This is a genomic window from Methylocystis sp. SC2 (genome assembly GCF_000304315.1).
Taxonomy (GTDB): domain Bacteria; phylum Pseudomonadota; class Alphaproteobacteria; order Rhizobiales; family Beijerinckiaceae; genus Methylocystis.
Window position 1 is genome coordinate 820,248 of the sequence record NC_018485.1, and the last position, 57,671, is coordinate 877,918.

Annotated in this window: 46 protein-coding genes and 1 tRNA gene (2 of these 47 cut by a window edge); 32 read left to right on the top strand and 15 right to left on the bottom strand. The window is 64.2% G+C overall.

What is annotated here, in order from left to right; all coding sequences use genetic code 11:
* From BN69_RS03865 to BN69_RS03880, 4 genes are all read left to right on the top strand, one after another.
* Positions 1-1,334 carry the 3' portion of a DUF2235 domain-containing protein gene (locus BN69_RS03865; protein ID WP_014890243.1) on the top strand. 1,198 nt of this gene lie to the left of the window's left edge, so 1,334 of the gene's 2,532 nt are visible here — the last part of the coding sequence; its start codon lies off the left edge, out of view; it ends in the stop codon at positions 1,332-1,334.
* A 90-nt stretch (positions 1,335-1,424) separates the two neighbouring features.
* Positions 1,425-1,673 (top strand): DUF2312 domain-containing protein, encoded by a 249-nt coding sequence (locus tag BN69_RS03870; RefSeq protein ID WP_014890244.1) that lies wholly within the window; start codon positions 1,425-1,427, stop codon positions 1,671-1,673.
* 229 nt (positions 1,674-1,902) lie between these two features.
* Positions 1,903-3,408: a bifunctional aminoglycoside phosphotransferase/ATP-binding protein gene (locus tag BN69_RS03875; RefSeq protein ID WP_014890245.1), complete on the top strand. Its 1,506-nt coding sequence runs from the start codon at positions 1,903-1,905 to the stop codon at positions 3,406-3,408.
* 188 nt (positions 3,409-3,596) lie between these two features.
* Positions 3,597-4,640 (top strand): IS110 family RNA-guided transposase, encoded by a 1,044-nt coding sequence (locus BN69_RS03880; protein ID WP_014889743.1) that lies wholly within the window; start codon positions 3,597-3,599, stop codon positions 4,638-4,640.
* A 305-nt stretch (positions 4,641-4,945) separates the two neighbouring features.
* On the opposite strand, the gene BN69_RS03885 is transcribed toward BN69_RS03880, so the two are convergent.
* Together BN69_RS03885 and BN69_RS03890 are read right to left on the bottom strand one after the other, a co-directional pair.
* A complete protein-coding gene (locus BN69_RS03885; protein ID WP_041927141.1) occupies positions 4,946-5,929 on the bottom strand; it encodes a zinc-dependent alcohol dehydrogenase family protein in 984 nt (327 codons plus the stop codon).
* Positions 5,930-5,931: 2 nt separating this feature from the next.
* On the bottom strand, positions 5,932-6,363 hold the full coding sequence (locus BN69_RS03890) for a GNAT family N-acetyltransferase (protein WP_014890248.1): 432 nt from the start codon (positions 6,361-6,363) through the stop codon (positions 5,932-5,934).
* A gap of 9 nt (positions 6,364-6,372) precedes the next feature.
* On the opposite strand from BN69_RS03890, the gene BN69_RS03895 reads away from it, so the two are divergent.
* Positions 6,373-7,344, top strand: coding sequence for a polysaccharide deacetylase family protein (locus BN69_RS03895; RefSeq protein ID WP_244435032.1), 972 nt, complete (start codon positions 6,373-6,375; stop codon positions 7,342-7,344).
* Positions 7,345-7,362: 18 nt separating this feature from the next.
* Here the strand turns inward: BN69_RS03895 and BN69_RS03900 are convergent, their stop codons facing one another.
* Positions 7,363-7,779: a DUF1036 domain-containing protein gene (locus BN69_RS03900; protein WP_014890250.1), complete on the bottom strand. Its 417-nt coding sequence runs from the start codon at positions 7,777-7,779 to the stop codon at positions 7,363-7,365.
* 684 nt (positions 7,780-8,463) lie between these two features.
* Here BN69_RS03900 and secA point away from each other — a divergent pair.
* The 13 genes from secA to modC all read left to right on the top strand — a co-directional run bounded on the left by secA (position 8,464) and on the right by modC (position 23,930).
* Entirely contained in the window at positions 8,464-11,286 is a 2,823-nt protein-coding gene (secA, locus tag BN69_RS03910) for a preprotein translocase subunit SecA (RefSeq protein WP_041927142.1), read from the top strand.
* A 16-nt stretch (positions 11,287-11,302) separates the two neighbouring features.
* Positions 11,303-11,749: a surface-adhesin E family protein gene (locus BN69_RS03915; protein WP_014890253.1), complete on the top strand. Its 447-nt coding sequence runs from the start codon at positions 11,303-11,305 to the stop codon at positions 11,747-11,749.
* Between the two features lie 81 nt (positions 11,750-11,830).
* Positions 11,831-13,051, top strand: a complete 1,221-nt coding sequence (locus BN69_RS03920) for a 6-phosphofructokinase (protein WP_014890254.1) — start codon at positions 11,831-11,833, stop codon at positions 13,049-13,051.
* A 232-nt stretch (positions 13,052-13,283) separates the two neighbouring features.
* Positions 13,284-14,549 carry an ATP-dependent Clp protease ATP-binding subunit ClpX gene (gene clpX, locus BN69_RS03925; RefSeq protein ID WP_014890255.1) on the top strand — a complete coding sequence of 422 codons (1,266 nt, stop codon included), beginning with the start codon at positions 13,284-13,286 and terminating at the stop codon, positions 14,547-14,549.
* 243 nt (positions 14,550-14,792) lie between these two features.
* On the top strand, positions 14,793-17,216 hold the full coding sequence (lon, locus tag BN69_RS03930) for an endopeptidase La (protein ID WP_014890256.1): 2,424 nt from the start codon (positions 14,793-14,795) through the stop codon (positions 17,214-17,216).
* A 276-nt stretch (positions 17,217-17,492) separates the two neighbouring features.
* Positions 17,493-17,774: an HU family DNA-binding protein gene (locus BN69_RS03935; protein ID WP_041927143.1), complete on the top strand. Its 282-nt coding sequence runs from the start codon at positions 17,493-17,495 to the stop codon at positions 17,772-17,774.
* 139 nt (positions 17,775-17,913) lie between these two features.
* A tRNA-Val gene (locus BN69_RS03940) sits at positions 17,914-17,989 on the top strand.
* 95 nt (positions 17,990-18,084) lie between these two features.
* Entirely contained in the window at positions 18,085-18,753 is a 669-nt protein-coding gene (locus tag BN69_RS03945; RefSeq protein WP_014890258.1) for a COG3904 family protein, read from the top strand.
* 39 nt (positions 18,754-18,792) lie between these two features.
* A complete protein-coding gene (locus BN69_RS03950) occupies positions 18,793-20,328 on the top strand; it encodes an acyl-CoA carboxylase subunit beta (protein ID WP_014890259.1) in 1,536 nt (511 codons plus the stop codon).
* Between the two features lie 551 nt (positions 20,329-20,879).
* Positions 20,880-21,200: a thioredoxin gene (trxA, locus tag BN69_RS03955; protein ID WP_014890260.1), complete on the top strand. Its 321-nt coding sequence runs from the start codon at positions 20,880-20,882 to the stop codon at positions 21,198-21,200.
* An 80-nt stretch (positions 21,201-21,280) separates the two neighbouring features.
* A complete protein-coding gene (modA, locus tag BN69_RS03960) occupies positions 21,281-22,063 on the top strand; it encodes a molybdate ABC transporter substrate-binding protein (protein WP_014890261.1) in 783 nt (260 codons plus the stop codon).
* Between the two features lie 105 nt (positions 22,064-22,168).
* Complete coding sequence (gene modB / locus BN69_RS03965; protein WP_014890262.1) at positions 22,169-22,843, top strand: molybdate ABC transporter permease subunit; 675 nt, start codon at positions 22,169-22,171, stop codon at positions 22,841-22,843.
* Entirely contained in the window at positions 22,836-23,930 is a 1,095-nt protein-coding gene (modC, locus tag BN69_RS03970) for a molybdenum ABC transporter ATP-binding protein (protein WP_014890263.1), read from the top strand. Before modB ends, modC begins: the two co-directional genes overlap by 8 nt.
* Here the strand turns inward: modC and BN69_RS03975 are convergent.
* Together BN69_RS03975 and BN69_RS03980 are read right to left on the bottom strand one after the other, a co-directional pair.
* Complete coding sequence (locus BN69_RS03975; RefSeq protein ID WP_014890264.1) at positions 23,925-25,211, bottom strand: MgtC/SapB family protein; 1,287 nt, start codon at positions 25,209-25,211, stop codon at positions 23,925-23,927. The two genes, modC and BN69_RS03975, sit on opposite strands and share 6 nt — an antisense overlap.
* Complete coding sequence (locus tag BN69_RS03980; protein ID WP_148277022.1) at positions 25,199-25,540, bottom strand: MmcQ/YjbR family DNA-binding protein; 342 nt, start codon at positions 25,538-25,540, stop codon at positions 25,199-25,201. Before BN69_RS03980 ends, BN69_RS03975 begins: the two co-directional genes overlap by 13 nt.
* Positions 25,541-25,642: 102 nt before the next feature.
* Here BN69_RS03980 and BN69_RS03985 point away from each other — a divergent pair, with 102 nt between their 5' ends.
* Complete coding sequence (locus tag BN69_RS03985) at positions 25,643-26,806, top strand: pyridoxal phosphate-dependent aminotransferase (RefSeq protein WP_014890266.1); 1,164 nt, start codon at positions 25,643-25,645, stop codon at positions 26,804-26,806.
* Here the strand turns inward: BN69_RS03985 and BN69_RS03990 are convergent.
* Positions 26,803-29,787 carry an Rne/Rng family ribonuclease gene (locus BN69_RS03990; protein WP_014890267.1) on the bottom strand — a complete coding sequence of 995 codons (2,985 nt, stop codon included), beginning with the start codon at positions 29,785-29,787 and terminating at the stop codon, positions 26,803-26,805. The two genes, BN69_RS03985 and BN69_RS03990, sit on opposite strands and share 4 nt — an antisense overlap.
* A 647-nt stretch (positions 29,788-30,434) precedes the next feature.
* Between BN69_RS03990 and BN69_RS03995 the strand changes: the two genes are divergently transcribed.
* From BN69_RS03995 to BN69_RS04010, 4 genes are all read left to right on the top strand, one after another.
* Positions 30,435-31,703: an N-acetylmuramoyl-L-alanine amidase gene (locus BN69_RS03995; RefSeq protein ID WP_244435033.1), complete on the top strand. Its 1,269-nt coding sequence runs from the start codon at positions 30,435-30,437 to the stop codon at positions 31,701-31,703.
* A 372-nt stretch (positions 31,704-32,075) separates the two neighbouring features.
* Positions 32,076-34,481 carry a penicillin-binding protein 1A gene (locus BN69_RS04000; protein WP_014890269.1) on the top strand — a complete coding sequence of 802 codons (2,406 nt, stop codon included), beginning with the start codon at positions 32,076-32,078 and terminating at the stop codon, positions 34,479-34,481.
* A 178-nt stretch (positions 34,482-34,659) separates the two neighbouring features.
* Positions 34,660-35,466 carry an enoyl-CoA hydratase gene (locus BN69_RS04005; RefSeq protein ID WP_014890270.1) on the top strand — a complete coding sequence of 269 codons (807 nt, stop codon included), beginning with the start codon at positions 34,660-34,662 and terminating at the stop codon, positions 35,464-35,466.
* A gap of 391 nt (positions 35,467-35,857) precedes the next feature.
* Positions 35,858-36,301, top strand: coding sequence for a DUF1036 domain-containing protein (locus BN69_RS04010; protein WP_014890271.1), 444 nt, complete (start codon positions 35,858-35,860; stop codon positions 36,299-36,301).
* A 6-nt stretch (positions 36,302-36,307) separates the two neighbouring features.
* Here the strand turns inward: BN69_RS04010 and ccmB are convergent, their stop codons facing one another.
* Positions 36,308-36,979 carry a heme exporter protein CcmB gene (ccmB, locus tag BN69_RS04015; protein ID WP_014890272.1) on the bottom strand — a complete coding sequence of 224 codons (672 nt, stop codon included), beginning with the start codon at positions 36,977-36,979 and terminating at the stop codon, positions 36,308-36,310.
* A complete protein-coding gene (ccmA, locus tag BN69_RS04020; RefSeq protein ID WP_014890273.1) occupies positions 36,976-37,641 on the bottom strand; it encodes a heme ABC exporter ATP-binding protein CcmA in 666 nt (221 codons plus the stop codon). Before ccmA ends, ccmB begins: the two co-directional genes overlap by 4 nt.
* A 218-nt stretch (positions 37,642-37,859) precedes the next feature.
* Here ccmA and BN69_RS04025 point away from each other — a divergent pair, with 218 nt between their 5' ends.
* From BN69_RS04025 to BN69_RS04040, 4 genes are all read left to right on the top strand, one after another.
* Positions 37,860-39,098, top strand: a complete 1,239-nt coding sequence (locus BN69_RS04025) for an aminotransferase class I/II-fold pyridoxal phosphate-dependent enzyme (RefSeq protein ID WP_014890274.1) — start codon at positions 37,860-37,862, stop codon at positions 39,096-39,098.
* 68 nt (positions 39,099-39,166) lie between these two features.
* Positions 39,167-40,378: a hypothetical protein gene (locus BN69_RS04030; RefSeq protein ID WP_014890275.1), complete on the top strand. Its 1,212-nt coding sequence runs from the start codon at positions 39,167-39,169 to the stop codon at positions 40,376-40,378.
* The gene (locus BN69_RS04035; protein WP_014890276.1) at positions 40,375-41,367 is read left to right on the top strand and encodes a fatty acid desaturase; all 993 of its coding nucleotides are present in this window, start codon (positions 40,375-40,377) and stop codon (positions 41,365-41,367) included. Before BN69_RS04030 ends, BN69_RS04035 begins: the two co-directional genes overlap by 4 nt.
* A 4-nt stretch (positions 41,368-41,371) precedes the next feature.
* On the top strand, positions 41,372-42,019 hold the full coding sequence (locus tag BN69_RS04040; RefSeq protein ID WP_014890277.1) for a sterol desaturase family protein: 648 nt from the start codon (positions 41,372-41,374) through the stop codon (positions 42,017-42,019).
* Positions 42,020-42,167: 148 nt separating this feature from the next.
* Here the strand turns inward: BN69_RS04040 and ligA are convergent, their stop codons facing one another.
* Genes ligA through BN69_RS04055 form a run of 3 tightly spaced genes read right to left on the bottom strand, consistent with a single transcriptional unit; the run spans position 42,168 to position 47,774 of the window.
* Positions 42,168-44,261 carry an NAD-dependent DNA ligase LigA gene (ligA, locus tag BN69_RS04045; protein WP_014890278.1) on the bottom strand — a complete coding sequence of 698 codons (2,094 nt, stop codon included), beginning with the start codon at positions 44,259-44,261 and terminating at the stop codon, positions 42,168-42,170.
* Between the two features lie 41 nt (positions 44,262-44,302).
* A complete protein-coding gene (locus BN69_RS04050; protein WP_014890279.1) occupies positions 44,303-44,896 on the bottom strand; it encodes a 2-hydroxychromene-2-carboxylate isomerase in 594 nt (197 codons plus the stop codon).
* Positions 44,897-44,906: 10 nt separating this feature from the next.
* On the bottom strand, positions 44,907-47,774 hold the full coding sequence (locus BN69_RS04055; protein ID WP_148277025.1) for an EAL domain-containing protein: 2,868 nt from the start codon (positions 47,772-47,774) through the stop codon (positions 44,907-44,909).
* Positions 47,775-48,093: 319 nt separating this feature from the next.
* On the opposite strand from BN69_RS04055, the gene ptsP reads away from it, so the two are divergent.
* From ptsP to BN69_RS04070, 3 genes are all read left to right on the top strand, one after another.
* Positions 48,094-50,358 carry a phosphoenolpyruvate--protein phosphotransferase gene (ptsP, locus tag BN69_RS04060; protein ID WP_014890281.1) on the top strand — a complete coding sequence of 755 codons (2,265 nt, stop codon included), beginning with the start codon at positions 48,094-48,096 and terminating at the stop codon, positions 50,356-50,358.
* A 54-nt stretch (positions 50,359-50,412) separates the two neighbouring features.
* Positions 50,413-51,483, top strand: coding sequence for a peptide chain release factor 1 (prfA, locus tag BN69_RS04065; RefSeq protein ID WP_014890282.1), 1,071 nt, complete (start codon positions 50,413-50,415; stop codon positions 51,481-51,483).
* Positions 51,484-51,605: 122 nt separating this feature from the next.
* Positions 51,606-51,869, top strand: coding sequence for a hypothetical protein (locus tag BN69_RS04070; protein ID WP_014890283.1), 264 nt, complete (start codon positions 51,606-51,608; stop codon positions 51,867-51,869).
* Positions 51,870-51,938: 69 nt separating this feature from the next.
* On the opposite strand, the gene BN69_RS04075 is transcribed toward BN69_RS04070, so the two are convergent.
* From BN69_RS04075 to BN69_RS04085, 3 genes are read right to left on the bottom strand one after another with little or no spacing between them, the layout of a single operon-like run.
* Positions 51,939-52,268 carry a hypothetical protein gene (locus BN69_RS04075; protein ID WP_014890284.1) on the bottom strand — a complete coding sequence of 110 codons (330 nt, stop codon included), beginning with the start codon at positions 52,266-52,268 and terminating at the stop codon, positions 51,939-51,941.
* A 57-nt stretch (positions 52,269-52,325) separates the two neighbouring features.
* Positions 52,326-53,918: a bifunctional phosphoribosylaminoimidazolecarboxamide formyltransferase/IMP cyclohydrolase gene (gene purH / locus BN69_RS04080; protein WP_014890285.1), complete on the bottom strand. Its 1,593-nt coding sequence runs from the start codon at positions 53,916-53,918 to the stop codon at positions 52,326-52,328.
* Between the two features lie 28 nt (positions 53,919-53,946).
* Positions 53,947-55,665, bottom strand: coding sequence for a heparinase II/III family protein (locus BN69_RS04085; protein ID WP_014890286.1), 1,719 nt, complete (start codon positions 55,663-55,665; stop codon positions 53,947-53,949).
* Positions 55,666-55,877: 212 nt separating this feature from the next.
* Between BN69_RS04085 and BN69_RS04090 the strand changes: the two genes are divergently transcribed.
* Positions 55,878-56,408 carry a gamma carbonic anhydrase family protein gene (locus BN69_RS04090; protein ID WP_014890287.1) on the top strand — a complete coding sequence of 177 codons (531 nt, stop codon included), beginning with the start codon at positions 55,878-55,880 and terminating at the stop codon, positions 56,406-56,408.
* A gap of 7 nt (positions 56,409-56,415) precedes the next feature.
* Here the strand turns inward: BN69_RS04090 and BN69_RS04095 are convergent, their stop codons facing one another.
* A complete protein-coding gene (locus BN69_RS04095; RefSeq protein ID WP_014890288.1) occupies positions 56,416-57,039 on the bottom strand; it encodes a transglutaminase-like cysteine peptidase in 624 nt (207 codons plus the stop codon).
* A gap of 444 nt (positions 57,040-57,483) precedes the next feature.
* Here BN69_RS04095 and BN69_RS04100 point away from each other — a divergent pair, with 444 nt between their 5' ends.
* Positions 57,484-57,671, top strand: partial view of a carbonic anhydrase gene (locus BN69_RS04100; RefSeq protein ID WP_014890289.1) — the beginning only. The gene runs 322 nt beyond the window's last position; the window shows 188 of its 510 coding nt (coding positions 1-188); its start codon is at positions 57,484-57,486; its stop codon lies beyond the right edge, outside the window.

Sequence of the window (57,671 nt, forward strand, 5' to 3'; positions counted from 1 at the left end):
TTCCGGCGCCGCGGCCTTTGATCCATGAGAGTGTGATCTACAGAATGGCGCTGCGGTTTGAAGGCTATGCGCCAATCGCGCTTCCGCAGCAGTTCGATGTCGTCGACAATACTGGACGCCCCAAGGCGTTTATTGATTTCACGGCGGACGCGGGGGCACGCCAAGGCAGATTCGCAAATGGCGAACACGCCGGAACACGTGCGAGAATGGCTGGGCTGGCGGAACTTGTCGACAGATTGAAGCCGCCGACACAGGAGGCGCTCGATCTCGTCAAATGCGCAGTCTTTTGGCGACGCGTTTCCTATCAGGTCACCCTCTGGTCGCTCATCCTGCTTTTATTGATGCCGTTGCTCGAGCGACGAGAGCCCGACCTGAGTGATCCATTTACGAGGTTTTTTGACTGGATCGTTGGCTTTGTGGCCGGCTACCTTCCCGGTTTCTTGTCGCCATGGCTCGACGCTTTTCGACAATACCCGCTTGGCGCAGGCCTGTTGCTTCTGCTTTTTAGCGTAACGTTCTGGTGGGGCGGGCGTCTGAGACGCACGATCGCCGATCGCTCCCGCTTTGCGTGGCACATGACGAAGCGTCCGTCGCAAGGCGTGCTCGCCCGTCGGTTTTGGGATCCACTCGCCAATGTCCTATTGAATTCGAGGCCCGCGAATGGCGCTTGGCATTTCGCTTCCAATGTCGCGGCGCCCAGCGCTTTATTCGCCGTGGTCGCTCTGGCCGCTCTCTTTCTCCTCGATCGCCTCTATTTCCATTACCGCGCCTCTCAAGGGGAGGTGTGTCAAAGCTCCTCGACGATCGAAGGCCTGTCAAAAGAAACGACTTTCGACTTTTTTGTTGATCGACCCTGCACCGCTACGGGCCACAGACTGGAAAAAGGCCGCTATTACGCCGCGACTTTCACGATCGAGCAAGATTGGAAAGATGCGACACTCCCGGCAAATCTCGGCGGCCTCAAGCACGACGAACTCTCACTTGACCAGAAAATCGGTTTTTTTCTGATGGGGCTCGGGATCAAGCGCGTGATAAGCGAGCCATGGATGAAACCGATTCTCCAAGTAGGTCCAACTGGCTTCGATCTTATTCCCGGAGAGCCGTACTTTCGCTTCGTCAACGGCTCGCTGAAGAATAACATGACCGTGCGCTTCAAGTCGCCGGCGGACGGCGAACTCTTCTTCTATGTCAATGACGCCTACACGGGCTTCATTCCGGTCGCAGCGATGCTCGGTCAGGAGAACCCCGATGGCAGTCTCCGCCACACCTATGGCAATAATGTCGGCAAGGCGCAGATAAAAATCGAACCTCTACCTGCGGAATTCGGGGATTAGTGGCCGCGCCGCCTTGACGAGCGCGACTGGATTTCGCAAGGCTCCCGCCAGCCGGCGCGCGCCCCTGCCCGCCCGGAGCAGCTTCGGGAAATGCACATGGACAGCAACGCCGTCGACGGCGGACATTTGCGCGCCTTCATCGAGCGGATCGAGAAGCTCGAAGAGGAAAAGCGTGCGATCAGCGACGACATCAAGGATGTCTACGCGGAAGCGAAAGGGACCGGGTTCGACCCCAAGGTGATGCGCAAGATCGTGTCGATACGGCGTTTGGATAAGCACAAGCGGCAGGAGGAGGAGGAAATCCTCGACCTCTATCTTTCCGCGCTCGGCATGGAATAATCCGGATTCCGGCTGATCACTCCGCTCGGGTCGCGTCATGCCCGGCAGGCCAAAGGCCTGACCGGGAATCCAGAGTCACAACAAGCGCGTTTGATTTTGCCCCTAGATTCCCGATCGCGCGCGTTGCGCGCGTCGGAAATGACAGCCGAACCGTTCAAGCGGATTCCCGACGTCGGAAGGCTTGGCCGTCATAGGGCGGGCGTTCGGCGAGGCGAAATCGAGGCGCAAAATGGATTTTGGCGCGCAAGATGAAGTCGTGCGCTTTCTCGCCGCGCTCGAGGGCGGCGCGGAGCGGATCGTCACGACTCACATTTCCATCGTCGCGCTCTGCGGAACCCATGCCTATAAGCTGAAGAAGGCGGTCCGCTTTCCCTATCTCGACTTCTCGACGCCCGGACGCCGATGGGAGATGTGCAAGCGTGAAGCGGCGCTGAACACAAGCTTCGCGCCAAAACTTTATCTCGGCGCGCATCGCGTGACCCGCGAGGCGGACAGCAGTCTGGCGCTCGACGGCGCAGGCGAGACGATCGACGCGGTGGTCGTCATGCGGCGCTTCGCCGACGGCGACCTTTTGGAACAGGTCGCACAGGAAGGTCGGCTGACGCGCGACACGGTGGAGTCGCTCGCGCGACTGATCGCGAAGACTCATGACGCGGCGGCGCCGAACGATGAAAAGGGCGGCGCCGCGGCGATGCGCCGAATTCTGGACGACACGGCTTTGAGCTTGCGCAACGCGGCGGCGGCGAGCGCCGGGCGCATCGATTCGCTTGTCGCGCGCCTCGACGAAGCCCTCGATGCGCAATCAGCGCTTCTCGACGCGCGCAAGGCGCAGGGCAAGGTGCGCCGTTGTCACGGCGATCTGACGCTGCGCAACATCTGTCTGTTCGAGGGCGCCCCGACGCTCTTCGACTGTCTCGAATTCGACGAGGAACTTGCGACGATCGACGTGCTGTACGACGTCAGCTTTCTTTTGATGGATCTATGGCGCATCGGCGCATCCGCTTTCGCAAGTCTGACGTTCAACCGCTATCTCGATGCGCGCGACGAAACGGATGGCCTGCCGCTTCTGCCGTTCTTCATGGCGCTGCGCGCCGCCATCCGCGCGCATGTCGAGGCGTCGCAACAAAACGCTGATCGCGCGCGCCTCTATTTCGATCTCGCGATGACTCTGCTTGCGCCGGCCAAAGCCGCCGTCATCGCCATCGGCGGTCTCAGCGGGTCGGGAAAATCGAGCGTCGCCGCGGCGCTTGCGCCCGTCGTCGGATGTCCGCCCGGCGCGCGAGTCATCAACAGCGATCGCATTCGCAAACGGCTGTTCGGCGTCGCGCCGACCGCGCGTCTGCCGCAAGAGGCCTATGCAAGCGCCGTATCGGCGAAGGTCTATGAGGAAATGTTCGACGCTGCGGCGCGGACGGCCGCGCGCGGCTGGCCGGTCATCGTCGACGCCGTCTTCGACCGTCCGCAAGATCGCGAAGCGATAAAAGCCGCGGCGGAGCGTGCGCAAGCGCCGTTCCTTGGGGTCTGGCTCGATCTCGATCTCGACCGGCGCGCGGCGCGCGTCGATGCGCGCGTCAACGACGTGTCCGACGCCACGCGCGACGTGCTTAAAGCGCAGATGGAAAAAACGACGGACGAGATCGACTGGCTCAAGATCGACGCGTCGAAAGATACGGCGACGATCGCCGCCGAAATTGAGAATGCTTTGAAGTCGTCATCGCAAACCGCCAAGCTGTGATGCCATTCCCGACGTGCGCGATGCGCGCGATCGGGAATCCAGAATGAAACCCATCACTCGTGCCATTGCTCTGGATTCCCGGTCAGGCCTTCGGCCCGCCGGGAATGATGGGGTGGACGGCCCCGCCTCAACGGCATCTAAAGTGCCAAGACGTGGTCGCCGGAGCGCCACAGAGAGGGAGGCCGTCCATGAAGAAGTTTATCAGAATCGGGATTGATTTGGGCAAGCGGTATTTTCAAGTTCACGCGCTGGTGAGCGAGGATGGGCGGGCCGTCACGCGCAAGCTGCGGCGGGATGGTTTTCTTGCTTTTTTCGCCGAGGCGGGGCCCTGCCTGATCGGCATGGAAGCCTGCGGCTCGGCGCATTATTGGGGACGCGAACTGCGCGCCATGGGCCATGACGTGCGCCTGATCCCGCCGATTTACGTCAAGCCCTATGTCAAGCGCGGCAAGAACGACGCGGTCGACGCCGCGGCGGTGTGCGAGGCCGTGTCGCGGCCAGACATGCGCTTCGTGCCGATCAAAAGCGCCGAGAACCAGGCGAGCTTGATGCTGCACAAGACGCGCGAGCTTCTGGTCAAGCAGCGCACCATGAGCGTCAATGCGCTGCGCGGACATCTCGCGGAGTTTGGCGTCGTCGCCGCCAAGGGCGTCGGCCATGCGGGCGAACTGCTGGAAAAAGCCAAGAATGACGCGACGCTTCCAGAAATCGCCAAGGCGACCGTAAAGATTTTCGTCCAGCAGCTGGAGGCGATCAGCGCCGCGATCGTCGCGCTCGATAAAGAGATCGCCAACGTCCATGCGCAAAGCGAGATCAGCAAATTGCTCGCCGGCGTCCCCGGCGTCGGCAAGATCGTCGCCACGGCGATCGTCGCCAGCGTCCCGGACCCCAGCGTCTTCAAATCCGCGCGCGACTTTGCCGCCTGGCTCGGCCTCACGCCCAGGCAAAACTCCAGCGGCGGCAAGGAAAAGCTCGGCGCCATCACCAAGCAGGGCAACCGCTATCTGCGCAAGCTGCTGACGCTCGGCGCGACCTCGCTGTTGCGCGTGGCCGGCAAACGCAACGGCGTTCTGCGCGATTGGCTCGTCGCCCTCCTGGCCAGGAAGCCGGCGCGGCTCGTGAGCCTCGCGCTCGCCAACAAGCTGGCGCGGATCATCTGGGCCATGATGACGACCGGCGAGGCCTTCCGAACCCAGATCATGGCGCGCGCAGGGAAGCCCTCGATGGCGTAACCGTTCGAACCATCCAGTTTGGCGAGGGCGAAACATCGACGTGATGAACGACAGGGTCGGAAACGACGACGAAGGACACTCCGCTACGTGTCACGTGCACAAAGCTCGCGGGAATGATCAGGAGCCTTCGCAGTCGAACTTCATCAGGGCCAGCGGACATACGCGCCGCGCCAAAAGGCCGGACATATGACCGAAACCCGCCACCAGGTTCACCGCGCCGACAAAAAACCGCTTGCCAAGCGGGGCCGTCCACATATGACAATTCGCAAGCGCCAATCATTGTGGCGCGATAAAGCGATCACGGCTTATGAAATCAGCACCGCGGCGCCCTGCAGCCGGCCCTCGCGCAGATCGGCGAGCGCTTCATTCGCCTGCGCCAGAGGATAGCGCGTCGCATGCATGTTCAGCGGAATCGTTGGCGCCAGCGCGAGGAACTCGCGCGCATCTTCGCGCGTGAGATTGGCGACCGAAAGCAGCCGCCGTTCCTCCCAGAGCAACGCATAGGGGAAGCTCGGAATGTCGCTCATGTGAATGCCGCCGCAGACGACCGCGCCGCCCTTCTTCGTCGCGGCGAGCGCGCGCGGAACCAGTGCGCCGATCGGCGCGAAAATCAGCGCGGCGTCGAGCGGCTCCGGCGCTGGCGCGTCGGAATCCTGCGCCGACGCCGCGCCGAGCGACAGCGCGAAATCGGCCGCCGCCTGATCGCCGGGCCGAACGAAGGCATGCACGCGCTTGCCTTGGGCGATCGCGACCTGGGCGATGATATGCGCGGCGGCGCCGAAGCCGTAAATGCCGATTACGTCCGCCGGCCCCGCCATCTTCAGCGTGCGCCAGCCGATGAGGCCCGCGCACAGCAGCGGCGCGAGCGTCGCCGGATCGCCGATCTCGGGCAACGGGAAACAGTAGGACGCGTCGGCGATCGTATGGCTCGCATAGCCGCCATCGCGCGTGTATCCGGTGAAGAGCGGATCGTCGCACAGATTTTCGCGCGCGCTCGCGCAGTAGGGGCAATGTCCGCAGGTATGGCCGAGCCAGGGAACGCCGACCCGCTGTCCAAGCGAGAAGCCGGTTACGCCAGAACCGATCGCGTCGACGCGCCCGACGATCTCGTGGCCCGGAACGATCGGCAGCTTCGGCCGGGTCAGTTCACCGTCGACGACATGAAGATCGGTGCGGCAAACGCCGCAAGCCTCGATCTTGAGCCGCAACTCGCCGACGCCGGGCGACGGGATCGGCCGCTCCTCCATGACGAGCGGCGCATGGGGCGCCGGCAGGACCATCGCCGACATCGTCATGGCAGCGGCTTTCTGAAAAAAAGCCGCGCATGACCGGGCGGAAAATCCTCAATTTCGCCCGCGCGGGTAAATCCGAGAGCTTCGTAGAAGGCGGACGCCTTCGGATCGAATGTGTCGACATAGAGTCCGACGCAGCCGCGCTCCCTGGCGATCCGCTCGGCTTCCGCGATCAGCCGGCGTCCCGAGCCACGCCCGCGCTGAGACTGCTCGACCCACAGATGGCGAATATAGAACCAGCGCCAGTGCGACACGCCGTTCAGGCCGGCGACGAGAAGCCCCTCCGGATCACGCGCGACGATGCAGACGGGCGCCTCGTCGCGCGGCCCGAACCGAATCGCAATCTCTTCGCCGAGCCTCGCCGCAAGCTCGGCCGACTCGGTCGGTTCGATCGACAGACCGATCTTCTCAATCTCGTCGTCTTTGATCATGATCGAATCGTGAGACCCGTCCTCGTCCTGCTAGTGTGGGCCTGCGTCGCCTGCGCCGCAACGGCCCGCGGCGAGGATGACTACTGCGCGCCCGTCGACATCGCGCCAGGGCCCGCGCCGACCGGCGCGCGGGTGCGCGATTATGCGCCGGTCTTCGAACGCTGCGCCAACGGCCGCGGCGAATTGCGACTCGCCGTCCGGCGCATGAGCGTCGACGGAACGCCCCTTCTCCTCACCGTCGATCCGCAGTCACTGCAGACGTCGCTGGAGCGCGCGGCATGCTGGCGGTGCGAAGAAACAAGCGATGCGGCGCAGGCCGAGACGCGCTATCTCCAGGCGCTGCATCCGCCAGATGATCCGACGCGTCCGCCGGCGCTCGTCAACGCCGGCCTAATTCACGGCGCCGGCGGCGGCGCCTTTGTGACCGGCGACCTCTGTCCGAGCCGCAAGCCGCTGGACCGCGCCTTTTTCGAGGAACTCGCGGCGCAGGGGCCGCGCACGCCCGTGATGCTCGCCGTCTCCGGCGGCTGGATCGCCCGCCACGGCGCCGATTTCGCCTGGCTGCGCGAGAAGGCGCGCGGCGGCGCGCTCGACATCGTCTGGGCCAATCATTCCTACAGCCATCCCTATGTTCGCCGCCTTCCGGACGCGCGGAATTACTTCCTGCGGCCGGGCGTGGACGTCGCTCGCGAGATTTTCGAGACGGAAAAGCTCATCATCGCCCAAGGCGAAACGCCGTCGGTATTTTTTCGCTTTCCGGGACTCGTCGCCGACGCCGCGCTGCTGGAGACCGTTCGCAGCCGGCATCTCATCCCGCTCGGCGCCGACTCCTGGCTGGCGCTCGGCCTAAGGCCACGCCCGGGCTCGATCGTGCTCGTGCATCCCAACGGCAATGAGCCGATCGGGATAAAGCTGTTTTCACGGCTGATGCGGACCGGCGCGATGCCGCTGCCCCTGCGCCCGATCAATGAGGCGCCATGAGCCAGCTATTTGTTGAGCCTATTTGACGAGATTAACTGTGTAGTTGTTGTAGCTGCCGATGTATTTCTCGCGGAAGCCGACCGTCCGGCATGTCGGCGAGCAACAGGTGTTGATGCACCACTCATAGGCGCTTGGCGGCACGCAAATGTTGAAGGGGCCGCTCCACTTCGTCCCGTCGCTCGATTCGGCGTAATAATAATAATAAGTATTAACGCTCTGGAGGTCGCCGCCGAAAACGGTTTTGATCTGGCCGGGCTCCAGTTTCCACCACCCCTTTTTCGTCCAGTCGCCGCCGTCTGAACAGCCCGGCGAATACCAGAGAAACGACACCCAGACCGTGGCGCTGGTTTTATTGCGGAACTTGAACCAGGCCTGCGCGGCGTTCGGCGCGTAGACGATGCTGAGCGTGGCCAATAGGATCAAAAATCTGCGCATGGTCCCCTCCCCTGCGAAAATGCGCGGGACGCGATCGAAAAAATTAAGGCTTGGGCGTGGGCTGGGCCGCGGGATCGAGGCGGATGGACCGCGCCTTGGTGGGAACTTGCGGCTCTTTGGAAACTTCGCCGACGCCGGGCCGGGCGTCCTCCTCCCCGGAGACGGGCTTCTTTCTCTGCGGCGCGGGTTCTTCCTTGAGAGGCGCCTTTTCGCCGAAGTGCTCCGTCGGGCTCACGGCGGCGTCGGACGGGGTTCGGCGTTGAGCCTCCGCCGTCGCGCTCCCAAGAAAAATTGCGGCGCTAAGCGCGGCGATAAGCCAACGATGAGGGCTTGCCAATGGGACCTCCTAAATTCTGTTCCGAATATGGACGCGCGACAAAAAAACGATTGATCAAGCGACGCTAGGCCTGACGCTCGCCGCCGTCAACGTCCGTTTGGCTTGCCCTCAGGCGATGGGGGTCAGCCCTGATCCTCATGGCGCCGCGTCGCCAAATCCCTTACATTGACAAGGTTTCCGGCGGCTCTTATCTCTCCGGCGGAAACGCCGCGTCGATCTCGGCGCTCCGCCGTTGGCGCGACGTCGCAGGCGGATGTTATTCATGCCTTATGCGACGTTCCGCCGGCCGCCGTTCCCCGGCGCGCCGAGAAGGCGGCAGACGCTGCTCGGGAGAAAGGTTCGCAAGGATGATCGGCGCACTCGCCAAGAAGATTTTCGGCACGGCTAACGACCGCCGCCTCAAGACCTACGCGCCGAAGGTCAACGCGATCAACGCCCTGGAGGCGGACGTCGAAGCGCTGACCGACGAGGCGCTGAAGGACCGAACCCGCCAGTTCCGCGAAGAGCTCGCCGCCGGCAAGACGCTGGACGATCTCCTCGTCCCCGCCTTCGCCACGGTGCGCGAGGCGGCCAAGCGCACCCTCGGCCAGCGCCATTTCGACGTTCAGCTCATCGGCGGCATGGTGCTGCATGAAGGCGCGATCGCCGAGATGCGCACCGGCGAAGGCAAGACTCTCGTTGCGACGCTCGCCGTCTATCTCAACGCCCTCGCCGGCAAAGGCGTCCATGTCGTCACGGTGAACGACTATCTCGCCAAGCGCGACTCCGAATGGATGGGGCAGATCTACAGGTTTCTCGGCATGAGCGTCGGGGTCGTGGTGCATGACCTCATGGACGAGGATCGCGCCGCCGCCTACGCCTGCGACATCACTTACGGCACCAACAACGAATTCGGCTTCGACTATCTGCGCGACAATATGAAATATGAATTCTCGCAGATGGTTCAGCGCGGACATAATTACGCGATCGTCGACGAAGTGGACTCGATCCTCATCGACGAGGCGCGCACGCCGCTCATCATCTCGGGCGCCATCGACGACAAATCCGATCTCTACAACACGATCGACAGGCTGGTCCCCAAGCTCAATGCCGACGACTTCGAACTCGACGAGAAGCAGCGCACGGTTCATCTGACCGACGCCGGCAATGAGCATATGGAAGAGCTGCTGACCGCGGCCGGCGCGCTGACCGAAGGCGCGCTTTACGAAGCGCACAACGTCACGCTCGTGCACCACGTCAACCAGGCGCTGCGCGCGCATAAGCTCTTCCAGAAGGACAAGGATTACATCGTCCGCAAGGGCGAGGTGGTCATCATCGACGAATTCACCGGCCGCATGATGCCGGGCCGCCGCTATTCGGAAGGCCTGCATCAGGCGCTCGAGGCGAAGGAGCGTGTTCAGGTTCAGCCTGAAAACGTCACGCTCGCGTCCATCACCTTCCAAAATTACTTTCGTCTCTACGGCAAACTCGCCGGCATGACCGGCACGGCGGCGACGGAGGCGAATGAATTCGCCGAAATCTACAAGCTGGACGTGGTCGAAATTCCGACGAACCGCCCCGTCTGCCGTCTCGACGAGGATGATGAGGTCTATCGCACGTCCAAGGAGAAGCTCGGCGCGATCGCCGCCGAGATCCAGGACGCGAACGGGCGGATGCAGCCGCTGCTCGTCGGCACGACGTCGATCGAAAAGTCGGAGCAGCTGGCGGAATTCCTGCTCGCGCAGGGCTATACGATGATCGACTTCGTCGATCCCAAGGGACTGACCAAGCTCTATGAGGCGGCGCGTTCCGGCAAGCCGTCGAAGCTTTTCGCGGTGCTCAACGCGCGCTTCCACGAGCAGGAAGCCTATATCGTCGCGGAAGCCGGCGTGCCCGGCGCGATCACCATCGCCACCAATATGGCCGGCCGCGGCACCGACATTCAGCTGGGCGGCAACGTCGAGATGCGCGTGTCGCAGGAATGCGCCGGCCTCGAAGGCGATGCGCGCGCCCAGAAGGAAGCGGAAATCCGCGAGGAGGTCGCGGACTTCAAGGAGAAGGCGATCGCCGCCGGCGGCCTCTACATCATCGGCACCGAGCGCCATGAGAGCCGGCGCATCGACAATCAGCTGCGCGGCCGCTCCGGACGCCAGGGCGACCCTGGCCGCTCGAAATTCTTCCTGTCGCTGCAGGACGACCTCATGCGCATCTTCGGCTCCGAGCGCATGGATTCGATGCTGGTGAAGCTCGGCCTGCAGGAGGGCGAAGCGATCGTCCATCCGTGGATCAACAAGGCGATCGAGAAGGCGCAGCATAAGGTCGAAGCGCGCAACTTCGACATCCGCAAGAACATCCTCAAATTCGACAACGTCATGAACGACCAGCGCAAGGTGATCTTCGAGCGCCGGCTGGAAATCATGGATGAGGAGAGCGTCGAGGAGCAGACCGCCGACATGCGCGCCGACGTGATCGATGCGATGGTGTCGCAGCACATCCCCCATGACGCCTACGCCGAGGCCTGGGACGTCGACGGGCTGGCGGCGGACGTCAAAACGAAGCTCAATCTGGATCTGCCGGTCGCCGACTGGGCGAAGGAAGAGGGCATCGCCGACGAGGAGCTCAAGGAGCGTCTGCTGGAGGCGGCCGACGCCGCATACGCCGAGCGCGTCGAAAAGAACACCGAGCCGCTGATGCGCATGATCGAGAAGCAGGTCGTCCTGCAGTCTCTCGATACGCTGTGGCGCGAACATCTCATCGCGCTCGACCATCTTCGGCAGGTGATCGGCTGGCGCGGCATGGCGCAGCGCGATCCGCTCAACGAGTACAAGTCCGAAGCGCTCGAGCTCTTCAAGAGCCTGATGACGCGGTGGGACGAAACGGTGACCACGCAGCTGATGCGCGTCGAAGTGTCCTTTGAGGCTCCGCCCTCCGCGCCGCCGGAGCTGCCGCCGATGGAAATGTCGCATCCAAATCCAGAGGCGCTGATCGGCGGCGGACAGCAGCTTGCGCTCGATGAACTCAATACGCGTCTCGCGGGGGTCGATTTCTCGGCGCGCGGGCTCGCGGTCAGCGAAGCGCCCACTGCGCGCGACGCGTCCAATCCCGCCACTTGGGGCAAGGTCGGCCGCAATGAGCCCTGCCCTTGCGGCTCAGGTAAGAAATACAAGCACTGCCACGGCGCTCTTGTCTAAGCCGAGGCGGACAGCGATGTGGAAGATCAGCGTCTCGGCTCTCCTGTCGACGCTGGCGTCTTCCGCATCGGCAAGCGTCGAATGGGTGCAGGTCTCCAAGGACGATTTCTCGACAGTCTACATGGACCCCGGCTCGCGTCGGACCTCGCCCGACGGAATCGTCACGGTCGACGCGCTGACGGATTACGACGCCGCCTCGCCAAAAGCCGCCGCATTCGGCCTTGCCGAAAAGGGGCTGTCGGAAATCGAAAAAGTGTCGCTCGATTGCGCCAATCGGAAATACCGGTCCGAGGGCGGCGGCTGGCGCCAGGGCCAGATGGGCCAAGGAAGGATCACCAAGCCTTATCCGCCGAAGGACGAATGGTCGCCGGTTCCGCCCTATTATGACGGACTCTTCGCCAAGGTCTGCGCGAGCAGGTCCTCGGATGAGCGGTCGGATCGATTTGAACCGTCTGGCGCCTGAGAATATAAGCGCAACGCGGTTGAAGCGCCGCCGTCCCGCGTTCGCGGGCAAGCGGCCGCCGCGGGTTTCCAGGAGCTTGTCGTGACCGCCATTGATTTTTCTAAAGTGCTCGTCGCTCAGGGCGGCGGCCCCACCGCCGTCATCAATCAGTCGCTCGTCGGGGCCGTGCTGGAGTCCCGCAAATTTCGCGAGGTCGAGCGCGTCTACGGCGCCTTCCACGGCGTTCGCGGCATCGTCAACGAGGATTTCGTCGATCTCACGCAGGAGACGACCCATAATCTCGAACTCGTCGCCTGCACCCCGTCTTCCGCGCTCGGCTCGACGCGCGACAAGCCGGACCTCAAATATTGTCAGGAAATCTTCCGCGTCCTGCGCGCCCATGGGATCGGCTGCTTCTTCTATATCGGCGGCAATGATTCCTCGGACACGGTGCGCATCGTCTCGCAGGAGGCCCAAAGCGCCGGCTATCCGCTGCGGACGGTGCACATTCCAAAAACCATCGACAACGATCTGATGGTCAACGACCACACGCCGGGCTTCCCCTCGGCGGCGCGCTGGGTGGCGCAGGCCTTCGCCGGCGCCAATCTCGACAATTGGGCCCTCCCCGGAGTGTATATCGCGATCGTCATGGGCCGGCACGCCGGCTTTCTGACCGCCGCCTCGGCGCTCGGCAAGAAATTCCCCGACGACGGCCCGCATCTCATCTACATCCCGGAGCGCGCCTTCATCGTCGACAAATTCCTCGCCGACGTTAAGGCGACGATGGCGAAATACGGCCGCTGCGTCGTTGCGGCGTCAGAAGGCGTCTGCGACGAAAACCACACCCCCATCGCCGAAAAGCTGGCCAAGGCGGTGGAGCGCGACGACCACGGCAATGTGCATCTGGGCGGCGGCGCGCTGGCCGACGAACTCACCCGCCTCGTGAAGGAACGGCTCGGATTCAAGCGGGTACGGGCCGATACGTTCGGCTATGTGCAAAGGAGCTTCGTCGGCTGCGTTTCCGACGTCGACCAGCGCGAGGCGCGCGAGGTCGGCGAAAAGGCGGTGCAATACGCCATTTGGGGCGACCGCGACGGCTCGGTGACGATCCACCGGACCGGCTTTTATTCGGTCGACTACCACTTGACGCCGCTTGAAGAAATCGCCGCGAAGACAAAAGTGATGCCGGACGAATATATTAGCCCCTGCGGCACGGACGTCACCGACGCCTTCCGGATGTATCTGCGCCCCTTGCTCGGGAGCGGCATGCCGGACGCCTATCGCTTGCGGCTCAATCGGGTTCCCAAGATACTGACCGCCTGAGCCGTCCGGCGAGGGCGCCTTTCTTGCTTCAATAGAGTTTCCAGCGAAGGTTGCAATTTGGTCGTCGTGTAAAATACACTAACTAGTCATGGTTCTCGGGCGCTCGTCGCTGACGACCGAAACTGGATGGGAAACGGACACGCCAGCCGCTTCCACTTTTTGTTAGTCTGGCGCCGGTTACACAGGTGTTCGGGCAGATTCGCCCGGCAGTCCGGCCCGATAGGAGAGCAATATGAGCAAGGTCGGCGGCGGCGATTCCAAGAACACGCTTTACTGCTCCTTTTGCGGCAAGAGCCAGCATGAGGTGCGTAAGCTCATCGCCGGACCGACGGTGTTCATCTGCGATGAATGCGTCGAATTGTGCATGGACATCATCCGCGAGGAGAACAAATCCTCGCTGGTCAAGCAGCGCGACGGCATTCCGACCCCGCGCGAGATTTGTAAGGTTCTGGACGACTATGTCATCGGACAGTCACAAGCCAAACGCGTTCTCTCGGTGGCGGTCCACAACCATTACAAGCGCCTCAACCATGCCACCAAGCATGGCGACGTGGAGCTGGCGAAGTCCAACATTCTGCTGATCGGACCGACCGGCGTCGGCAAGACCATGCTGGCCCAGACTTTGGCGCGCATCCTGGATGTTCCCTTCACCATGGCCGACGCCACGACCCTGACCGAGGCGGGCTACGTCGGCGAGGACGTCGAAAACATCATCCTCAAGCTTCTGCAGGCGTCGGACTATAATGTCGAGCGCGCCCAGCGCGGCATCGTCTACGTGGACGAGATCGACAAGATTTCGCGCAAGTCCGACAATCCTTCGATCACCCGCGACGTTTCGGGCGAAGGCGTGCAGCAGGCGCTCCTGAAGATCATGGAGGGCACCGTCGCCTCGGTGCCGCCGCAGGGCGGTCGCAAGCATCCCCAGCAGGAGTTCCTGCAGGTCGACACGACGAACATCCTGTTCATCTGCGGCGGCGCGTTCGCGGGACTCGAAAAGATCATCTCCGCCCGCGGGCGCAACACGTCGATCGGCTTCGCCGCCACCGTGCAGTCGCCCGACGAACGGCGCACCGGCGACATTTTTAGGCAAGTGCAGCCCGAAGACCTGCTGAAATTTGGGCTCATCCCCGAATTCGTCGGCCGCCTCCCGGTCATTGCGACGCTCGAGGATCTCGACGAAGACGCCCTCAAGCGAATCCTGACCGAGCCTAAGAACGCGTTGGTCAAGCAGTATCAGCGACTTTTCGAGATGGAAAACGTCGAGCTCACCTTCCAGGACGACGCGCTGTCGTCCGTCGCGCGCAAGGCGATCGAACGGCGCACCGGCGCCCGCGGCCTGCGCTCGATCATGGAAGGAATCTTGCTAGACACGATGTTCGACCTGCCGGGTTTGGAAGGAGTCGAACAGGTTGTGATCGGACCGGAAGTCGTCGAGGGCAAAGCCCGCCCGCTCTATATTTACTCCGAACGCAGCGAAAAAAGCGGCGCGAGCGCCTGACGCCCGTAGGCGAAGCGAAGATGTGGCGACGGCGACGCACGCGGGTTTAAGCTTGGGCGCCGCAGCGCCTTGAATCGATTGTTCGCGTAACCATTTCCGTTAACGGGACCGTCGGGCGCATTCGCCGGCGGTCTTTAACCGGCGCGAAATCGGCGGGCGACCGTATCGCGGCCTAAAGCCAAAGTCGCCCTGCGGACTCGCGCCGCCGCTTTAGCGGGACGCGTCAAGGACAGGACAAAAAGAATGTCGAACGAAAAGCGAGACGCCGTCATGCCCGGAACCATCGAAAGCTATCCGGTGCTGCCGCTGCGCGACATCGTCGTCTTCCCGCACATGATCGTCCCTCTCTTCGTCGCGCGGGAGAAGTCCATCCGCGCGCTCGAAGAGGTGACGAAATCCGACAGGCTCATTCTGCTGGCGACGCAGAAGAACGCCGGCGACGACGACCCCTCGGCCGACGCGATCTACCCGATTGGAACGCTCGCTTCGGTGTTGCAGCTTCTGAAGCTGCCCGACGGCACGGTGAAGGTGCTGGTCGAAGGCGTCGCGCGCGCCAGCGTTCGCACATATACGCGCGCGGACGATTATTACGAAGCCGACGCCGAAGTCGTCGCCGACGATCTCGCCTCGCCGGTCGAGGTCGAAGCGCTTGGCCGATCGGTGATCGCCGAATTCGAAAGCTATGTGAAACTCAACAAGCGGGTCTCTTCCGAAGTCGTCGGCGCGGTGACGCAGATCGACGACTATTCGAAGCTCGCCGACACGGTCGCGTCTCACCTGTCGGTGAAGATCGCCGAGAAGCAGGACGTGCTCGAGACGGTCAGCGTCGCGCGCCGCCTCGAGAAATGTCTGTCGCTGATGGAGAGCGAGATCTCGGTCCTGCAGGTCGAGAAGCGCATTCGCACGCGCGTCAAGCGCCAGATGGAGAAGACGCAGCGCGAATACTATCTCAACGAGCAGATGAAGGCGATCCAGAAGGAATTGGGCGACGAGGACGGCAAGGACGATCTCGCCGAGCTCGAGGAGCGCATCAAGAACACCAAGCTTTCCAAGGAAGCGCGCGACAAGGCCTTCGCCGAGTTCAAGAAGCTGCGGCAGATGTCGCCGATGTCGGCCGAAGCCACCGTCGTTCGCAACTACCTTGACTGGATCCTGTCGATCCCGTGGGGCAAGCGCTCCAAGGTGAAGCGCGATCTCGGACAGGCGGAGGAAGTGCTCGACGCCGAGCACTACGGCCTCGAGAAAGTCAAGGAGCGCATCCTTGAATATCTCGCCGTGCAAAGCCGCGCCAACAAGCTGACCGGACCGATCCTCTGCCTCGTCGGCCCGCCCGGCGTGGGCAAGACCTCGCTCGGCAAATCCATCGCCAAGGCCACGGGCCGCGACTTCGTGCGCATGTCGCTCGGCGGCGTGCGCGACGAAGCGGAAATCCGCGGCCATCGGCGCACCTATATCGGCTCGATGCCCGGCAAGATCATCCAGTCGATGCGCAAGGCGAAGACGTCCAATCCGCTCTTTCTCCTGGACGAGATCGACAAGATGGGCATGGATTTCCGCGGCGATCCGTCGTCGGCCTTGCTTGAAGTGCTGGACCCGGAGCAGAACGCGACCTTCAACGACCATTACCTCGAAGTCGACTATGACCTTTCGAATGTGATGTTCGTGACGACCGCGAATACGCTCAATATTCCGGCGCCGCTGATGGACCGCATGGAGATCATTCGCATCGCCGGCTACACGGAAGATGAGAAGCTCGAGATCGCGCGCAGGCACCTCATCCCCAGCGCGGTGCATAAGCACGGCCTTTCGCCCGACGAATGGATGATCGCCGACGACGGGCTGCTCACCCTCATTCGCCGCTATACGCGCGAAGCGGGCGTGCGCAATCTGGAGCGCGAACTCTCGAACCTCGCGCGCAAGGCGGTGAAGGAAATCCTTCTTAAGAAGAAGGAGAAGATCCTCATCACGAGCGAGAACATCGCTGATTATCTCGGCGTGCCGAAGTTCCGCTATGGCGAGGCCGAACTCGAAGATCAGGTCGGCGTCGTCACCGGACTCGCCTGGACCGAGGTCGGCGGCGAATTGCTGACGATCGAAGGCGTCATGATGCCCGGCAAGGGCAAGATGACGGTGACGGGCAACCTGCGCGACGTCATGAAGGAGTCGATCTCCGCGGCGGCGTCCTATGTGCGCTCGCGCGCAGTCGACTTCGGCGTTGAACCGCCGGTCTTCGACCGACGCGATTTCCATGTGCACGTGCCGGAAGGCGCGACGCCCAAGGATGGACCGTCGGCTGGCGTGGCGATGGCGACCGCCATCGTCTCGATCATCACCGGCATTCCCGTCCGGCGCGACATCGCCATGACCGGCGAGATCACGCTGCGCGGCCGCGTCTTGCCGATCGGCGGCTTGAAGGAGAAGCTGCTGGCGGCGCTGCGTGGCGGCTTGAAGAAAGTGCTGATCCCGGAGGAGAACGCCAAGGATCTGGCGGAAATCCCGGACGCGGTGAAGAACTGCCTGGAAATCGTGCCCGTCGCGCGCATGGAGGAGGTGCTGCGGCATGCGCTGATCTCCCAGCCGACGCCGATCGAATGGCGGGAAGACGCCGCCGCGATCGCCAAGCACGCCGTCAGCGACGATGACGGGACCGGCGTCCGCGCGCACTGATCGTTAGAGCCTTCGACGCCTCAAGAGCCCCGCTCCTCCGAGCGGGGCTCTTTGCTTTGGGCTGCTGGATACGCGCTGCAGCCCCCAGATTGCATGAGCATTTCGCCGCCGAGCCGCCATTTCCCCCGGAAAACCAGCGGTTCCGCGCCTTTGGCGGCCGCTAAGCCTTGCTTTTCCTGCGATTCGCGACCAACACTCGCCATCGCTGCGCAACGCCGATTCGAGGTCGCGCATTCTTACGCCGGGCGGCTGGCAGTGAAGGAGAAGGAAAAAGCCATGAACAAACTGGAACTCGTCGAGCACGTCGCGAGCGAGACGGACAGCTCGAAAGCGGCGGCGGCCGCCGCCATCGACGCCGTCATCGACGGCATCACGAAGGCCCTCAAGAAGGGCGACGAAGTTCGCCTCGTCGGCTTCGGCACCTTTTCGGTCAAGAAGCGCGCCGCCGGCAAAGGACGCAACCCGGCGACCGGCGAAGAAATCAAGATTGCCGCCTCCAAGAGCGCCCGCTTCAAGCCCGGCGCGACGCTGAAGACCGCGCTCAACAAAGCCAAGTAGCTGGGCGCGGGAGGCGCTGGCGTCGCAGGATTTTTTGCTACTTCGCACCACGGCCGTCGGAGCCCCGGCGGCCGTAGTTTTGAGCCGGCTTGCCTCGCGAGGCGCCCGCCCTTAAAACCCGCCGGGCGCGCATCGTGTCGGGCGGTTAGCTCAGTTGGTAGAGCATCTCGTTTACACCGAGAGGGTCGGCGGTTCGAGACCGTCACCGCCCACCATTGGCGCCCTCGAGGCGGCGCGGGCTCGCTGCGGGAATTGGTGTTCCAAAGCCCAGGATTTCGCTTTAGCTTGTTGGGATAGGAAGGCCGCCCGGATGAAATTGATCAAGACCGTTCTCTTTGCGCTCTGCGTCGCCGCATTCGCCCCCATTTTCGCGCAAGCCGAAGAGATGAGCTTTCGTGTCGTTGGCGTGAATTCCGACGGCTGCGGCGCAAATTGCCCGCAAGTGATCGCGGCGCAGGGCGAAATCAGCCTGGAGACGCCCGAGGCCTTCGTCGCCTTCGTGCGCGAAAATGCTCCTGGCGGCAATCTGCACGGAATCGTGCTGCTCGACTCGCCTGGCGGAAAGGTCGTCGGGTCGATGGAGCTCGGACAGGCCTTCCGCAAGCTGGGGATGGCGGTGATCGTCGCCCGTCCCGCAGCGGATCAATCTCGTACGATGGCGCTCGTATCCGGCCGCTGCTATTCGGCGTGCGTCTACGCGCTGATGGGCGGCAGGAAGCGCGTGATCCCGCCGCAAAGTAGCGTCGGCATCCACCGCATGTTCAACTATTCGACGAGTTTCGACATCGGCGAGGGGGGACTCGTGCGCGAGCGCAATTATGACGATGGCGGCATGCTCCAAACGCTTTCCCGCTACGCGGCGATGATGGGCGTGAGCACCGAACTCGTGAAGCTCGCCGAACAGACGTCGCCCGATAAGCTTTACATGCTGACCGGCGCCGACATCGCCCGTTGGCGGCTTGGGTCGCGCAAGCTTTAACGCGCCGGATGACAGGCATATCAGCAACCAAGGCAGCACATGAAACATATTCTCGACGGGCTTGAACGGCGGCGCGCGTCCGCCCGACTGGGCGGCGGCCAAAAGCGGATCGAAGCGCAGCACGCCCGCGGCAAGCTCACGGCGCGCGAGCGAATCGAACTGCTGCTCGATCACGGCTCGTTCGAAGAATTCGACATGTTCGTCGCTCACCGCTGCACCGATTTCGGCATGGATCAGGGCGAGAAGATCTCGGGCGACGGCGTCGTCACCGGTTGGGGAACGGTCAACGGGCGCGCCGTCTTCGTCTTCGCCAAGGACTTCACCGTCTTCGGCGGCTCGCTTTCCGAGACGCACGCGCAAAAGATCACCAAGCTGCAGGATATGGCGCTGAAAAATCGCGCCCCCATCATCGGCCTGTTCGACGCCGGCGGCGCGCGCATTCAGGAAGGCGTCGCGGCGCTCGGCGGCTATGGCGAAGTCTTCCAGCGCAATGTCATGGCCTCCGGCGTCATTCCGCAAATCTCGGTGATCATGGGCCCTTGCGCCGGCGGCGACGTCTACTCGCCGGCGATGACGGACTTCATCTTCATGGTGCGCGACACGAGCTATATGTTCGTGACGGGGCCCGATGTCGTGAAGACGGTGACGAACGAGACGGTCACGGCGGAAGAGCTCGGCGGCGCTTCGGTGCATACGACCAAAAGCTCGATCGCCGATCGCGCCTATGACAACGACGTCGAAGCGCTCCTGCAGATGCGCAGGCTGATCGATTTCCTGCCCTCCTCCAACCAGGAAGAGCCGCCGGAATGGCCCGCTTTCGACGAGGTGGACCGGCTCGACGAATCGCTCGACACGATCGTTCCGGACAATCCAAACAAGCCATACGACATCAAGGAGCTCATCCATAAGATCGTCGACGAGGCCGACTTCTTCGAGATCCAAGATGCGCATGCGCGCAACATCGTGATCGGCTTCGGCCGCATCGAAGGGCGCACGGTCGGTTTCGTCGCCAATCAACCGCTCGTGCTCGCCGGCGTGCTCGATATCGACGCCTCCAAGAAGGCGGCGCGTTTCGTGCGTTTTTGCGATTGCTTCAACATTCCGATCGTCACCCTTGTCGACGTGCCGGGGTTCCTGCCTGGCACGGCGCAGGAATACGGCGGCCTGATCAAGCATGGCGCGAAGCTGCTGTTCGCATACGCCGAAGCGACGGTGCCGAAAGTGACCGTCATCACGCGAAAGGCGTTTGGCGGCGCCTATGACGTCATGGCGTCAAAACATCTTCGCGGCGACGTCAACTACGCCTGGCCGTCGGCGCAGATCGCCGTCATGGGGGCGAAGGGCGCAGTCGAAATCATCTTCCGCGCCGACCTCGGCGATCCGGAGAAGATCGCTCAGCGCACCAAGGAGTATGAAGATCGCTTCTTGTCGCCATTCGTCGCCGCGGAGCGTGGGTATATCGACGAGGTGATTACGCCGCGTTCGACCCGCAAGCGAATCGGTCGCGCGCTCGCGCTGCTTCGTCACAAGGAATTGGAGAATCCTTGGAAGAAGCACGACAACATTCCCCTGTGACGCAGCGCAATAGCGCCGGCGCCGGCGTGATGGCCTTGCGCCATTTGCGTCGGGGGCCGCCGATCAGCCTAATTCAGCGGCGCCCGACTACAAAATTCGTCAGACTGCACATTTTTGAAGTGACAGTCCGCCCATTTTGTCCTAGTGTTCGCTCGCCAGGTTGGTTGGGGTAAAAGCCTAAGCGTCGAATGCGTCGCAGGAATTAAGCCCAGCTACGGTCCAAGTCGGGGAGGACGCCGAACAGAACGCAGTTCGCCGAGGCTCGCAAGATGAGCCGGCGCGAAAGGCTATCGGAGCGACTTAAGACTTCGGAGCTTGGCGTTTCGGTTTGGTTAAGGACGGGGTGCCAAAGAGCGGGGAGCGGCGGGACGCCATTCCCGCTCTTTGTGTTTCTATCGTCTCGCGACCGATGCGTTTAACGAATCGCTAAGCGTCGGAGATTGATTCCAATCGGTCAGCGCCGGATCTGCCCGAGACGTCGCCTTGACGGGCGATGACGCGCTTCCTACGTTCCGCGCACGTCTCACAAAAAGCCCAACGGAAGGCCGGCCATGTCCACGCAGAAAATAACCGACGCCACTTTCGAACAGGAAGTGCTCAAATCCGCCGAGCCGGTCGTCGTCGATTTTTGGGCGGAATGGTGCGGTCCCTGCCGCATGATCGCCCCGGCGCTGGAGGAGATCGCCGCGGAGATGAAGGGCAAGATCAAAGTCGTCAAGCTCAACATCGACGAAAACCCCGCCGTGGCGAGCAAGCTCGGCATCCGATCGATTCCGACGCTCATTCTGTTCAAGGACGGCAAGGCCGCCGCGCAAAAGGTCGGCGCCGCGCCCAAGGGCGAATTGTCGCGGTGGATCACTGCTGCCGTTTGAACGATTCTTGCAATTGGATCCAGCGGCCGGCGCATCGCCACAGGCGTGCTCTCGAGCCATCGACCTCGGGAGCTGCGTAGATGCGCCGATTGCATGAATTTCTCGCTTTCTGTTGCCTGATCGTTTTAACGCTCGCGCCGCTCCGCGCGGCGACAGCCAGCGAAATCACCATCGCGGCGGCGTCCGATCTTAAATTCGCCTTGCAGGAAATCGTCTCGAACTTTCAAGCCGCCCGTAAGGGCGACAAGGTCGATGTTATTTACGGCTCTTCCGGCAAGCTGCAGACGCAGATCCGCGAGGGCGCCCCTTTCGACATTTTCTTTTCGGCCGACATCGCCTATGCGCGCGCGCTGCGCAAGGACGGCTTCGCGGCGACCGAGCCCACGCCCTACGCGGTCGGCAGGATCGTTTTGTGGAGCGCGACGCGCGACGCGACAATAATGCGCCTGGAGGATCTGGCCGATCCCAAGATCGGCAAGATCGCGATCGCCAATCCGGCGCATGCGCCTTACGGCAGATGCGCGGAACAAGTGCTGCGCGCCGCCGGCCTTTGGGACAAGGTGAAGGACAAGCTTGTTTTCGGCGAGAACATCTCTCAGGCGACGCAATACGCCGAGACCGGCGCCGCCGATGTCGCGTTGACCGCTCTTTCGATCGTATTGAGCAAGCAGGTCGCGGACAGAGGCGGCTATTCTCTGATCCCTGAGACGCTGCATTCACGACTCGAACAAGCCTATGTCGTGACCCGCCAGGGCGCCGACAAACCTTTGGCGAAGGCCTTTCTCGACTATCTCAAAACCGGACAGTCGCAGACGATCATGATAAGGTTTGGCTTCGCGCCCCCTGGCCAGGCCGCGCGGTAGGCCGTTTTCGCCCGTGCGCGTATCCGCTTAAATGTGGAACGGGCGGACGCTGACCGCCTTCCGCCTGTCGTACCCTTACCGCCGCCGCTCGTCGGCAGGTCTCGCATGCCGACATCCGAAGATTTCGCCGCGATCTGGCTGACGCTCAAGCTTGCGACGATCGTCACCTTTCTGCTGCTCCTGATCGGCGCGCCACTGGCGTGGTGGCTGGCGCGAACGCGGTCGTGGCTCAAGGGGCCGTTAGGAGCCGTCGTGGCGCTGCCGCTGGTTCTGCCGCCGACGGTGCTGGGCTTCTATCTGCTGCTGACCATGGGCCCGCACGGACTGTTGGGCAGGCTCACCGCGTTCCTCGGCGTCGCGCCCTTGCCGTTCACCTTCGCCGGACTCGTCGTGGCGTCGCTCTTCTATTCGCTGCCCTTCGTCGTGCAGCCGATTCAGAACGCCTTCGAGGCGATGGGCGATCGTCCGCTGGAGGCCGCCGCCACCTTGCGCGCGAGCCCCATGGACGCTTTCTTCACGGTGGCGCTGCCGCTCGCGAGGCCCGGTCTCGTCACCGCGGCTATCCTCGGCTTTGCGCATACGGTCGGTGAATTCGGCGTCGTTCTGATGATCGGCGGCGCCATTCCCGACAGGACGCGGGTGGTGTCGGTCCTGATCTACGACCAGGTCGAATCGATGAACTACGAACGCGCGCATTGGCTCGCCGGGGGCATGCTGCTGTTCAGTTTCTGCGTTCTCCTCGCGCTCTATGGTCGCCGACGGAACGGCCGCTATGGCTGACGGCGCCATCGCCGCGCGTTTTCGCCTCGCCTATCGCGGCTTCGCGCTCGACGTTGACCTGGAGCTGCCGGGACGCGGCGTCACGGCGCTTTTTGGCCCTTCCGGCTCGGGCAAGACCACCGCCCTGCGCTGCATGGCGGGGCTGGCGCGCGCGCCCGACGGGCTTCTCAAGATCGGCGGCGACGTCTGGCAAGACGAGGCGCGCGGCGTCTTCGTGCCGACGCATCGCCGCGCGCTCGGCATGGTGTTCCAGGACGCGAGTCTGTTTTCCCACCTCACCGTCAAGGGAAACCTCGATTATGGAATGACCCGCGCGCGGGTCGCGGCGGCTGCGGCGAGCCGCGGGGCGCTCTGCGAAATGCTCGACATCGCCGCTCTCGCGGAACGCTGGCCGGAAACGCTTTCGGGCGGCGAGCGGCAGCGAGTGGCGATCGCCCGCGCCCTGCTGACGCGTCCGCAACTGCTGCTGATGGACGAGCCGCTGGCCTCGCTCGACGTTGCGCGCCGTCTCGACGTATTGCCCTACCTCGAACGGCTGCGCGACGAACTCGATATTCCGATCATCTACGTCAGCCATGCGCCGGAAGAAGTCACGCGCATCGCAGACGAGGCCATCGTGCTCGATCGCGGTCGGGTCGTCGCGCGCGGCGCCCCGCTCGACGTGCTGCCGGGCGCGAGTCGTCTTGTCGAGGGCGGCCGATTCGGATTGGTCAACGCGCTCAAAGCGCGCGTCGTCGCCGTCGACGAAGCATATGGCGTCACGCGGCTCGCCCATCCGGCGGGCGAGATATTGATCGCTGCGCGTCTAACGACGCAGCGCGAGGCGCGCGTCGTCATGCGCGCGACCGACGTTGCGCTTGCGATGTCCGAACCCCGCGACACCAGCGTGCGGACGATTTTGCGCGGACGCATCGAGAAGATCGATGCGACCGAGAGCGCCCTCGCCTTCGTCACGCTCACGCTCGTCGGCGGCGACCGTCTCGTCTCGGCGATCACGCGCCTCGCGCTCGACGAGCTGCGGCTGACCGTCGGCGCAGACGTCTTCGCCCTGGTGAAGTCCGTCGCTCTCGACGAACGCGGTCTATAGGCCAGCGCCTTCCGCCAGCCACAACGCCGCGAGCGCGCCGGCGACGGCGAGAGCGGAAGCCGCGGCGAGTCTTTGGCCCATCGCGGCGCCGCCGATAACCCAGCCCATAACGACTTTCGACGCCGTGTTCGACAGCAGCGCCAGCAGCACCGCCCCCGCCGCCGCCCTTATGCCGATCTCGGTCGCGCCGAGCCGCGCCATGGTCAGTCCGATCGCGTCAACGTCGACGATGCCGGAAATGGCCGCGAGCGCATAGGCGCCGCCGCTTCCGGCGAAATGCGTCGCGAGCCGTGAGAGGATCATCACGCTCGCAAGGAGCGCGCCGAATTTGAGCACCGCCATCAGATCCAGCGGATTGCCGACAGAAAAGCCGCTCGATTCCGTGGGCCGCTCGCTTCGTCGCAGGAGAAAGACACCGGCGAGCGCGAAGAGCACGCCGGCCGCAACGACCGGCGGCGCCAAGCGCCACGCGAGCGTCGGATTGATGACCGCGATGACGGCGATGATTCGCGGCGCCATCATCGCATTGGCGAAGATGGCGCCCGCCGCCGAAGCGCCAATCTGCGCGGGATGTTCCCGCGCCAGCCGGGACATCGCCGCCGTCGCGGCCGTCGACGACGCCAGCCCTCCCGCCATCCCGGCGACGGCGACGCCGCGCCGGTAGCCGACAGCCTTGACGGCGATGTAGCCGACAAAGGAAATCACGCCAATCAAAACGGTCATCAGCCACAATTCAAAAGGGTTCACCGCTTGCCACGGATCGATGGCGCGATTGGGCAGAACCGGCAGCAAGATGAAGCTCATCGCCAGCAGCGCCAGCCCGGAGCGCAGCTCGTCCCAGGTGATGCGCTTGACGAGGCCGTGCAGAAACGCCTTGAGCGCCAGGATTGCGGTCGTGGCGACCGCCGCCGCGGCCGCCGCCTGCATGTCGCCGATCACGGCGAAGGCGCCGAGCGAAAAGGCGAGCGACGCGGCTATGGCGGTTGTCGCGCCGAAAGTCTCATCATGCACGTTTTCGCGGTAGCGATAGACCCCGACCAAAGCGCCGACGAAGCCGAAAGCGATCGCCAAAGCGACCATGCCGGAAGCGCCAAAAGGCTGAACGATCGCGCCCCACACGCCGCCGAGCAGTCCGGCGAGCCCAAGCGTGCGCAGGCCGGCGGCGCGCTCGCCTTCCGACTCGTCGCGTGACGTCCAGCCTCGTTCCAGGCCAATGAGCAGCCCGATCGCCAGCGCGATCGACAGTCTCTGGATCAGCTCGATGGCGCTTAATTCGTACATTTGTTTTTCTTCGCCGTCTTTTTCTTTGAGGCGTGACGCCAAGCCGTTTCCAGCGCGTCGCGCAGCTCCGAGACGTCGATCGCCTCGAGCAGAATCGTCGTCCATCCCTGCCGCCCCCAGGCGTTGGGGACTGGCGCAAACGCCTGCGGCGCCATCATGGATTTGAACGCCTGCTCTTCGGGCGCAAGTTTCACATTGGCCGTCAGTCCGTCGGCGGCGAGAGTCGCGTAAATCCGCACGACTTTGAAAGCAGTTCTGTCGAAATGCGGCGCTTCGCGCGTTCCCTCGAGAGACATTGCGATGCGCCGGAAATCACGGCTGGTGGCCACGACTACTCCATCAAGACCTGACGCTGCGCGCGCCGCTCAAGAACATATGGCGCGCGGCGGCCAGCGCGTGCGCCTGACTGAGAATAGCAATAGAAGGCTTGTATGAACTTACCCCTGCCCCCCTCCCGTCGCTCCCTAATCGCGCCCTTCATGGCGATGGACGTGCTGCGCGACGCGAAAGCCTTGGAGCGCGCCGGCCGCAGCATCATCCATTTGGAGCTTGGCGAGCCCGGGGTCGCCGCGCCGCGCCACGTGCGCGAGGCCGCCACGGAGTCTTTGCGCCACGGCTCGATCGGCTATGGCGAAGCGCTCGGCGACGCGCCGCTGCGCGCCCGCATCGCGCGCCACTATGGCGAGCGCTACGGCGTCGACGTCTCGCCCGACCGCGTCATCGTCACGACGGGATCGTCCGGCGGATTTCTGCTCGCCTTTCTCGCCGCGTTCGATCCGGGAGCGAGGATCGCCGTCACTGCGCCCGGCTATCCGGCCTATGCGAACATCCTTTCGGCGCTCGGCTTGGAGCCGGTCCTGCTCGACGTCGGCCAAGAGACGCGCTTTGCGCCCACCGCGGCGATGCTCGAAGCGGCCCATCGCGACAGGAAGCTACACGGCGCGCTCTTCATGAGCCCGGCCAATCCGACCGGCGCGATGATCGCGCGCGAGGAACTGGCGCGGATCTGCGCCTTCTGCGAGGAGGCCGGAATCGCCTTCGTCTCGGACGAGATTTATCACGGACTCGAATATGAGATGCGGGCGGAGACCGCGCTGCGCTTCTCGCAACGCGCCCTCGTCATCAATTCCTTCTCGAAATATTACGCGATGACCGGATGGCGGCTCGGCTGGCTCGTCGCGCCGCCCGAATTGATGCGCCCGCTCGAACGCCTGCAGCAGTCGCTGGCGATCTGCGCCCCGACCTTGTCGCAGCGGGCGGCCCTCGCCGCTTTCGACGCGGGCGATGAACTGGAGGCGAACCGCGCCGCCTATGCGCGAAACCGGGCGCTTCTGCTCGACCATCTTCCCAGACTGGGATTGGACGATTTCGCGCCGCCCGACGGCGCCTTTTACATCTATGCCGACATCTCGCGCTTCACCGACGATTCGATCGGGTTCTGTCGGCGGATGTTGCACGAAGCCGGCGTCGCGACGACGCCCGGCCTCGATTTCGATCCGCGCCGCGGCGCAAAAACGCTGCGGCTCTCTTACGCCGGACCGGAGACGGACGTGCGCGAGGGCGTCGCCCGCCTGGAAGCCTGGCTGCGGCCCTAACTTCCGAAAGGCGTGCGCACGCGCTGCCACCAGCCGCCCTTCTTCGGGCGGTCGGGGTCCGCCTGCGTGATGACCACTTCCGTGGGCTCGCGCGGGGCGACCGGCTCGGGGGCGGGCGCGGGCGTCGGCGTCGGCGCCTGAGAAGGAGCGATCCGGGCGACCGGCTCGCTTGCGCGCTCTTGGGAGAGCGGCGCAATCTCGGCGCCGTTTACCGGCGGCGGAACCGGCAAGGGCGCCGGAAACTCCGGCGCCTGGGCCACACGCGGGGAGATCAGGGCCGGCGCCTCCTCCCGACCCTCGTCGAGCGCGAAGACCGCCGACGGGTCTTTGAATTCCTCCGGCAAGGGGGCGGATCGCCGCCACCGGCCAGGACCGCGCTCTGGACTTCGGTTGCCGCCGCGTCGGCCGCCGCGGCGGTCAGGCCGTTCCTCGGCGGGCGCCGGCGCGCCCTCGATCGCCGCCATGAAGGCGAGGCCTTCGTCGGACGGCTGGTCGACGCCGGGCGCCAAGAGTTCGCCGCCCTGTGCGCCGCCGCCACGGCCTCGGCGACGGCGACGGCGACGCCCGCGCGACGCCTCTTCATCCGCGCCAAAACGCGATCGTTCGCCGTTCTCGTCACGCTGATCGCCGTTCGACTCGACGGCTTCCTCTTCCGCCTCGACCATTTCGCCCGCGATCACGTCTTCCGGCGCCTCTTCCTCCAGAGGTTCGGCGAGCACCGAATCGACGCGCAACGGCGCGTCGCGCTGCGAAACCCGCGGCCCGGTCGCGAGTTCGCCGCGCTCGAGCGCGTGATAGGTCGCGCCGGTGAGCGTGTCATCGGCGGCGACCGTGATATGGACGCCGAAGCGGCGTTCGAGCTCCTGCAGATGGGCGCGCTTCTGGTTGAGAATGTAGAGCGCCACCACCGCACGGGTTCGCAGCGTCACGTCATGCGCGGCGCTCTTGACCAGCGCCTCCTCCAGCACGCGCAACACATGCAGCGCGACGGAGGCGGTGGAGCGCACATGGCCGGCGCCGGCGCAGTGCGGACATGGCACCGTCGAGCCCTCGACGACGCCGGCGCGGATGCGCTGGCGCGACATTTCGAGCAAGCCGAAATGCGAGATGCGGCCAACCTGAATGCGGGCGCGGTCGTTTTTCAGCGCGTCCTTCAAGCGCCGCTCCACGGCGCGATTGTTGCGACTCTCCTCCATGTCGATGAAATCGACGACGATCAGCCCGGCGAGATCGCGCAGTCGCAACTGCCGCGCGACTTCGTCGGCGGCTTCGAGATTGGTGCGAAGCGCCGTGTCCTCGATATTGTGCTCGCGCGTCGAACGTCCCGAGTTCACGTCGATGGCGACCAGCGCCTCGGTCTGGTTGATGACCAGATAGCCGCCTGATTTCAGCGTGACATGGTTGGAGAACATCGCATCGAGCTGAGCCTCGACGCCGCTTTCGGCGAAGATCGGAAACGCGTCGCGATGCAGGCGCACGTTCTTCGCGTGGCTCGGCATCAGCATGCGCATGAAGTCTTTGGCCTCGCGATAGGCGTCTTCGCCCGAAACGACGACTTCCTCGACGTCGCGCCCGTAAAGGTCGCGAATCGCCCGCTTGATGAGCGAGCCTTCCTCATAGACGAGGGTCGGGGCCGCGGAGCGCAGGGTCAATTCGCGCACGCTCTCCCACAGCCGCAGCAGATATTCGAAATCGCGCTTGACCTCCTGCTTGGTGCGCGTCGCCCCCGCGGTTCGCAGGATGACGCCCATGCCCTCCGGCACTTCGAGATCATGCACGATCTCTTTCAGGCGTTTGCGGTCGGCGCCGTCGGTGATCTTGCGCGAAATGCCCCCGCCCCGCGCGGTGTTGGGCATGAGCACCGAATAGCGGCCAGCGAGCGAAAGATAGGTCGTGAGCGCCGCGCCCTTGTTGCCGCGCTCTTCCTTGACGACCTGAACGAGCAGCACCTGACGGCGCTTGATGACCTCTTGAATCTTGTACTGGCGGCGGGCGCGCGGCGCGCGATAAGGCGCTTCATCCATCGCGTCCCCGCCGATGTGCTCGACGTGATCGTCCTCGTCGTCATGCTCTTCCTCGTCGTGCTCCTCAACCGGGGCGTCGACGCGGGCGCTGACCTCAGCCGTTTCGTCTTCCGAATCTTCGCGGGCGCGTTCACGCGCCTCGTCACGCTCGTCCTGTCGGCGCGCTTTCAGTTCGTGGTCGGGCTCGGTCGACTCAAGGGCGAACTCCTCGGCCTCGCCGGTCTCGACCAAGCCGAAACCGGCGGGATCGATCGAAATCCGCTCATGCTGCCCCGCAGCGAGCGTCTCATCGCCCGCCTCGGCCTCGATGTCCGAGCGCTCTGGCCCGGCCTCGACGGATTCGGGCTTTCCCGCGTCAAGCTGCTCCGCCCCGACGTCTTGGCCCCGCGCTTGGGTCTCGACGGCCGCTGGCCAAGCGTCAAGCGGTTCCTGCGCCCCCGCCTGAGGCGCGAACGCCGGCGCGGCTTCAGACCGCTCCTCGGCCGATTCGGCGAAGCCTGTTTCGGCCTGATCCTCGATGACGACCGGCGAAGCGGCCGAATCATCGAGGAGTTCGCCCGTCACAGCCTCGTCGGCGCTCACGCGCTTCTCGGCGCCCTCATGTTGGCGGCGGCGCGACCGGCGCCCGCGACCGTGCGGAACGCGCTCTTCCTCGTCGGCCTGCTGATGGGCGCGGCTCTCTTCGTCGAGCAGCGCCTGTCGATCGGCGACGGGGATCTGATAGTAGTCAGGGTGAATTTCCGCAAAGGCCAGAAAGCCGTGACGGTTTCCGCCATAGTCGACGAAAGCGGCCTGAAGGGACGGCTCGACCCGCGTGACCTTCGCGAGATAAATGTTGCCGCGTAGCGGTTTTTTGTCGGCAGCCTCGAAATCGAATTCCTGAACGCGGTTTCCACGTAGAACGACTACGCGGGTCTCCTCCGGGTGGGAGGCGTCGATGAGCATCTTGTTAGCCATGGGGGACTCTTCTGCGGCGTGGCGCGCAATAACGCCGACGGGGCAAGCCTGAGTCCTGGAAAAGACTCGGCGACCGCTCTTTGGCGCATCCTGACGGCGCGAACGCTTCTTGTGAGGATAAGGGAGACAGGCCTGCGGCCTGCGATACGCTTGCCGGCTTGCAAGCCGGCGGGACAAAGCGCGTCGCGCCTCGTCCCCGTGAGATGACGAACGAGCCAAGAGCCCATGCTTTTCGCGAAGCTGCGCCCTGCCGCGCGGACATGCCACACGGAGGAAACGCCTGCTCTCGCGCCTATCACGGTCCTGGCCATGAGATCGTCAAAAAACCTTTCGCGCCGCCAGGTGGCGGCGACCAAACGTCACGACCTGCACGGGGCGGCGCAACGGAAAGCAACTGTCCGAAATTCTGTTGGCTCGACTTGACGGCCGCATCTCGCGGAGAATATCGCGCCGCAGAATTCGCAGCTGTCTCCTTACATATCGGTCGACGTAGGCCGGCGCAAGCGCCGGCTCAGCTATTCACCGAAAAATTCGTGGAGATAGGTCCCGGAGCCGACGGCTTTCAGATAAGCTAACGATGCGTTAACGGCGCTCCTCCAAAATCGACAATCGCCGGATCGAGACGCCGCGAGAATCTAGGGACGAACATGAGGTCAGCTTTGCGCGCAGGAACGCCGCCACCGTTCGTCGCCATGGCGGCTGCGTTCCTCGCGGCTCTGGGCGGCATGGCGTGGCCCGCCGCGGCCGAGGAGCCGCCGAAGGAAATCTCCGCGCTGACCGCCCGCATTGAGGCGCTCCCCGATCGTTCCCGCCTCCTCTTTGATCTCACCGGCCTGCCGCCGGTGACCGCGCATCCCGTGGCGAACCCGCCGCGCATCATCGTCGATTTGCCCGAAGTGCTGTTCCGCATAGAGGCGAACGCTGGTCTGTCGCCCGGCGACAAGCTCATAAAATCATACCGTTATGGCATCTTCGCGCCAGGACGCTCGCGCGTCGTGATCGATCTCGCGGCGCCCGCCAAAATTCTCAAGGCGGACAGCGAGGCGGCGGCGGGGGGACCGCGGCTCGTCATCGAGCTCGCCCCGACCAGCGCCGCGCATTTCGCCGCCACCGTCGCGGAACAGGCGCGGCTACAGCCCGCGGAGCCGCCGAAAACGCCGGGAACGGCGGCCAAAGCGCCGACGGACAAACCGATGGTGGTCATCGATCCAGGCCATGGCGGGGTCGATATGGGCGCGACCGCCAAGCACGGCGAAATGGAAAAGGACGTCGTGCTCGAATTCGCCCGCGCGCTGCGCGACAAAATCCAGGAAACCGCCCGCGCCCGCGTGCTTTTGACCCGCGACCACGACATGTTTCTCCCGCTTGCCGAGCGGGTGCGAATCGCTCGTGAAAACAATGCTTCCCTGTTTGTCTCCATTCACGCGGACACGCTCGCCGCGTCCCGGGTCGAGGGCGCCACCGTCTATACCGTGTCCGAACGCGCCTCGGACGCCGAAGCGGCGCGGATGGCGGAGAAGGAGAATCTCGCGGATCAGGCCGCCGGACTTGAAAGCAAGGCGGACGCCGAAGAGGTCGGCGACATATTGTTCGAACTCACGCGGCGCGAGACCCGCGCCTACAGTCGCCAGTTTTCGCATTCGCTGATTTCATTTTGGAGGGAAGTCGGAGCGCTCAACAAAAACCCGAGCCGCTCGGCGGGTTTCGTCGTGCTCAAAGCCTTCGACGTTCCCTCCGTGCTGCTCGAACTCGGGTATCTTTCGAGCGAGAAGGATCTGTCGCGGCTGACGTCCCAGGACTGGCGCGAGCGCGCGGCGCAGAAAACCGCCGAAGCTGTTGACGCCTTTATCAGCGCGCGCAGCCAAGAAGCGCGGGCCCCCGCCGCGGCCCCCTCGCCCGCGGCGCGCCCACAATAAAACACAAAATCGCGGCACATGGAGACAGTCGCGACGCACGATCGCCCGCGCGTCGCAGCCGCCGAAGCGTGAGAAGCGCCGACGCGGCGTCACACACTGCGGGTAACGCTTCTCGCGTCGCGCCAATGTCGCGACCGGCGGCGTTTGCAGTCCAACGCGCCGCGAACCGGCGCCGGGAATTCGCCGAACGGTGGAATGATCCAAACGGGCGTTGTGAAGAAAGCGACCCAAAAAGTGCGATCGCTCACTATATCTGAGCCGAACGAGTCGCTCTCGCGCGCCGCAGGCTCAGGGGCTCGCCGCCGCGACACGGACTTTGGCATTGAAACAATAGCCGGCGCCAGCCGCCGGCCGCTCCAAGGGTGAGATTTCATGCGAATGCTCGCAAGGTTTTTGGGCTTCGTCTTCGCGACCGCGACGATCGTCTTCCTCATCGGAGCGATCGCCGGGTCCGGGCTGATCTATTATTTTTCCAAGGATCTGCCCGACACGGCCCAGCTGCGCGACTACGAGCCGCCCGTGACGACGCGGTTGCACGCCGGCGACGGCTCGATCCTCGCCGAATATTCGCATGAACGCCGCCTGTTCCTGCCGAGCTCCGCCATTCCCCAACTGGTCAAGCAGGCGTTCATCTCCGCCGAGGACAAGAATTTCTACAACCACATCGGCGTCGATCCGGAAGGCGTGATGCGCGCCGTGACGGTGCTCGCCCAGGGCGGCCGCCATGTGCAAGGCGCCTCAACGATCACCCAGCAGGTCGCCAAGAACTTCCTCGTCGGCAACGAGCGCTCGATTGAACGCAAGATTCGCGAAGCGCTCGTCGCCTTCCGCATCGAAGCCGCCTATCCCAAGGACAAGATTCTCGAGCTTTATCTCAACGAGATCTATCTCGGCCTTGGAAACTACGGCGTCGCCGCCGCCGCGCTGAATTATTTCAACAAATCGGTCAATGAGCTCACGCTCGCCGAGGCGGCCTATCTCGCGGCGCTTCCAAAGGCGCCGAGCAACTACAATCCGTTTCAAAACCGCGAGCGCGCCCTCGAACGCCGCAACTACGTCATCGATCGACTGATCGCCGACGGCTATGTGACGGCCGAAGAAGGCGCGAACGCGAAAGCGGAGCCGCTCGGCGTCAATCCGCGCGTTCTCTCGCCTAACACCTATGTCGCGGGCTATTTCGCCGAGGAAGTGCGGCGTCAGCTGCTGGAGCAGCACAGCGAGAAGAAGCTCTACGAGGGCGGCCTGTCGGTGCGCACGACGCTCGACCCGAAGATGCAGGCCTGGACGCGAAAGGCGCTGGCCGACGGCCTCGTTCGCTTCGACGAGGCGCATGGCTTTCGCGGCGCGATGAACCACATCGACATCTCCTCCGACTGGGGCGTGACGCTCTCCGCCATTCCCGCGCTTGGCGACGTCAAGCCGTGGCGCCTCGCCGTCGTGCTCGATGTGACCGGCGACGCCGCGCGCATCGGCCTTCAGCCCGGACGCGAGAAGTCCGGCGAAGTGGCGCGCGAACGCGAGACCGGCCTTCTCACGTCCGAAGGCATGCGCTGGACCGGCCGCACGCCGCGATCGGCTCTCAGCGCCGGCGACGTGATCTACGTCGAGCCGCTCGCCGGACGCGCCGGCCAATATCGTCTGCGCCAGATCCCCGACATCTCCGGCGCGATGGTGACGATGGACCCGCATACGGGCCGCGTCTTCTCCATGGTCGGCGGCTTTTCCTTCGACCAATCGTCATTCAATCGCGCGACTCAGGCGTTGCGCCAGCCCGGCTCCTCGTTCAAGCCCTTCGTCTATGCGACGGCGCTCGACAATGGCTATACGCCGTCGTCGTCGATCCTCGACGAGCCGATTTCGATCCAGCAGGCGGACGGCACCTACTGGACGCCGGAGAATTTCGAAGGCGGCCACGGCACCGGCGCGCATCCGCTGCGCTACGGAATCGAGCATTCCAAGAACATGATGACGGTGCGTCTGGCGAAAGACGTCGGCATGCCGCTCATCGCCGAATACGCCAAGCGCTTCGGCGTCTATGACGAAATGACGCCCTATCTCTCCATGGCGCTCGGCGCCGGCGAAACGACGCTGCTGCGCATGGTCACCGGCTATTCGATGCTGGCGAATGGCGGCAAGCGCATCAAGCCCACGCTGATCGACCGCATTCAGGATCGTTGGGGCAAGACGCTCTACCGCCATGACGAGCGTCAATGCATCGGCTGCGACTCCGCCAAATGGGAGAATCAGCTCGAGCCGAAGCTCATCGACAAGCGCGAACAAGTGCTCGATCCGCTCACCGCCTATCAGATCACCTCGATCATGGAAGGCGTGATCCAGCGCGGCACCGGCGTCTCGATCAGATCGGTCGGCAAGCATCTTGCCGGCAAGACCGGCACGACGAACGACGCCAAGGATCTCTGGTTCATCGGCTTTTCGCCCGATCTCGCGGTCGGCGTGTTCATCGGCTACGATCGGCCGCGCTCGCTCGGCAGCCACGCCCAGGCCGCGCAGTTCGCCGCGCCGATCTTCCGCGACTTCATGACGGTGGCTCTGAAGGACAAGCCCGATACGCCGTTCCGCGTGCCGCCGGGGATCAAGCTCATTTCCGTCGACGTGCATTCCGGGCTGCGTTCGTCGGGCGCAGGCACGATTCTCGAAGCGTTCAAGCCGGGAACGGCGCCGCCCGACTCCTACTCCGGCGGCGGCGGCCCGCGTCAGCTCGATACGCCGCATGACGTGGATCAGCAGGTCGGCAGCGGCACCGGCGGCCTCTATTAAATCGCGCACGGCGGCAGGGCGATCCGGCAAAGAATGTTTTTCCTCAACCTCATCCTGAGGGAGCGTGCGCAGCACGCGTCTCGAAGGACGAGGGTGAGGAAACCCTTCGCCCGATTTCCCTGAGCACCGCGGCCGGAGAATTTGGTTTGCTGCCGCCAGCTCATATATGCTCCAAGCGATGACCCTCGACGCCGAAACAACCGCGCATGTGACGCTGGAGACCGCGGCTGGCGTCGCGATCCTTACGCTGAACAGCCCCGCATCGCGCAACGCTCTATCTCTCGCGATGATCGACGCCCTCTCGGGCCGGCTCGACGCGCTTGCCGGCCGCGACGACGTTCGCGTCGTCGTGCTGCAGGCGGAAGGTCCCGCCTTTTGCGCCGGCCATGACCTCAAGGAGCTGACGGCGCATCGCAACGATCCTGACCGGGGCCGCGCCTTCTTCGATAGGACGATGCGCGCCTGCTCGGCCTTGATGCAGAAAATCGTGACGCTGCCTCAGCCGGTCGTCGCGGCCGTCGACGAGATGGCCACGGCCGCCGGCTGCCAGCTCGTCGCGAGCTGCGATCTCGCCGTCGCCGGTCCGCGCGCGCGCTTCTGCACGCCGGGCGTCGACATCGGCCTTTTCTGCTCGACGCCGGCGGTGGCGCTCTCGCGCAACGTCGCGCACAAACAGGCGATGGAGATGCTGCTGACGGGCGCTCCCATCGGCGCCGAGGCGGCGCTGCGCATCGGTCTCGTCAACCGCGTTTCAACCGATGGCGCCCGAACCGGCGCGCTGGCGCTGGCGCGAACCATCGTCGAAAAATCCCCGCAGGCGATCCGCTTCGGCAAGCGGGCTTTCTACGCTCAATGCGAGAAGCCGCTCAGTGAGGCCTATGAGCTGGCCGGCGCGGTGATGGTCGAGAACATGCTGGCGGAAGACGCCAAGGAGGGCGTCGCGGCCTTTCTGGAGAAGCGGGCGCCCACATGGGCGGAAAGGTGAAGGACATTCCGCGACGCCGCAGGCTCATGGAGAGTTAAGCGCGGCGACATGCGGGGCGCGCAGCTCTCGGCTGCGCTGCGACGCAAATCTTTCTTGCGCCCTCTCAGCTAACCGGACGAAGCGCCGCACGCTATTTCGATCTTAAATGATGTTCGCCGCTCGCGGCCTGTTGCGCTCGGCGCGTCATTTTTGAAGGAGGAGAAAATGTCCAGATTGCGCAATCGCGTCCTGCATCTGGCGCTGCTCCTCGCGCTGGCGATCGCCTTCACGCTCGCTGCTTTCCCGGCGCGCGCAGGCTGACCATCGAGAGCCGCCGCGAAACACGCGTCAGCTGCTTTGGCGGACGTCGTGACTTATCGCGAGTTTTTGAACTCATTTTTTGGAGAGTGCAATGAATGCTTTTCGTCTTTCGATCGCGCTTGTCGTCGCATCCTGCGCTTTCGCGCCGCATCCCGCGAAGGCGGATTTTACGGTCTGCAACAGAACGCCCGATCAAGTCACTGTCGCATCGGCCTGGGTGAGCCCGAGCGGCGGATTCACATCGGAGGGATGGTGGAAGCTTCGCGCCTGCGGCGGCTGCGAAAGAGTCGTCCTGCGCAGCGAGACCTCCGATCCGCACAATTATTTTTTCTACGCCCACGGCGACGGCCGAGAATGGCGCGGCCATTCCGCCTTCTGCACGACTCCGGGGGCGTTCAAGATCGGCGACGCCAAGCGCTGCATATTTGGCCGACGCGGCCAGATGAAGAATTTCGTTCATGTCACGAGCCGCAGCGGCAATCATACGCACAGCCTGACCGGCCGTTCGAGCAGCGGCCGCGTGTGCATCGATTGAGCGCTGCTATTCGCCGAGATAGCGCAGCGCCGCAGCGGCGGCGAAAGGGCAAAGCGCGAGAGCGGCGAGCGTGATCGCGCTAAGAATCGCGAAGGGCGCGTAGAAGGGCACGGCGCCGCCGCTCGCCGCCTCCGCGGCGGAGACGCCGAAGATCAGCACCGGGATCGTCAGCGGCAGGACGAGCAACGCCATCAAGAGGCCGCCCCTTCGCACGGTCACCGTCGCCGCCGCGCCGATGGCGCCGATCAGCGTGAGCGCCGGCGTGCCGACAAGCAGCGTCGCGACGACGCCGAGCAGCGCCATGGCCTCCTGCTGCAGCATCAGCCCCAGAAATGGCGCGGCGATCACGAGCGGCAGGCCGGTCGCCGCCCAATGCGCCGCGCATTTGACGAGCACCGCCAATTCGAGCGGCGTCTCGGAAAGATGGAAGAGATCGAGAGAGCCATCCTCGGCGTCGGCCTGAAACAGGCGGTCGAGACAGAGCAGCGTCGCCAGCAGCGCCGCGATCCAGAGGATCGCCGGCCCGATGCGGGCGAGAAGATTGGGATCCGGCCCAACCGCGAAGGGAACGATCGCGACGAGCGTCAGGAAGAATACGACGCCCATCGCGCCCGAACCGCCGATGCGGCGCGCCACGCGCCATTCGCGCAGAAAAAGCGCGGCGAGCGGCGCGCTCACGAGGCGCCGCCCAAGGCAAGCGACGCCGCCTCTTGGAGCCCCAGCGGCTCATGCGTCGCAGCGACGATCAATCCGCCGTTGTCGCAATGATCGCGCATCGCGATGGCGAATTTCTCGCGCGAGGCGCGGTCGAGCGCCGTCAGCGGCTCGTCGAGCAGCCAGAGCGGCCGGAAGGCGACGAGGAGACGCGCCAGCGCGGCGCGGCGCTTCTGGCCGGCGGAGAGCGCGCCGAACGGCGCGCCGGCGACATGGCCGAGGCCGACGATCCCTAGGGCGGCGTCGATCGTATGGCTTCGCCCATCCGGCCCGCGAGCGAGATAGCGCGACCAGAAATCGAGGTTTTCCTCGATCGTCAGCGCGGATTTCAGGCCATCGTTATGCGCAAGATAATGCGCCTGCTGCGGCAGTTCGACGTCGGGAGGCCCGCCTTCGAGAGCGATCGAGCCTCCCGCGCGCGGCAGGAGGCCCGCCAAGGCCCGCAGCAGCGTCGATTTCCCGGCGCCGTTGGGGCCCGTCACGATCAGCGCCTGCCCGGCGGAAAGCGAAAAGCTCACGCGATCGAGCACGCGCCTGCCCCCGCGCAAAACGCCGAGATTGTCGACGCAAAGGCGTAAGGCGCCATCGACGGGCGGCTGAACGGGCTGGGACGCATCGATCGACATACGCTCCGCATAGAGCTTTGCGACCGACTCCGCCAGACGCGGCGGACCGAGAGCGTCGCGAGCCCCTCCGCTCGCGCTTCAGGCGTCCCGCCCCGGCGGCCCGCTGGCGCAGACGGGACGGGAATGCTAAGCAGCGCATACCCTTTCTTGGGCGCTCAGCGGCCCAAGTTCTCGCCAATAGCGCGCGGCGCGCCCGTTATTCAGGGATTGCCCAATACGTGACGAAGCATAAGAGCTTAGAGGATTACGCGGCAAGGCGATTCCGCTTTGCCGGCAACGCCTTGCTGGAGTTCAGCGATCCGTTCTTCGCCCAGATCGACAGGCTGCGCGCCGAGTTCGAGGCGCAGGGCAAGCATTTCGTCAGCTTCGCCAATTACGATTATCTCGGGCTCGCGAATCACCCGCGGATCCGCGAGGAGGCGAAGCGCGAGATCGACGGTCTCGGCATCGGCGCGCTGGCCTCGCGGCTCGTCGGCGGCGAACGCACCACGCACAAGCCGTTCGAGGCGGAGATCGCCGAATTCCTTGGCATGGAAAGCGCGCTGACGCTCGTGTCCGGCTATCTCTCCAACGTCACGACGATCGCCTGGCTGATGAGCGGCAAGCGCGACGCGATCTTCATCGACGAACTGGCGCATAACAGCATCGTCGCGGGCGCCGACGGCGCGCCGGCGCAGGTCTTCAAATTCCGCCACAACGACTTGGATCATCTCGACCATCTGCTTGCGCGCCACCGCGAGGAATACCGCAACGTTCTGATCGTGGTGGAAGGCGTCTACAGCATGGACGGCGACACCGCCGACCTGCCGCGGCTTCTCGCCATCAAGGACAAATACAAAGTCTGGCTGCTCGTCGATGAGGCGCATTCGCTCGGCGTGCTCGGCGCGACGGGCCGCGGCCTCGCCGAACACCAAGGGGTCGACCCGGGGCGCATCGATCTCATCGTCGGCACCATGTCGAAGACGCTCGCGTCCTGCGGCGGCTACGTCTGCGGCAAGAAGCAGGTCATCGACTGGTTCCGCTATACGCTGCCGGGCTTCGTCTACAGCGTCGGCCTGTCGCCCGTCATTCTCGCCGCCGCGCGCACCGCCCTGCGGCTGATGCAGGAAGAGACCTGGCGCATCGCCAAACTCGCGGACAACGCCGAGCTCTTCCGGACGGTCGCGCATGAGGCGGGATTCTCGACGGGGCCGGCGATCGGCCGCGGGGTGGTGCCGATCCTGTTCTCGAGCGACGTCGAAACCATGTGGGCGTCGCAGCATCTGCTGGAGAACGGCTATTACGTGCCGCCGGTGGTGCGCATCGGCGTGCCGAAGGATGGGCCGCGGCTGCGCTTCTTTTTCTCGGCGAATCACGGCGAAGCGGAAATCCGCGGCGTCATCCAGACGCTGCGCGACATGCCGCCGGTGACGGAAGAGGCGCATCAGATCGTCGCCGCCGCCATGGCCGGCGGATAGGCCTTTCGCCATATCCGCGTCACTTTGACGCTTTCGGTTAACGCCGACTTGCCGCTAGGACTTATCTTATGGCGCGGATCGAGATTCTTCCGGTCGACGGCCCCTTTCGCTTTGCGACCTTCTGCAGGCTGCCGCGATTGCTCTATGCCGGCGCGCAAGGCTTCGCGCCGCCGCTCGACGTCGAGCGCTGGAGCGTCTTCGCCCATACGCTCAACCCGCATTACAAGCTGGTCGAAGAGCAGAAATTTCTCGCGCGCCGCGACGGCCAATGGGTCGGCCGCGTGATGGCGCAGATCTATAAGCCCGGCGTCGTTCCAGTCGGCGCCTCCAACGCCCAGTTCGGCGCGCTCGACGCTATCGACGATATCGAAGTCGTGCGCGCGCTGACCGAGGCCGCCGAGGACTGGCTGCGCGGCAAAGGCGCGGAGCGGATCAACGGGCCGTTCTCGCCCTCGGTCAACAAGGAGTGCGGACTTCTAGTCGATGGCTTCGATGCGACGCCGATGTTTTTCATGCCCTGGCATCCGCCCTATCTCTCGCGCCATCTCGAGGCGCTGGGCTATGAGAAGGCGCAGGACCTCTTGTCCTACCGATTCGACATTTCGAGCGATGAAGTCGAGAAGCCGGCGCGCATTTCAACGCGGCGCGAATGGCGCGGTCGCCTGAAGCTCAGGCCGCTGAACATGAAAGCCTTGAAGCAGGGCGAAACCGCGCTGATGGCCGAGCTGTTCAATGACGGCTGGAGCGGCAATTGGGGTTTCGTGCCCTTCACCAAGGAAGAATTCGACTCCGACGCCGACGCGCTGCAATATCTCGTGCCGGCGGATTTCGGCGTCGTCGTCGAGCTTGACGGCGTCCCGCAATCCTTCGCGATCGCGCTTCCCAATCTCAACGAGATTTTGGCCGATCTCAACGGCCGTCTGTTCCCCTTCGGCTGGGCGCGCGCGTTTAAGCGTTTCCGCTCGCATCAGTTCAAATCGGCGCGGCTGTTGCTGCTTGGCACGCGAAAGGCGCTGCAAAGAAGCGCGACCGGCGGGGCGATCTTTCTGTCGCTCGTCGAAGAGATGCGGCGGCGCCACGCGAAAATCCGCGTTCCGCATCTCGAAGCGGGCTGGGTGTTGGAAAGCAACGCCGACATGCGCCGGCCGATCGAAATGTTCGGCGGCAAGGTCGACAAGATTCACCGCATCTATGAAAAGCGCCTCACGGTCGGCGGTGGCGAGGCGATGCGTATGCGCGACGGCGTTAGGGCGACTCAGCTACAGGATGCAACGTCATGAACGGCATATCCGTCACCGCCAATGGCGCCGACCGCTCGCATGTGGAACGGCGCAAGTTGATCCTCGAAAAATATCCGCAAGTGCGCCAGCTCTTCGGCAAGGACCCGGTGACCTTCAAGATCGCGGCGGCGATCTTCGCCCTTCAGCTGGTCATCGCCGCGATCTTGGGTTCGCTCGGCCTCTCCTACTGGTGGCTGTCGCTCCTGATGGCGATCTGCGTCGGCGCCTTCGCCAATCACGCCAATTTCGTCATCATCCACGACGCCATCCACAATTGCGTGTTCGAGAGCCCGCTCGCCAACAAGTGGACGGCGATCCTCGCCGATCTCCCCAACGCCTTTCCGACGGCGATGGGCTTTCGCTGCTATCACATCAAGCATCATTCGCATCTGTCGGCCTATGACTATGACGCCGACGTTCCGAGCCGCTGGGAGGTCGAATGGGTCGGCAATAGCGGCTGGCGCAAGGCCGTTTGGCTCTTCTTCTTCCCCGCGATCCAGCTTGCGCGGCTGTCGCGCCTCAAGGGCACGGTGCCGATCTGGGGAACCTGGACCTATATCAACACCGCCGTCATCGCCGTTTTCGATCTTTTCGTGCTCTGGGCCTTCGGGCCGAACGCCCTGCTCTATCTTTTCTTTTCCTTCTGGTTCTCGGTTGGAGGCTTACATCCGTTGAGCGCGCGCTGGCTGCAGGAGCATTTCGCCTTCGGCCCCGACCAGGGGACGTTCGACTATTACGGCCCGCTCAATACGCTCGCGCTCAATATCGGCTATCACAATGAGCATCACGATTTCCATGAGATCCCGTGGAACCGTTTGCCGGAGCTGAAGGCGATGGCGCCGGAGTTCTACGACGATCTGCGCTGCCATCGCTCCTGGGTGGCGCTGCTCGTCACCTTCATCTTCGATCCGACCTATTCGCTCGGAACCCGATCGGAAAATGTGACGCAGGCAGCGCGCGGCGCGCACGCCATCTCGCCGGCGGAGTAGACCAATGTCGCAGGACGCAAGAACGGAAGCGCTCGACGCTTCGCCCCGCCTCTTCGAGAGCGATCTTCTCGACAAGCTGTCGCGCGTGCATCATCTGACGCCGGTGATCGTCTATTGCCCGATCATTCTCGGCCTGGTGATCTATTCGCTCACGTTCAACAGCGTGACGCTGGTCGCGCTTGGCCTCGTCGTCGGCTATCTCGGCTGGACGCTCACCGAATATTTCGGCCATCGTTATCTCTTCCACACCGTGTTCGCGCTGCCCTTCGGCCTCGGGCCGCGCTTCCAGTTCCTCATTCACGGCGTGCATCACATCTATCCCAACGACCCGCTGCGGCTCGTCATGCCGCCGCTGCTCTCGGCGCCGATCATGCTGATCGCGCTGGTCTGCGCCCGCCTGATTTTCGGCGCGACCTTCGCGTGGCCGGCGCTGGCCGGCTTCATCATGGGCTATGTGATCTATGATTGCGTGCATTACTGGACGCATCACGGGCAGCCGAAATCCGACTTCGGCCGCTTGGTGAAGCGCCTGCACATGCTGCATCATTTCCGCGACGCCGAAAAAGGCTTCGGCGTGCACGCGATCTGGTGGGACTATGTGTTTGGCACGGCCTATCGGAAGGATGAGACGCCCGGCACGCGCGCGGTGTAAGGGCGCGCTACCTCCCCCTTGCGGGGAGGTCGATCGCCGAAGGCGATCGGGTGGGTAATGAAAAACTCACCCCACCCGGCTTGCTGCGCAAGCCACCCTCCCCGTCGAGGGGAGGGAAAGCGCCCATATCGGCGACAGTCGCCGAATTTCACGACTGCCCCGTCCTTGCAAACCACTCGTCTTCCGAGATCACCTCGATCCCCAGCTCCGCCGCCTTTTTGAGCTTCGATCCCGCGCCCGGCCCGGCGACGACGAGATCGGTCTTCTTCGACACCGACGCCGCGACATGCGCGCCGAAGCGCTCGGCCTGCGCCTTGGCTTCGTCGCGCGTGAGGCGTTCGAGAGAACCGGTGAAGACCACCGTCTTGCCGGCGACGGGCGATGCGGACGCCACCGCCGGCATCGGCTCCAGCGTGATTTGTTTGAGAAGCGCGTCGAGTTCGCGCTCATTGTGCGGCTCGGCGAAAAAATCATGCAGCGCCTCGGCGACGACCGGACCGACCCCGTCGATCGAATCGATGCGGGCGCGCGCTTCGCTCCCCAACGCCGCATCACGGGCCGTCTCGCGCAGCGACTCGAAATCGCCGAAATGGCGCGCGAGCCGGCGCGCATTGGTCTCGCCGACATGGCGCACGCCAAGCGCAAAGATGAAGCGATTGACCGGAATGCTTCGACGCGCCTCGATCGCCGCAAAGAGATTGCGCACCGAGGTCTCGCCATAGCCCTCGCGTTCGGAAAGACGCGGCGACATCTGCGCTTCGCGCTCGGGCAGCGTGAAAATGTCGGACGCGGTCTTGATCATTCCCTCGTTGAAGAAAAGTTCGATCTGCTTGTCGCCAAGTCCCTCAATATCCATGGCGTTGCGCGAGGCGAAATGCTTTAGGCGTTCGACCGCCTGGGCCGGACAGACGAGCGATCCCGTGCAGCGGCGCACGACATCCGCTTCGCCGGTCTTCGCATCGATCTCGCGCAGCGCCGCCGAGCCGCAGCGCGGGCAGACATGCGGAAACTGATAGGGCTTCGCGCCGTGCGGCCGCTTCTCCGTCACCACCTCGACGATCTGCGGAATGACGTCGCCCGCGCGCTGCACGACCACCGTGTCGCCGATGCGAATATCCTTGCGCGCGATCTCATCTTCATTGTGCAGCGTCGCGTTCTGCACGACGACGCCGCCGACCGTCACAGGTTCGAGCCGCGCCACCGGCGTCAACGCGCCCGTGCGCCCGACCTGGATTTCGATGTCGCGCAAAATCGTCATCGCGCGTTCGGCGGGGAATTTGCGCGCGACGGCCCAGCGCGGCGCGCGCGAGACGAATCCGAGCCGCTCCTGCAGCGCGATGTCGTCGACCTTGTAGACGACGCCGTCGATGTCATAGCCGAGCGTCGCGCGCTGCGCTTCGATCGCGCGGAAATGCGCCAGCATGTCTTCCGCGTTGTCGCAGAGCGTCGTCAGCGGATTGACGGGCAGACCGTAACGGCCCAACGCCTCAAGCACGCCGATCTGCGTATTCGCAGGCAATGCGCTCGTCTCGCCCCAACCATAGGCGAAGAAATGCAGCGGCCGCGACGCCGTGATCTTCGGATCGAGCTGCCGCAGAGAGCCTGCGGCGGCGTTGCGCGGATTGGCGAAGAGAGTCTTGCCCAGCTCCTTCTGCCGCGCATTGAGCGCCGCAAAATCCTTGTGCGTCATATAGACTTCGCCGCGCACTTCAAAAACGTCGGCATGATCGCCGCGCAGCCGTTGCGGAATCTCGTCGATCGTTCGGACATTGGCGGTGACGTCTTCGCCCTCATAACCGTCGCCCCGCGTCGCCGCCTGCACGAGATGGCCTTTCTCGTAGCGCAGCGAACAGGACAGCCCGTCGATCTTCGGTTCAAAGGTGAAGCGCAGCGGGCTTTCGCCCAGGCCGAGAAAGCGGCGCACCCGCGCGACGAACTCCAGAACCTCTTCGTCCGAGAAGACGTTGCCGAGCGAGAGCATCGGCACGGCGTGCTTCACTTTGGCGAATTTTTCAGACGGCTTGGCGCCGACTGTCTTCGTCAGCGACTGCGCCGTGGCGAGTTCGGGGAACGCCTTTTCCAATTCCTCATAGCGACGGCGCAGCGCGTCATAGTCGGCGTCGGAGACGCTCGGCGCGTCTTCCTGGTAATAGCGGCGATCATGCGCCGCGATCTCCTCCTGCAGCCGCGCATGTTCGGCGCGCGCTTCGGAAAGGGAAGGCTCGGGAAGCGACTTGGCCATGTGCTGGACGATCCGGTCGACTTGGCGCGCCAGACGGCGCTTTATTCTCGCAGGGCTTCAAGAGCGTGTTCTAACCGATCGCTACCCCAGAATAGCTCCTCTTTTGCAAAAAAGCTCGGCGCGCCGAACACGCCCCGACTCTTGGCCTCCTCCGTGCGCGCTCTGAGCAATCGCTTGACGGACTCGTCAATGGCGCGGTTAAGAATCGGCTCCGCGTCGAGCGAGAGGCCTCGTAAAATTTCCTTCAGCACGGAGGGGTCGGAGATGTCGAGGTCATCGGAAAAATTGGCGCGATAGACGGCCCGAACGAAAGCAGCAAGCTTCTCCGCCTCATCCAACGCGGTCGCGACGCGCGCGGCCAAAAGGCCGTTGCGCGGAAAGGCGCTGGGCCGGCGCCAGGCGACGCCCTTGCTCTGGCAGAGACGCTCGACGTCGCGCCACATATAGGCGCCCTTTGCCGGATAGAGATTGAAAGGTGAATCCCGCCAGCCCTGCTCGGCGAAGATCGGCCCAAGAAGAAAGGGTCGCCACGCCACCTCGACGCGCGCGGCGGCGGCCTTCGCCTCGATCTCTTCCGCGGCGACATAAGAATATGTGCTTGCGAATTCGAACCAGAATTCGAGTTTCTCCGCCATCGCCGCGCGCCTAAGCCGCTTCCGGCGCCGCGCCGACAAGGCGGCGCGCGTCGCGCGCGCTGATCGGGCGCCCAAAGGCGTAGCCCTGCGCGAAGCCGCAGCCGAGTTGAAAAAGCTCGATGGCGTCCTGCTCGGTCTCCGCGCCCTCGGCGACGACGTCCAGGCCGAGATCCTGCGCCAGCGCGATGATCGAGCGCAGAATGATGGGGCGCGCGCCCTTGCCGGACTGTTTGATGAAGGAACGGTCAATCTTGATCGTGTCGAAGGGGAAGCGCTGCAAATAGGCGAGCGACGAATAGCCGGCGCCGAAATCGTCGAGCGACAGCCCCGCGCCGAGTTCCCTGATGCGCGCCAGCATCTGCGCGGCATATTCGGGATTCTCCATCACCAGACTCTCGGTCAGTTCGAGTTTCAGGCTGCCTTTGGCGATATCATTGCGCATCAACACGCTTTTGACGTCGCGCAGCAGGTCGTGACGCAACAGCTGGCGCGATGAAACATTGACGGAGGCGAAAATCGGCGGATCGACCGCAAGCGCGCGCTGCCAGGCCGCGAGTTCGCGCGCCGTGCGCTCCAGCGCCACAAGTCCGAGGTCGACGATCAGCCCCGTCTGCTCGGCGATGGGAAGGAATTCGGAAGGCTCGAGCCGACCCAGGCGCAGATGGTCCCACCGCAGCACGGCTTCGAAACCGGCGATGGTGCGATCCTCGAGCCTGACGATCGGCTGGAAAAACACCTTGATCTCGCCGCGCTCCAGCGCCCGCCGCAGATCGGCCTCGAGCGTCAGCCGATCGGAGCGTTGCGCGCGCATGGCGGGACGGAACACTTCGATGCGGTTGCCGCCGGAGCGCTTGGCGTGGCGCATGGCGATCTGCGCGTCTTCCAGCATGTCGCCGGCGCCGGGATGCGTCTGCTGGTCATAAAGCGCGATGCCGATCGAGGCGAACAGCGCGATCTCGCGATCGGTGAAGCGCACCGGAATAGACAGCGAGCGGCGCACCGAATCGGCGATGGAGATGACATGGTCGGCGTGCGATTCGGACACAAGGATGATCGCGAATGTATCGCCGGAAAGTCGCGCCAGCGTGTCTTGAGGCTGCAGCAGCCGCGTCAGGCGATGCGCCACGGTGAGCAGAATGCTGTCGCCCATGGCCATGCCGACCTGCTCATTGATCTGTTTGAAGCGGTCGATGTCGATGACGAGGATCGTCGGGCGCACGTCCTTTTCCATGCGCGCGAGAATCAGGGCGGCCTCCAGCCGGTCGAAGAACAATTCGCGGTTCGGCAGGCCCGTGAGATTGTCATGCACGGCGTCGTGCAGCAGCCGCTCCTGAGCGTTGCGCTCGTCGGTCACGTCATTGAGCGTGCCGACGACGCGGATCACCTCGCCGTCCGGGCCGACGACGGGCCGCGCCCGCAGCCGGTAGCAAAGATAATGGCCGTCCGCGGCGCGCAGGCGGAAGTCCTGATTAATGCGGCCGCGCCGCTGCTCGAGAATGGCGTCGAGGCAGGCGCGATAGCGGTCCTGCTCGAAAGGATGCAGTAGATCGAGCCAGGAGGAGGCGGCGCCCTCGAGCCCGCCGCGGTCGAGTCCGAGCGCCGCTTCCGCCTCCGGGCTGACGTAGATGTGATCCGACGGAACGTCCCAGTCGAACACGATCTCATTCGCGCCGGTGAGCGCGAGGGCCTTGCGCTCGACGTCGCTGATCGCGCCGTGCGACAGCCCGCCGGCGGCGAAGGCGTTCTGCATCACCGTGAACCCGATCAGCATCACGATGAGCACCAGGCCCCCGACGAGCGCCGGAGAGACGAGATCGTTGGTGATCCAGCCGGCGACCGCAAATCCCGCCGTCGCCACCCACACGGCCAGCAGGAACCACGTCGGGATCAGCATAATCGCCCGATCGAAGCCATGCGTCGCGAGATAGAGAATCAGCACGAAGCCGACGACGGCGGCCGTCGCCAGCGAGATGCGCGCCACGCCGGCGGCGACGGGCGCGTCGAACACCGCCAGACCGACAAGGTCCAACAGGATCAGCAGCCACAGGGCGGCGACGTGCCAGGCGCGCACATGCCAGCGGTTGAGGTTCAGATAGGCGAAAAGGAAGACGACGAGCGTCGCCGAGAGAACCGTCTCGGCGCCGGCGCGCCAGATGCGGTTGGCGTTGGCGTCAAAGCCGAAAATCTTGTCCCAGAAGCCGAAATCGATGCACACATAGGCCAGCACCGCCCAGGCGAGCGCCGCCGCCGCCGGGAAGATGACGGCGCCTTTCACCACAAAGACGATGGTCAAAAACAGCGCGAGCAGGCCGGCGATGCCGATGACGATGCCCTTGTAGAGCGTCAGGCTCGTCACCTTGTCCTTATAGGCGGCCGGCTCCCACAAATAGAGCTGCGGCAGGTTCGGCGTGCGCAGCTCCGCGACATAGGTGACCGTGGTCCCGGGGTCGAGCGTCAGCCGGAAAACGTCGGCGTCGGAGGCGTCTTCGGCCTCGGGCGGAAAGCCCTGGCTCGCCGTGATCGCCGAAATGCGCGTCGAGCCGAGATCGGGCCAGATGACGCCCGAGCCCTGGAGACGGTAATGCGGGGCGACGATCAGGCGCTCGATCTGCTCATCCGTGTCGTTGGTGAGCGCGAAAACGATCCAGTTGGGCTGACTGCCGGCTTCCTTGGCGCCGACCTCGATACGGCGGACGATGCCGTCCGAGCCGGGCGCGGTCGAGACCTGCAGCCGGTCGCCCTGCGAGGAATGTTTCTCAACGACATTGGTGAGATCGATCGCCCGCGCGCCTTGCGGCACCCGCACCGACTCCATGGCGACGGCCTGAGCGGAGAGGATGAACAAAAAGAGCGCAATCAGGTATTTTTTCAGACGCACGAACTCTCTTCTCGATGCCGCATGCTCGGAGAACGCGTCTGGCGCGGCCGATGGCGGGCGCCAAGCGCGTGGGCGGGCTGTCATCGCCAGACTCTGATCGGAAAGTGGTAGAGGCTTCCGGCACCGCCGGCAAGCCGATTCGCCAAGCTTTGCAATAACGGTATGTTCCTTGCGTCGCCGCGCTTCTTGGCCGCGCTTGCGGAGCGCGGACGGCGCCAATATACGCTGCTTGAAGGCCACCGTCGCAATCTGCAGGCGCATGGCGGTTTTTTTGCGGTGTGCCCACCCGCGACATTCTGGGAAAACGGGAACGGATTGGATGCGAAGCGCTCTCGGCGGCCCTCGCCTTCTGCTGCGCCGACTCCGCGAAATCAGCGCGGAACCGGTGAGCGCACAGGCGCGGCTCGACAAGATCGTGGTGCAGATCGCCGCGAATATGGTCGCCGAGGTTTGTTCCGTTTATGTGCTGCGCGCCGACCAGCGCTTGGAGCTTTACGCCACGGAGGGCCTGAACCGCGAGGCCGTGCATCTCACCACGATGCACGCGGGCGAAGGGCTTGTCGGCCTGATCGCCAAGAGCGCCGAGCCTCTCGCGCTCTCCGAGGCGCAGGAGCATCCCTCCTTCTCCTACAAGCCGGAGACGGGCGAAGACGCCTATCACTCCTTCCTTGGCGTGCCGATTCTGCGCGGCGGCAACACGCTTGGCGTGCTCGTCGTGCAGAACAAGGTGCGCCGCGTTTATTCGGAAGAAGAGATCGAGGCGCTGCAGACGACGGCGATGCTGCTCGCCGAGCTGATCGCCTCGGGCGAATTGCAGGCGATCGAAGACCCGCGCGACCTCGCGCTTTATCGCCCGGCGTCGCTGAGAGGCGCGCCGATGGCGGAAGGCGTCGGCCTCGGCCATGTGCTGCTGCACGAGCCGCGCGTCGTCATCAAGCAGCTCGTCGCCGAGGACATGCCCTCTGAACTCGCAAGGCTCGAACATGCGATCGACGCGATGCGCCAGTCGATCGACGAACTCGTCGCGCATAGCGACCGCATCGCCGCCGGCGAGCCGCGCGACGTGCTCGAAACCGTGCGCATGGTCGCCTATGACCGCGGCTGGGTGCGCCGCCTGCGCGAAGCGGTGATGACCGGACTGACCGCCGAGGCCGCGGTCGAGCGCGTCCAGAACGACGCGCGCGCGCGCATGCAGCGTCAGACCGATCCCTATCTGCGCGATCGTCTGCACGATCTCGATGATATCGCCAACCGCTTGCTGCATCAGCTGACGGGTCAAAGCTACGTCGCCGATCGCGACAGCGTGCCGGAAAACGCCATCATCGTGGCGCGCAACATGGGGCCGGCGGCGCTTCTCGACTATGACCGCAAGCGGCTGCGCGGCCTCGTGCTGGAGGAAGGCGGACCGACGAGCCACGTCGCCATTGTCGCGCGCGCGCTCGGCGTCGCCACCGTTGGACTCGTCGCCGGCCTGATCGACATCGTCGAAACCGGCGATCCGATCATCGTCGACGGCACGACCGGCGAAGTGCATGTCCGGCCGCAGCCCGACGTGCAGAGCGCTTATGCTGAAAAGGCGCGGCTGCGGGCGCGGCGTCAGGAGCAATACGCCAAGCTGCGCGACGTGCCGGCGATCACCAAGGACGGCGTCGAAATCTCGCTGCACATGAACGCCGGCCTCGCGATCGACATGCCGCATCTGCGTGAGACCGGCGCGAATTCGATCGGACTGTTCCGCACCGAGTTGCAATTCATGCTCGCGCCGCGCTTTCCGCGCATGGACGAGCAATATCGCTTTTACAAAGCCGTGCTCGACGCGGCGCCGGAGAAGCCGATCACGTTTCGCACGCTCGACATCGGCTCCGACAAGATCCTTCCCTATATGGCGAAGATCGAAGAGGAGAACCCGGCGCTCGGTTGGCGCGCGATCCGCATCGGTCTCGACAGGCCGGGGCTTTTGCGCATGCAGCTGCGCGCGATGCTGAAGGCGGGCGCCGATCGCGATCTGCGCATCATGTTTCCAATGATCGCCAATGTCGCCGAATTTGATGCGGCGAAGGCGATTGCGCTGCGGGAGCTCGACCACATCACGCATCATCGCCATCCGCCGCCGACGCGCCTGGAGCTCGGCGCGATGGTGGAGGTGCCGTCGCTCTTGTGGGAAATCGATCTTATCGCCGAACGCGCGGATTTTCTGTCGGTCGGATCGAACGATCTGGTGCAGTACATGTATGCGGCCGACCGCGACAACACGCGCGTCTCGAAGCGCTACGACAATCTCTCGCGGCCGGTGCTGCGCGCGCTCGAGCGCATCGTCTCTGCCGGATCAAGGCACAACGCGCCGGTGACGCTCTGCGGCGAGATGGGCGGACGCCCGCTCGAGGCGCTGGCGCTGCTCGCGATCGGCTATCGCTCGCTGTCGATGGCGGCCTCCGCCATCGGTCCGGTCAAATCAATGATTCTCAATCTCAATCTCGAAGAGGCGCAGGTCTATCTCGCCTCGCTGCTCGCCTCAGACGACGGCAGCGCTTCGGTGCGCGAGCAATTGCGCGATTATGCGATCGCGCGCGGCGTGCCCTTGTAGCGCGCCCCCTTTCGTCACGCCGTCCCTCACCATTGCTCGGGAAGCCTCGTCCCCATGTTCGCTCAAGACAAGCTCGACCTCATTCTGCGCCGCTACGACGAGATCGGCGACAAGCTCGCCGTCGGCGCCGACGGGCAGGCCTTCGTCGCGCTCTCGCGCGAACGTGCGACGCTCGACGCGGTCGTCGACAGGATTCGCGCCTATCGCGCGGCGCAGAAGGAATCCGACGATCTTTCCGCCATGCTCGCTGACGCCTCGCTCGACGCCGAAATGCGCAGACTGGCCGAAAGCGAGACGGAAGCCGCGCACGAACGACTCGCTGCGGCGGAAAGCGCGCTGAAACTGGCGCTTCTGCCGAAGGACGAAGCCGACGAGAAGGGCGTCATTCTTGAAGTGCGCGCCGGCACGGGCGGCGACGAGGCGGCGCTGTTCGCCGGCGATCTCTTTCGCGCCTATCAGAAATATGCGGCGCTCAAGGGGTGGCGCGTCGAGATCGTGTCCGGGAGCGAGGGCGCGCTCGGCGGCTTCAAGGAAATCGTCGCCGAGATCATCGGTCGCGGCGTCTATGGGCGGTTGAAATTCGAATCGGGCGTGCACCGCGTTCAGCGCGTCCCGGAAACCGAGACGCAGGGCCGCATCCACACGTCGGCCGCGACGGTCGCGGTGCTGCCGCAGGCCGAGGACGTCGACGTCGACATCGACGAGAAGGATTTGCAGATCGATACGATGCGCGCGCAAGGCGCCGGCGGCCAGCACGTCAACAAGACCGAGTCGGCCATCCGCATCACCCATATTCCCTCCGGCATCGTGGTGATGATGCAGGAAGAGCGTTCTCAACATCGCAACAGAGCCAAGGCGATGAACGTTCTTCGCTCGCGTCTCTACGACGCCGAGCGCCAGCGCCTCGACAAGGAGCGTTCGGAGGATCGCAAGCAGCAGGTCGGCTCAGGCGATCGCTCCGAACGAATCCGCACCTATAATTTTCCGCAGGGACGCGTCACCGATCATCGCATCAATCTCACGCTCTATAAGCTCGACCGCGTGATGGAAGGCGAATTCGATGAGATCATCGACGCGCTGACGACCGATCATCAGCAAAAACTCCTCGCGCAGAGCGAGGCGTAGACGCGCGCCGCCAGAAGCGCGCGCGGATGCGTCCTGTGCGCCGACGCACGAACGTCGTGGGAGGCTCTCGCTAGAGTGCGTCCACTCGCCAAATGACGAGTGAGAACGCCGAGGAGAACCTCATGTCCACGTTGAAAAGAATCGTCTCTACGAGCCTCGCCGCCAGCGTCATGTTGGGGGCGATCGCGAGCGCCACGCCGGCATTGGCCTGGTCAAAATGGCATCATCACGGCTATGGCTGGGCGCCCTACGCCGTGGGCGGCGCGCTCGCATTGGGCGCAGTGGCGGCGGCGGCCGCGAGCGCGCCGGATTGCGATTACGTTCGCGAGCCGATCTACAGCCGCCGGGGCTATGTCATCGGCTACCGCGCCGTGCCGATGTGCTGACGCAGCCGATATCCCATCTTCAGGAAGGGGCCGGCCAACGCCGGCCTTTTCATATCAAGCGCGCGCCGCTCACCAGCCGTAATCGAAATACTGACCGATTTCATTGTAGCGCTGCGGATCCTGCAGCGAGAAATCCTGCTGCTCCAGGAAGTAATTGTCGTTGGCGTAGCGATTGGGCTGCAGATTTCCCTTCGCTGCGTCTGGCGCCGCGCCGTCGTCGAGCCAGTCTTTGCCGGTCGTCAGATTATGCGGCAGAGGAATCGGAAAATCGTCGTCCTGCGTCGCGGTGACCTGACCCGTCGCGACAGGCGCGCCTTGTTTTGATTTCGCCAGAGCGTCGCTCGAGGCGATCGCGCAAATGAACGCGAGGCCCAACGCCAGATTCAAAGACTTACGCATTTTTTGAACTCCGTTTCGCGTCAAGCGGTCACTCTAGCCGGAACGCCCGACGCATGGCTAGTGTCGGAAGTGGCGCACGCCGGTGAACACCATGGCGAGACCCTGCGCGTCCGCCGCGGCGATCACGTCCTTATCATTCATGGAGCCGCCGGGCTGGATGACGGCCGTCACGCCGGCCTCGGCCGCCGCCAGCAGTCCGTCCGCAAAGGGAAAGAAAGCGTCGGAGGCGACGACGGCCCCATTGGCAAGACTTGTCGTCAACCCCGCCGCGCGCGCGGCCTCCTGCGCTTTATGCGCGGCGATGCGCGAAGAATCGACGCGCGACATCTGACCGGCGCCGACGCCCACCGTGGCGCCGTCTTTCGCATAGACGATGGCGTTCGACTTCATATGTTTCACGACGCGATAGGCGAATTTCAGATCGGCGAGCTCCTGCTGGGAAGGCGCGCGCTTCGTGACCGTCTGCAAATTCATGTCGTCGACGACGGCGCTGTCGCGCGACTGGGCGAGAAAGCCGCCCGAGACCGAGCGATAGGTCAAGCCGGCCGCACGCGCGTCCGGAACGCCGCCGGTCAGCAGCAGACGCAGATTCTTCTTGGCGCCGATGATGGCGATCGACTCTTCTTCGGCGTCCGGCGCGATGATCACCTCGGTGAAGATCTTGACGATCTCGCGCGCGGCTTCGGCGTCGAGCTTGCGATTGAGCGCGACGATTCCGCCGAAGGCGGACGTCGGATCGCAGCGCAGCGCCTTGACATAGGCTTCGGCCAGGGACGCGCCTTCGGCGACGCCGCAGGGATTGGCGTGTTTGACGATGACGACGGCGGCGGTCCGCGCCGGATCGAATTCCGCCACGCATTCGAAAGCCGCGTCGGTGTCATTGACGTTGTTATATGAGAGCTGCTTGCCCTGAATCTGGCGCGCCGTGGCGACGCCCGGCCGCTTCTCGCCGGTGAGATAGAAGCCCGCGGATTGATGCGGGTTTTCGCCGTAGCGCATCGGCTCGGCGAGTCGTCCGCCGAAGGCGCGCAGCGGCGGCGAGGCTTCGCCGAGCTGCTGCGCGAGCCAGTTGGAGATCGCGGCGTCATAGGCGGCGGTGCGCGCAAACGCCTTCTGCGCGAGCCGTCGACGCGTCGCGAGCCGCGTCGCGCCATTCGTCGCGGCGAGTTCCTCGATGAGCATCGCGTAATCATCGGAATCGACGACGACGGCGACGTCGTCATGATTCTTCGACGCGGCGCGGATCATCGCCGGACCGCCAATGTCGATGTTTTCGACGCATTCTTCGAACGGCGCGCCTTTCGCAAGCGCCGCCTCGAAGGGGTAGAGATTGACGACGAGCAGGTCGATCGGCCGGATGTCATGCGCGAGCATCGCCGCTTCATGTTCGGGATTTTCGCGGATCGCCAGAAGGCCGCCATGCACCTTCGGGTGCAGAGTCTTCAGCCTTCCGTCCATCATCTCCGGAAACTGCGTGAGATCGGCCACGTCGCGAACCGCAAGACCCGCCTCGGCGAGCGCTTTGCGCGTGCCGCCGGTGGAGACAAGCTCCACGCCATGCGTCGCCAGAACGCGCGCGAACTCGACGAGGCCGGTTTTGTCGGAAACGGAAATCAGCGCGCGCGCCACACGGCGCAGATCGACGGGCATCGCATACTCCTAACTGGCGCCGCGCTTATCACAGCTTGCGGCCGGGAGAAACCTGCGCGCCGGCGCGCCGCCGGAAGCTCCAAGCGATCTCGGCGCCGGCGGCCGCCGCCCCTCGCACGATGATTTGGGCGCATTTGCGCGCGCCGCCGGGCGCGGCGAAGAAAATGCTGTCTTCGATTTCGGGCGTCCGATCTTGCGTTTCAAAGATGAGGATTTCGCCATCGGCGAGCGTGAGTTCGATTGCGCCGTCGGCGTTCGGCGCAATGCGCACGCGCGGATGAATGTGAAAGCGCAGGGCGAAATCGCACGCTTGCGCATGATTTCCGCCGCGCTCCGCAGCGATCAGCCGATCGACGCCCAGGAGCACGGCGCCATCGGACGAAAGGGTCAGTTCGCGCTCATGGACAAGGCCGAAATCGCGCGCATAGCCGTCATGCGACAAGAGGAGCGTCGTCTCGCCGTCGAGACGGCGGCGCTCAACCTCAGTGTTGCGCGGGCCGCCGAGAACCCGCCCGGCGCGCCGGCGCGGCGCGCTCTGCGGCGCGATGCGGGCGCTGGAGCGGTCGCCGATGACGAGCGTCGAATGCGCGGCGGTGGCGCGCGCCAGCTCACGGGCGTCCAGATGCGGCGCCGAGGGAGCGCCGCAATTGACGACGACCCGCTCGATTCCAAGCGAATATTCAAAAGACAGGCAGCCGGCGTGGGCCGATAGGGAAAATTCGAATGGCGGCGGCCCGCCGGCGTCGACGAGGACGAGCGCGTCGCCCGCCTCCATCCGCTGATAGCCGGCGTAAGGCGCGTTGACGGGCGGCGCGCCGCGCGTGTCCTCGTGGGCAAGCGCGCTCGCCAGCCGGTCCAGCGCCGTCGCGCCCATGCCGTTGAACAACGCCAGCGAGCCGTCGCCATGCTGCAGCATCCGCAGCATCGGCATCATCCGGTCGATGGCGCGCAGGACGGCGGACGGCGTTTGCAGGCCCCGCGCCGCAATCACCTGCCGCAGCGGCAACAGATCGAGCAGCAGATCGACCGCGACCTGCGGATTGCGGCTGACATGGCCGCCGTCGATGAGGATCTGGCGGTCGAGCTCCGCGCTGAGCGCGCGCGACACATGCGGGGCGATTTTGCGGCCGGTGTCCGCGCAAACGGCGAATTCGGCCAGCGCGATGGCGCAGAAGGCGCGATCGGCGCCGCGCGCGCCATCGCCGGCCAGCGCCCGCCACAACAGCCGGGCGTTGCGGGCGAGCGCCAACATGAATGCGTCATAAAAATCGGCGTCGGCGCCGTCGAGCAGCGTCGGCGACTGCGATAGAAATGAGAGGAGGCGCCGCGCCACGACGGCGGGCTCCATCGCCGGATCGTCGGCAGGGATTTTAGGAAGCGAGAGAAAATCCGCGACAAGCTCCTGCGCGGTCGCCCGGGCCGCTCTGTTGTCCGAGGCCTGCAAATGCCGCAGCCAGGAGAAGCCTGCAAGGGAGCGCCGCCAGCACTCGGAAGGCGCGGTGACCAGAAAAGGCGATACGGCCCGCGCCTGTACGGTTTTGCCGTCGAAGGAGAAATAGCCGGCGTAAATCTGGTCGGCGACGGTCGAATCGGTGGTTCTGATGTCGGGAGGCGCAATGCGCAGCCGCTCCGGCGGCGCGATCGCCATCGACTTCATGAGGTGATAGGGCGCGGCGGCACCTCGCGCGAAGGCCCCCGCCGCCCGCGCCGCCGAAACGCTGGCCAGCCGAACCCGATCCCGCAACATAATGGCGCTCAGTGGGCGTCCTCCGACAGCGGCGCTCGCGCGATAGATCCCCACCGGCGGCGCGCCAACCGGCAATATCAAACCCCGCCCTCCGCTTATAGTCCATATTTCCGTGACTTCCGAATGAGATCGCGCCGGCTTCGGCGCTGCGCCATTGCATGCAAAAGGGGGAAAATGGCAATGTCGCGCCTCTTTTTCAGGAGGCTTCGCCCATGCCGCTTTACACGATCGACGGAATCGCGCCGCGCCTGCCAGCTCCCGGCCGGTTCTTCGTGGCTCCGGGCGCGCATATCATCGGCCGCGTCGCGCTGGAGGAGGACGCCAATGTCTGGTTCGGCTGCGTGCTGCGCGGCGACAATGAGTGGATCACGGTCGGCGCCCGCACCAATATCCAGGAAAACAGCGTCCTCCACACCGACATGGGCTTTCCGCTCGTCATCGGGCCGGACTGCACGATCGGCCATGGCGTCATTCTGCATAGCTGCATCATCGGCGAAGCGACGTTGATCGGCATGGGCGCGACAATCCTCAACGGGGCGAAGATCGGCGCGAACTGCCTCGTCGGCGCCAATGCGCTGGTCACCGAAGGCAAGGAATTCCCGGACTATTCGCTGATCGTCGGCTCCCCCGCCAAGGCGATCCGCACGCTCGACGAAGCGGCGCGCGCGCGTCATCTCGACTCGGCGAAACATTATGTCGAGAACGGCCAACGCTACGCCAGCGGGCTGACGCTGATCGGCTGAGCTAAGCCTACCGCGACACATAAAGCGGCGCGCTGGTCGCCGGGCTAATCGCCACCCAGGCGTTCTGATTCTGCTGCGACTGGCGCTTGACGAAGCGATAGGGAGCGCGCGTCCAGGGCCGCATCTCGTTGGAAAGATTGTCGAGCACGAATTCGCCGCGGTTGGTCTTGACCGTCAGGACGGAATGGCCGTCGCCGTTCTTCTCCTTCACCACCGTGAGCAGCAGCGCCTGCCGGGGAAAGCCTTCCTCTATCAGCATGCGGCGCTTTAGAAGCGCGAAATCCTCGCAGTCGCCCTTCCCGTCGCTGGGATAATCCCACTGATCGACCGCGCCCCAGTGATCGGCGTCGGCGATCGGGTCGATATTCCCATTCACCCAGGCGTTGATGCGCGCGATCTTGCGGTAAACGGCGGCGGTGAGTTCGACCTCCTGCGGCGCGGTTTCCTCGTTCTGGCATTCGCCCCGGTAGCGCTGGCAGAAGTCCACCCAGCCGTAAGGCACGCTGGTTTCCGGGCCAAGCGTGGCGAAGGTCGCGGTTTCGGGTCCGGCGAAACTTTTTGCATTGACGGCGACAAGCGCCGCGCACGCCATCCCGAGAGCCACAACCGCCTTGCTAACGATGCCCAACATAACCCGCCTCCGTGACATGAGGCGAGGTTAGTTTTCTTGTTTTGCGGTCCTGAAAAGTATTTCTGTCGGATTTTACGCGAATGCGTTCAGATTTTCCTGCATCGTCGGTAAGTATAATTTCATCTTATGGGAATGCATAAAATTTGAAGCAATCTCCTATCGCACTGAACTGCAGCAATTTTTTTCCTGCCAGGCGTGTCGTTTCCGACCCTTCCGGCCAACCACACTTAAGCTTCGAGCAACGCCAGTTAATGTGCGACCGTTCTGGCGGTTAATGCGCCCGCTCGGCGCGAAAAATTTTTTAGCGCGTGTGACGGCGCGCCTTCGTGGAAGCGCAAATTCGTCACAGAGGTTTACGCACTCCTCCTACTTCGACCCTTGCCTTGGGCATATTTCGGATTACTCTTCTGGATTTCATCAGCATTATCGTCGAGGAGGCTTAAAATGTGCCATGAGCCCCGAACTCAAGACTTTCATGATTTGCTCATGTCTCTGAACTTAAACAAAGAAAGTGAAGAGGCGGAAGTGCTACTCCTGACCTGCATTGATTTCCGTTTCTTCCAGAAAATTATGGACTACATCGATTGTGCTGGTCTGAGGGGTAAGTTCGACCACGTCATTCTCGCTGGAGC

Excerpts from the sequence above, each read along its gene's own strand:
- BN69_RS03935 (WP_041927143.1), top strand. The coding sequence starts at position 17,493 with ATGAACAAACTGGAACTCGTCGAGCACGTCGCGAGCGAGACGGACAGC.
- BN69_RS04075 (WP_014890284.1), bottom strand. The coding sequence starts at position 52,268 with ATGCGTAAGTCTTTGAATCTGGCGTTGGGCCTCGCGTTCATTTGCGCG.
- BN69_RS03890 (WP_014890248.1), bottom strand. The coding sequence starts at position 6,363 with ATGATCAAAGACGACGAGATTGAGAAGATCGGTCTGTCGATCGAACCG.
- BN69_RS04035 (WP_014890276.1), top strand. The coding sequence starts at position 40,375 with ATGAACGGCATATCCGTCACCGCCAATGGCGCCGACCGCTCGCATGTG.
- clpX (WP_014890255.1), top strand. The coding sequence starts at position 13,284 with ATGAGCAAGGTCGGCGGCGGCGATTCCAAGAACACGCTTTACTGCTCC.
- BN69_RS03915 (WP_014890253.1), top strand. The coding sequence starts at position 11,303 with ATGTGGAAGATCAGCGTCTCGGCTCTCCTGTCGACGCTGGCGTCTTCC.
- BN69_RS03975 (WP_014890264.1), bottom strand. The coding sequence starts at position 25,211 with ATGTACGAATTAAGCGCCATCGAGCTGATCCAGAGACTGTCGATCGCG.
- purH (WP_014890285.1), bottom strand. The coding sequence starts at position 53,918 with ATGCCCGTCGATCTGCGCCGTGTGGCGCGCGCGCTGATTTCCGTTTCC.
- BN69_RS03875 (WP_014890245.1), top strand. The coding sequence starts at position 1,903 with ATGGATTTTGGCGCGCAAGATGAAGTCGTGCGCTTTCTCGCCGCGCTC.
- BN69_RS03950 (WP_014890259.1), top strand. The coding sequence starts at position 18,793 with ATGAAACATATTCTCGACGGGCTTGAACGGCGGCGCGCGTCCGCCCGA.
- BN69_RS03870 (WP_014890244.1), top strand. The coding sequence starts at position 1,425 with ATGCACATGGACAGCAACGCCGTCGACGGCGGACATTTGCGCGCCTTC.
- BN69_RS04070 (WP_014890283.1), top strand. The coding sequence starts at position 51,606 with ATGTCCACGTTGAAAAGAATCGTCTCTACGAGCCTCGCCGCCAGCGTC.
- BN69_RS04005 (WP_014890270.1), top strand. The coding sequence starts at position 34,660 with ATGACCCTCGACGCCGAAACAACCGCGCATGTGACGCTGGAGACCGCG.
- BN69_RS03880 (WP_014889743.1), top strand. The coding sequence starts at position 3,597 with ATGAAGAAGTTTATCAGAATCGGGATTGATTTGGGCAAGCGGTATTTT.
- modC (WP_014890263.1), top strand. The coding sequence starts at position 22,836 with ATGGCTGACGGCGCCATCGCCGCGCGTTTTCGCCTCGCCTATCGCGGC.
- BN69_RS04085 (WP_014890286.1), bottom strand. The coding sequence starts at position 55,665 with ATGTTGCGGGATCGGGTTCGGCTGGCCAGCGTTTCGGCGGCGCGGGCG.
- secA (WP_041927142.1), top strand. The coding sequence starts at position 8,464 with ATGATCGGCGCACTCGCCAAGAAGATTTTCGGCACGGCTAACGACCGC.
- BN69_RS03990 (WP_014890267.1), bottom strand. The coding sequence starts at position 29,787 with ATGGCTAACAAGATGCTCATCGACGCCTCCCACCCGGAGGAGACCCGC.
- BN69_RS03995 (WP_244435033.1), top strand. The coding sequence starts at position 30,435 with ATGAGGTCAGCTTTGCGCGCAGGAACGCCGCCACCGTTCGTCGCCATG.
- BN69_RS03945 (WP_014890258.1), top strand. The coding sequence starts at position 18,085 with ATGAAATTGATCAAGACCGTTCTCTTTGCGCTCTGCGTCGCCGCATTC.
- BN69_RS04030 (WP_014890275.1), top strand. The coding sequence starts at position 39,167 with ATGGCGCGGATCGAGATTCTTCCGGTCGACGGCCCCTTTCGCTTTGCG.
- BN69_RS03985 (WP_014890266.1), top strand. The coding sequence starts at position 25,643 with ATGAACTTACCCCTGCCCCCCTCCCGTCGCTCCCTAATCGCGCCCTTC.
- BN69_RS03885 (WP_041927141.1), bottom strand. The coding sequence starts at position 5,929 with ATGTCGGCGATGGTCCTGCCGGCGCCCCATGCGCCGCTCGTCATGGAG.
- ligA (WP_014890278.1), bottom strand. The coding sequence starts at position 44,261 with ATGGCCAAGTCGCTTCCCGAGCCTTCCCTTTCCGAAGCGCGCGCCGAA.
- modA (WP_014890261.1), top strand. The coding sequence starts at position 21,281 with ATGCGCCGATTGCATGAATTTCTCGCTTTCTGTTGCCTGATCGTTTTA.
- ccmA (WP_014890273.1), bottom strand. The coding sequence starts at position 37,641 with ATGTCGATCGATGCGTCCCAGCCCGTTCAGCCGCCCGTCGATGGCGCC.
- BN69_RS04050 (WP_014890279.1), bottom strand. The coding sequence starts at position 44,896 with ATGGCGGAGAAACTCGAATTCTGGTTCGAATTCGCAAGCACATATTCT.
- prfA (WP_014890282.1), top strand. The coding sequence starts at position 50,413 with ATGTTCGCTCAAGACAAGCTCGACCTCATTCTGCGCCGCTACGACGAG.
- BN69_RS04000 (WP_014890269.1), top strand. The coding sequence starts at position 32,076 with ATGCGAATGCTCGCAAGGTTTTTGGGCTTCGTCTTCGCGACCGCGACG.
- BN69_RS04090 (WP_014890287.1), top strand. The coding sequence starts at position 55,878 with ATGCCGCTTTACACGATCGACGGAATCGCGCCGCGCCTGCCAGCTCCC.
- lon (WP_014890256.1), top strand. The coding sequence starts at position 14,793 with ATGTCGAACGAAAAGCGAGACGCCGTCATGCCCGGAACCATCGAAAGC.
- BN69_RS04040 (WP_014890277.1), top strand. The coding sequence starts at position 41,372 with ATGTCGCAGGACGCAAGAACGGAAGCGCTCGACGCTTCGCCCCGCCTC.
- ptsP (WP_014890281.1), top strand. The coding sequence starts at position 48,094 with ATGCGAAGCGCTCTCGGCGGCCCTCGCCTTCTGCTGCGCCGACTCCGC.
- BN69_RS04095 (WP_014890288.1), bottom strand. The coding sequence starts at position 57,039 with ATGTTGGGCATCGTTAGCAAGGCGGTTGTGGCTCTCGGGATGGCGTGC.
- BN69_RS03900 (WP_014890250.1), bottom strand. The coding sequence starts at position 7,779 with ATGCGCAGATTTTTGATCCTATTGGCCACGCTCAGCATCGTCTACGCG.
- BN69_RS04010 (WP_014890271.1), top strand. The coding sequence starts at position 35,858 with ATGAATGCTTTTCGTCTTTCGATCGCGCTTGTCGTCGCATCCTGCGCT.
- modB (WP_014890262.1), top strand. The coding sequence starts at position 22,169 with ATGCCGACATCCGAAGATTTCGCCGCGATCTGGCTGACGCTCAAGCTT.
- trxA (WP_014890260.1), top strand. The coding sequence starts at position 20,880 with ATGTCCACGCAGAAAATAACCGACGCCACTTTCGAACAGGAAGTGCTC.